Consider the following 56,694-nt stretch of genomic DNA (forward strand, 5'->3'; position numbering starts at 1 on the left):
GATTTCCAAATGCCTCTTAATCGCATTCGGATCAGGCTGGGGAGGTCGCGCTACCAAGACTTGGCACGCCGCGGCTTTCTTGGCAGAGGTGGACCATGAGCCAGACATCAGGCAGGGACGGGCGCACATCGTCCGATGCGGACGAAAGTCAGTCGCTGGCGCCGATCACCGTCATGCTGTCGTCGCGGCTGATGGTGCTGGCCAATTTGCTCAAGCGCGGCGCCATCCTGCGCTACAAGCGTCTCGCCGGATTGTCATCGGTCGAGTTCGGCCTGGTCGCCTCGCTTGGCCGGCGGCCGCCGATGAGCGTGGCGCGGCTCGCGGAAGCCGTCGGCCAGGACAAGGGGCAGATCAGCCGCGCGCTTGCGGAACTCGTGTCGCGCAAGCTGATCGCGAAATCGGCGAACCCGAAGGATAGCCGCGAGGTGCTGGTCTCGCTGACCGCAACGGGCCTCGCGGCGCACGATGCGATCGTCGCCGGTGCGCAGGAGCGCAATCGGCGTTTGCGCGAACATCTGAGCGAAGCCGAGTTCGAGACGCTGCTGCAGCAGGTCGATCAATTGACGGCAATCGCCGCCGAGATGCTTGAGAGCGAGAAGATTTCGCGCTGACGTTTCGGCAATCCGGGAACATGTTGGATCGCTTCCAAGACCGTTTTTAAGACTCCTTCTAAGAGGCTTTCAATTAGGGAATTCGCGCGCGCTGCCCTAAGCGTCACCGCAAGCGCATGCCGTCATGGGCCGACAGCATGTGCCATCAGAACACGCAGTTTTGGGGTTGCGCGTGAACAGTCTTGGAATGCTGCGGTCGGCCATGTTGGCGACCGCATCCGCTTGGGTTTTGCTGCCGCAGGCATCGCTTGCACAATCTCCTGCGCAGATTGGCGCGCAGAACATTCCGTCGGTGACCGTCACCGCGCCGGAAGCGCGCCGACGAGCCATCTCCGTGCAGCGCCGTGCGCCGCGATCGTCCCAGCAGACCGCCAACCGAAACAGGCCGCAGCCGCCGCGCAATGTCGGTTTCGTCGAGACCCCGCTCGGCCCGGTGCACGGCTACGTCGCCGGCCGCAGCTCGTCCGGCACCAAGACCAACACGCCGATCATGGAGACGCCGCAGGCGGTGTCGGTGATCGGCGCGGAGCAGATTCGCGACCAGAAGGCGAACAAGCTCGACGAGGTCCTGCGCTATACTGGTGGAGTCCGCGCCGGGACCTTCGGCGCGGACACGCGCAACGACTGGTGGCTGATCCGCGGCTTTAAGTCCGACGACGTCGGACTGTTTCTCGACGGCATGCAGCTGTTCTACACCTCCTATGCGAGCTGGAAGCTCCAGACGCCCAACATGGAGCGCGTCGAGGTGCTGCGCGGTCCATCGGCCGTGCTCTATGGCGGATCGAGCCCGAGCGGCATCGTCAACGTCATCAGCAAGATGCCGCCGGCGGAGCCCGTCCGTTTCATCGAGACCGGCGTCAACAATTTCGGCAACGCCTATGTCGGCTTCGATGTTGCCGGTCCGGCCAACGAGCCACGAGAACGGCAAGCTGTTCTACCGCGTCGTCGGTCAGGTCCAGAACGGCCCCACGCAGGTCAATTTCACGCCGGACAACAACTACTTCATCGCGCCGTCGGTGACCTGGAAGCCGGACGCCGACACGAGGTTCACGGTACTGGCTTCAGCTTCCCGGCAGGAAACCCGTGGCATCAACTTCCTGCCCTATGAGGGCACGGTGACCAACGCTCGGTTCGGCAAGATCCCGACCAGCTTTTTCGCTGGCGATCCCAGCGTCGATAAGTTCACGCGCGAGCAGGAGATGCTTGGCTATCAGTTCGAGCGCAATCTCACCGACGATTTGACGTTCCGGCAGAATGCGCGCTTTGCCCATGTCGATGTGACCTATCGCGGCTATGTCGGCAATAATTGGGCTGACATCAACACGGCCAGTCTCGGTCGCTATAATTGGTATGCGAAGAACACCGCCAACCAGGCCAATCTCGACAATCAGCTGGAGTACCGCTTCAACACCGGCGCTGTGCGGCATACGATGCTGTTCGGGGTCGATTTGAAGGGCTACCAGATCGACGATTATCAGGCTTTCAACTTCGGCACCGTCCCTTCGATCAACGTCTTCAATCCCGCCTACGGGTTTGACATTCCGTTGACGGGCGCACCGTTCCGCAACTTCCAGATCACGCAGAAGCAGGCCGGCACCTATCTTCAGGACCAGATGAAGCTCGGCAACTTCACGCTGGTGCTGAGCGGCCGCAACGATTGGGTCGAGACGACGCAGGCTGCCCGTGATACCGGCGCCACGCTTGTCAGCCGCGACGACAGCAGGTTCAGCGGGCGCGCCGGGCTGATCTACAATTTCGACAACGGCATCGCGCCCTATGTGTCCTACGCCACGAGCTACAATCCGATCATCGGCCTCAACGCGCAAAACCAGCTGTTCCTGCCGGAGACCGGCCAGCAGACGGAAATCGGCGTGAAGGTCGCGCCGCGGGGATTTGACGGCTACTTCACCGCTTCGGTGTTCGACTTGAAACGTCAGCATGTGGCAACGACCGATCCTGTCGTCACGACCTTGCAGAACCAGACCGGCGAGGTGACCTCGCGCGGCATCGAGCTCGAAGCGGTGGCGAACGCCACGCGTGAGCTGAAGCTGATCGGCTCGTTCACGGCCTACCATTTGTTCAACAGCAGGGATCTGGACCCGTCTTTGGTCGGCAAGACCCCGACCAACACGCCTGAGCTCCTGGTGTCCGGCTGGGCGGACTACACCTTCAAGGACGGGCCACTCGCGGGGTTCGGCTTCGGCGGCGGTCTCCGCTATATCGGTTCGTCGTGGGCGGATACCGCCAATACCCTCGAGGTTCCCGCGGTCGTGCTCGGCGATCTCGCGTTCCACTATGAATGGCAGAACTGGCGCACCGCGCTGAACGTGATCAACCTGACCGACAAGATCTACGTCGCGAGCTGCGCGGCGGCGTCATCCTGCTTCTACGGCGACCGTCGGCGCGTCACCGCCAGCGTCTCCTACAAATGGTGAGGCAAATGACGAGAACAGGCGAGGGAAGGCCATCGTGAGAGCCTGACCGGCCCGTCGCCGGCTTCCACCACGAGATCGATGAGCTCGCGGGCCATGCCCCCCGGCCCGAAGCTCATGCGAGTGCGGCGCGCGACGACCCAGCCATGTCGCCGCCGCGCTCGCCACCCATTTTCCGCTGCGGCGAAGTGGGCGCCTCCTGCCCGACACATTCGCCAGACGAGCCCAGGTCCGATCGTGATGCATGGCTCCCGGATCGCTCGCCCGATAATGGGCACGCTTGGCCTCGTTATAATCTGGACTTTGCAGCGTCGCGGCCTAGATAAAGTGAGCCTTCCCAACCACGGACGTCACGGCCCAGCGCGTGTGGACTGATCGGGGCGCCCTTGCTGGGGCTGTCGATCTGCTCCATACCAGCCGCGGGGTGATTCCGGGATTTCCACCGTTCTGAGGGCGACAAAGGGCCTAAAAAGAGCGTGTCTTGCGCCCATTGGTGCACTGCGCTAAGGCTCAGAACAATTCCAAACTGGACGAATCCGTGGCTGTCCCGAGGCTGCGGGAAAAAGGGCTCGTCAATGAGCGGCATTCTGCAGAACTATCTTCCACTCGTCGTCTTCATAGGGGTAGCGGGCCTCATTGGCCTGGTGCTGCTGATCGCGCCGTTCATCGTGGCGTTCCAGCAGCCGGACCCGGAAAAGCTGTCGGCGTATGAGTGCGGTTTCAACGCCTTCGACGACGCCCGCATGAAGTTCGACGTCCGCTTCTATCTCGTTGCCATCCTCTTCATCATCTTCGACCTCGAGGTGGCGTTCCTGTTTCCCTGGGCGGTGGCGTTCGGCAAGCTTGGCGCGACCGGCTTCTGGTCCATGGTGGTGTTCCTCGCCGTGCTGACGGTCGGGTTCGCCTATGAATGGAAGAAAGGCGCACTGGAATGGGATTGACCCCTACGTCGTCCGCCGGTCCGGTTCTCGCGCCGGCCCCCAAGGGCATCCTGGACCCGTCGACCGGCAAGCCGGTCGGGGCCAATGATCCGTTCTTCCTCGAGGTCAATTCGGAACTGTCCGACAAGGGCTTCTTCGTGGCCGCGACCGACGACCTCATCACCTGGGCGCGCACCGGCTCGCTGATGTGGATGACCTTCGGTCTCGCCTGCTGCGCGGTCGAGATGATGCAGGTCTCGATGCCGCGCTACGACGTCGAGCGCTTCGGCTTCGCGCCGCGCGCTTCACCGCGTCAGTCGGACGTGATGATCGTCGCGGGGACCCTGACCAACAAGATGGCGCCTGCGTTGCGCAAGGTCTACGACCAGATGCCCGAGCCGCGCTACGTCATCTCGATGGGCTCCTGCGCCAACGGCGGCGGCTATTATCACTATTCCTACTCGGTCGTGCGCGGTTGTGACCGCATCGTGCCGATCGACATCTATGTGCCGGGCTGCCCGCCCACGGCGGAAGCGCTGCTCTACGGCGTGCTGCTGCTGCAGAAGAAGATCCGCCGCACCGGCACAATCGAACGCTAAGGTTTTACGTCATGGACGACGCCAAGCTCGACGCCCTGGGGCAGACGATCGTTAGCGCGCTTCCGGGCGCCGCCATCGGTCATTCGGTGGCCTTCAACCAACTCACGGTGGATGTCGAGGTCAGCAAAATCGTCGAGGTGGTCAAGTACCTCCGCGATGACCCGAACTGCCGCTTCATCAACTTCACCGACATCACGGCCGCGGATTATCCGTCGCGCGAAAAACGCTTCGACGTGATCTATCACTTCCTGTCACCGACCCTGAACGCGCGGATCCGGCTCAAGGCGCAGGCCAACGAGACCACGCAGGTGCCCTCGCTGATCGAGGTGTTTCCCGGCGCCGACTGGTTCGAGCGCGAGGCCTATGACCTCTATGGCGTGATCTTCGTCGGTCATCCCGACATGCGCCGCCTCCTGACCGATTACGGCTTCGAGGGTCATCCGCTGCGCAAGGACTTCCCGACCACCGGCTTCCTCGAGGTCCGCTACGACGACCAGGAGAAGCGGGTGGTGTACGAGCCGGTCAGGCTCAACCAGGAATTCCGCAAGTTCGACTTTTTGTCCCCGTGGGAGGGCGCCGACTATCCGGTCCTTCCAGGGGATGAAAAAGCAGGGCCGAAGGTCTGATCATGAACGAGCAACCCGAAGTCCTTCGCAACTTCACCATCAACTTCGGTCCGCAGCATCCGGCGGCGCACGGCGTGCTGCGCCTGGTGCTGGAGCTTGACGGCGAAGTCGTCGCCCGCGTCGACCCGCATATCGGCCTGCTTCACCGCGGCACCGAAAAGCTGATCGAGCAGAAGACCTATCTGCAGGCGATCCCTTATTTCGACCGCCTCGACTACGTCGCGCCGATGAACCAGGAGCACGCCTTCTGCATGGCTGCAGAAAAGCTGCTCGGCATCGAGGTGCCGCGCCGCGCGCAGCTAATCCGCGTGCTCTATTGCGAGATCGGTCGCATCCTGTCGCATCTGCTCAACGTCACCACGCAGGCGATGGACGTCGGCGCACTGACCCCGCCGCTGTGGGGTTTCGAAGAGCGCGAAAAGCTGATGGTGTTCTACGAGCGCGCCTCCGGCAGTCGCATGCACGCAGCCTACTTCCGCGTCGGCGGCGTGCATCAGGACCTGCCGCAGAAGCTAGTCGACGACATCGACGCCTGGTGCGATCCGTTCCTGAAAGTGGTCGAAGATCTCGACCGGCTGCTCACCGCCAACCGCATCTTCAAGCAGCGCAACGTCGACATCGGCGTCGTGTCGCTGAAGGAAGCTTGGGAGTGGGGCTTCTCGGGCGTGATGGTGCGCGGCTCGGGCGCGGCGTGGGATCTGCGCAAGTCGCAGCCCTATGAATGCTACGCCGAGATGGATTTCGATATCCCGATCGGCAAGAACGGCGACTGCTATGACCGCTATCTGATCCGCATGGAAGAGATGCGCCAGTCCGTGCGCATCATGAAGCAGTGCATCCAGAAGCTGAACGCGGCCGACGGGAAGGGTCCCGTCGTCGTCGAGGACAACAAGGTCGCGCCGCCGCGCCGTGGCGAGATGAAGCGCTCGATGGAAGCGCTGATCCACCACTTCAAGCTCTACACCGAAGGCGTCCACGTGCCCGCCGGCGAGGTCTACGCCGCGGTCGAGGCGCCGAAGGGCGAGTTCGGCGTCTTTCTGATCTCGGACGGCACCAACAAGCCCTACAAGTGCAAGATCCGCGCGCCCGGCTTTGCGCATCTGCAGGCGATGGACCACATCTGCCGCGGTCATCTGCTCGCCGACGTCTCGGCGATCCTCGGCTCGCTCGACATCGTGTTCGGAGAGGTCGATCGGTGATGGCGCAGGCGCCGATCCAGTTTGACCGTGCCTCGGGGGCCCTTGAAGGGGCCAACCTGTGGGAGCGGACGGCTGCCTTGGCGCTGGTGACGGGATCGAAGATCTCGTCGCACTTCTCGCATATGGGCTACATCGCCTGCGCCAATCTGCTGCGCAAGACGCTGCCCGAGCGCAATATCGCGATCAAGCTCAACCCCGACGCCGTGTTCGAATTTCCCTACGGCGACGGCTATTGGAGCAAGCTGCTCAACCGCTCCTACAATTACGAGGACGAGCTGGAGCTGTTGTTCGCCGATTCCATCGACGTCGACTACACGCTGCTCGATTGCGGCGCGAATTACGGCTATTGGTCGGTGCTGGTGTCGAGCAAGCCGTTCGGCTCGCACAAGGCGATCGCGATCGAGCCGTCGGGGCAGAACTATCCGAAGCTTGACAACAACGCCCGCATTAACGCCAGCCGCTTCGAGACCATGAAATGCGCGATCGGCGCGGCCCGTGGCACCGCGCGTCTGTCAGGCACCAAGCACGAGGCCTTCAGCATCGCCGGCGATGCGTCGGCGGGCGGCGAGGATGTGCCGGTCATTGCGCTGGATAATCTGATCGACGACGGCAAGATCGCAGGCACCGGCAAGTACCTGATCAAGCTCGACGTCGAGGGCGTCGAGATCGAGGCGATCAAGGGCGGCGCCCGGCTGCTCCAGGCCGACAGCGTCATCATGTGCGAGGAGCACGGCAGCGACCGTTCGCACGCGGTCTCGCGCTACATCCTCGAACACACCCCGCTGAAGCTGATCGTCTACGATCCCAGCACCCGACGTATGGAAACGGTGACCGAGCTGTCGATCCTCGACCGCATCAAGGTCTCCACCCACGTCGGCTACAATGTTTTCGGCACCGCAAGCGCATTCTGGCAGGACAGGATCAATGCCCTGAATGCGAAAACAGCGCGCCGCGTGCAGTGAGAGATTGAAGAGATGTCCGTTCGCCGATTAGCACCGAAGGAAGTCCAGCCCGCGAGCTTTGCGTTCACGGAGGAAAACCTCGCGTTCGCCAAGCAGCAGATCGCGAAATATCCGGCCGGACGCCAGGCTTCGGCCGTCATCGCCATCCTCTGGCGGGCGCAGGAGCAGCACGACGGCTGGGTCTCGGAAGCCGCGATCCGCGTCATCGCCGACATGCTCGACATGCCCTATATCCGCGTGCTCGAGGTCGCCACCTTCTACACGATGTTCCAGCTCGCCCCGGTCGGCAAGAAGGCCCACGTCCAGGTCTGCGGCACCACGCCGTGCCGCCTGCGCGGCGCCGAGGATCTGATCCACGTCTGCGAGCACCGCATTCATCACGAGCCCTTCCATCTCTCCAAGGACGGCAATTTCAGCTGGGAGGAGGTGGAGTGCCTCGGTGCCTGCGTGAATGCGCCGATGGTGCTGATCGGCAAGGACACCTATGAGGATCTGACCAAGGAAAGCTTCGGCAAAGTGCTCGATGGCTTTGCCTCGGGCAACCCGCCCAAGCCCGGTCCGCAGAACGGCCGCCAGTTCTCGGCGCCGACCGGTGGGCCGACCACGCTGAAGGAAATCACCTGATGCGTGATCTCTCACCGCCAGTTGAAGGGAGCAGTGTTGTGAAGAAGTGGGGCTTCGTCGCAATGCATTCCGCCGTGGCGGCCACCTTCATTTTCCTGCTTCAGCGCTTCGCCCTGAACGCGTCGCTGGAATCCAGTCTGCTCTGGGCGCTGACCTTCGCCGTCTGCGCCGCCGGGCTTGCCTACAAGCAAGCCAACCGTTGATCGGAAAGCACTGACATGCTCGAGGACAAGGACCGCATCTTCAAGAACCTCTACGGCCTCCACGATTGGGGCCTCGAGGGCGCGCGGCGCCGCGGCGCCTGGGATGGTACGAAGAACATCATCGACAAGGGCCGTGACTGGATCATCAACGAGATGAAGGCGTCGGGGCTGCGCGGCCGCGGTGGCGCCGGCTTCCCGACCGGCCTGAAATGGTCGTTCATGCCCAAGGAATCGACCGACGGCCGGCCGAGCTATCTCGTCGTCAACGCCGACGAATCCGAGCCCGGGACCTGCAAGGATCGCGAGATCATGCGGCACGATCCGCATCTCCTGATCGAGGGCTGCCTGATCGCGAGCTGCGCGATGAACGCGCATGCCTGCTACATCTATGTCCGCGGCGAGTTCATCCGCGAGCGCGAGCATCTCCAGGCGGCGATCGACCAGGCCTATGAGGCCAAGCTGGTCGGCAAGGACAACGTCAACGGCTGGCCGTTCGACATCTACGTCGCCCACGGCGCCGGCGCCTATATCTGCGGCGAGGAAACCGCGCTGCTCGAGAGCCTCGAAGGCAAGAAAGGCCAGCCGCGCCTGAAGCCGCCGTTCCCGGCCAATGTCGGCCTGTACGGCTGCCCGACCACCGTCAACAATGTCGAGTCGATCGCGGTTGCGCCCGACATCCTGCGCCGTGGCGCGGCATGGTTCGCCGGCATCGGTCGTCCGAACAATGTCGGCACCAAGCTGTTCTGCATCTCCGGCCATGTCGAGCGGCCCTGCAACGTCGAAGAGGCCATGGGCATTCCGTTCCGTGAGCTGATCGAGAAGCATTGCGGCGGCATCCGCGGTGGTTGGGACAACCTCAAGGCCGTGATCCCCGGCGGCTCCTCCGTGCGCATGGTGCCGGCCGAGCAGATCATCGACACGCCGATGGATTTCGACAGCTTGAGCAAGCTGCGCTCGGGTCTCGGCACCGCGGCCGTGATCGTGATGGACAAGTCAACCGATTTGATCCGCGCCATCGCCCGCATCTCCTATTTCTACAAGCATGAGAGCTGCGGCCAGTGCACGCCGTGCCGCGAAGGCACCGGCTGGATGTGGCGCGTCTTGACCCGCATGGCCGAAGGCCGCGCCCACAAGCGCGAGATCGACATGCTGCTGGAAGTCACCAAGCAGGTCGAAGGCCACACCATCTGCGCGCTTGGCGACGCGGCGGCGTGGCCGATCCAGGGCCTGATAGCGCATTTCCGTCACGAGATCGAAGCGCGCATCGACCAATATTCGCACAAGTCCGACATCGACGATATCGGCGTCCGCGATCCCGTGAACATGGTCGCGGCGGAGTAGAGAGAATGACCAAGCTCATCATCGACGGTAAAGAGATCGATGTCCCCGCCGAATACACGCTGCTCCAGGCGTGCGAAGCGGCCGGCGCCGAGATTCCGCGCTTCTGCTATCATGAGCGGCTGTCGATCGCCGGCAATTGCCGGATGTGCCTCGTCGAGGTGAAGGGCGGCCCGAAGCCGGTCGCGAGCTGCGCCTGGGGCGTGCGCGATTGCCGTCCAGGCCCCAAGGGCGAGCCGCCGGAAATCTCCACCCGTTCGCCGATGGTGAAGAAGGCGCGCGAAGGCGTGATGGAATTCCTTCTGATCAACCATCCGCTGGATTGCCCGATCTGCGATCAGGGCGGCGAGTGCGACCTCCAGGACCAGGCGATGGGCTACGGTGTCGACACCAGCCGCTTCGCCGAGAACAAGCGCGCGGTCGAGGACAAATATCTCGGCGCGCTGGTCAAGACCTCGATGAACCGCTGCATCCAGTGCACCCGCTGCGTCCGCTTCTCGGCGGAAGTGGCCGGCGCCCCCGAAATGGGTGCGACCGGCCGCGGCGAGGACATGGAGATCACGACCTATCTCGAGCACGCGCTGACCTCGGAATTGCAAGGCAATCTCGTCGACATCTGCCCGGTCGGCGCGCTGACCTCGAAGCCCTATGCTTTCGCCGCGCGCCCGTGGGAGCTCGGCAAGACCCAGTCGATCGACGTGATGGACGGCGTGGGATCCGCGATCCGCGTCGACACCCGCGGCCGCGAAGTGATGCGTATCCTGCCGCGCATCAACGAGGCCGTGAACGAGGAGTGGATCTCCGACAAGACCCGTCACGTCGTCGACGGCCTGCGCACCCAGCGCCTCGACCGGCCCTATATCCGCGAAGCCGGCAAGCTGCGCGCGGCGAGCTGGCCCGAGGCCTTTGCCGCGATCGCCGCGAAAGCGGCCCGCACCGACGGCAAGCGCATCGGCGCGATCGCGGGCGACCTCGCCGGCGTCGAAGAGATGTTCGCGCTGAAGGACTTGCTGGCCAAATACGGCTCGGCCAATCTGGCGGTGCAGGGCGGCGACGCCTTCGATCCCGCGCTCGGCCGCGGCTCCTACATCTTCAATCCGGCGCTCGCTGGCGTGGAGCAGGCCGATGCGCTGCTCATCATCGGCGCCAATCCGCGGAAAGAAGCGGCCGTGTTCAACGCCCGCATCCGCAAGCGCTGGCGCGCCGGCGGCTTCAAGGTCGGCGTGATCGGCGCCAAGGCCGACCTCACCTACGATTATGACCATCTCGGCGCAGGCACCGACACGCTGGGCGAGCTCGCGGCCGGCAAGCACTCCTTCATGGATGTGCTGAAGAACGCCAAGAACCCGATCATCCTGGTCGGTGCGGGCGCCGCCTCGCGCCACGACGGCGCCGCCATTCTCGCCGCCGCGGCTAAGCTCGCGCTCGATGTCGGCGCGCTCAAGGACGGCTGGAACGGCTTTGGCGTGCTGCATGAGAGCGCCTCGCGCGTCGGGGCGCTCGACATCGGCTTTGTCGCCGGTCAGGGCGGACTGAACGCGGCGCAGATGACGACGTTCGGGACGCTCGATCTGCTGTTCCTGCTCGGCGCCGACGAGATCAAGCCGTCGGACCGCACCTTCGTCGTCTATATCGGCACCCACGGCGACCGCGGCGCCCATCGCGCCGACGTGATCCTGCCGGCCGCCGCCTATACCGAGAAGTCCGCGATCTACGTCAACACCGAAGGCCGCGTGCAAATGACCGGACGGGCCGCATTCCCGCCGGGCGAGGCCCGCGAGGACTGGGCGATTATCCGCGCGCTGTCGGAGGCGCTCGGCAAGAAGCTCGGCTATGACTCGCTTTCGGCCCTGCGCCAGGCGATCTTCAAGGCGGTGCCGCATCTGATCCGTCTCGACCAGACCGAGCCCGGCTCGGCCGACCAGATCAGGAAGCTCGCGGGGAAGGGCGGCACGACGGAGAAGGCCCCGTTCAAGCCGCTTGTCGAGGACTTCTATTTGACCAACCCAATCGCGCGTGCGTCCGCCGTGATGGCGGAATGTTCGCGGCTTGCCTCCGGGCAGATGCTGACCGCAGCGGAGTGAGCCGATGGAATTCTTCGAAAGCGCATTCTGGACCGGGTTCCTCTGGCCGCTGATCATCATGATCGCGCAGAGCGTCCTGGTGCTGGTCGTTCTGCTGGTGGCGATCGCCTACATCCTGCTCGCCGACCGCAAGATCTGGGCGGCGGTGCAGATCCGCCGCGGCCCGAACGTGGTTGGTCCCTGGGGCCTGCTGCAATCCTTCGCCGACCTCCTGAAGTTCGTGCTGAAGGAGCCGATCATCCCGTCCGGCGCCAACAAGGGCGTGTTTCTTCTTGCTCCCTTGGTCTCGTGCGTGCTCGCGCTCGCGGCCTGGGCGGTGATCCCTACCAATCTCGGCTGGGTGATCTCCGACATCAACGTCGGCGTTCTCTTCATCTTCGCGATCTCGTCGCTGTCGATCTACGGCATCATCATGGCCGGCTGGTCGTCGAACTCGAAATATCCGTTCCTCGCGGCGCTGCGCTCGGCGGCGCAGATGGTGTCCTACGAGGTCTCGATCGGCTTCGTCATCATCACGGTGCTGCTCTGCGCCGGCACGCTGAACCTCTCGGCCGTGGTCGAGGCGCAGCATGTCCGCGGCCTCGCCAGCCTGATCGGGCTGCCGCAGCTCACCATCCTGAACTGGTACGTCTGGCCGCTGTTCCCGATGTTCGTGATCTTCTACGTCTCGGCGCTGGCTGAAACCAACCGCCCGCCGTTCGACCTCGTCGAAGCAGAATCCGAGCTCGTCGCCGGCTTCATGGTCGAGTACGGCTCGACGCCGTATCTTCTGTTCATGCTCGGCGAGTATGTCGCGATTGCCACGATGTGCGCGATGGCAACGATCCTGTTCCTCGGAGGCTGGCTGCCGCCGGTGGACCTGCCGCCCTTCAACTGGGTGCCGGGGATCATCTGGTTCTCGCTGAAACTGTTCTTCATGTTCTTCCTGTTCGCGATGGCCAAGGCGATCGTGCCGCGCTACCGCTACGATCAACTGATGCGCCTCGGCTGGAAAGTGTTCCTGCCGTTGTCGCTAGCGATGGTGATCGTGGTGGCCGGTGTGCTGCACTTCGCCGACATCGCGCCGAAGTGAGGGCCGTCATGGGTATCAACATCAACGCCACTGCACGCTCGCTCCTGCTGTCGGAATTCGTCTCGGCGTTCTTCCTCGCCATGCGCTATTTCTTCCAGCCGAAGCCGACGCTGAACTATCCCTTCGAGAAGGGCCCGATCTCGCCGCGCTTCCGCGGCGAGCATGCGCTGCGCCGCTATCCGAACGGCGAAGAGCGATGCATCGCCTGCAAGCTGTGCGAAGCGGTCTGCCCGGCGCAGGCCATCACCATCGAAGCCGGCCCGCGCCGCAACGACGGCACCCGCCGCACCGTGCGCTACGACATCGACATGGTGAAGTGCATCTATTGCGGCCTCTGCCAGGAAGCCTGTCCGGTCGATGCCATCGTCGAAGGTCCGAACTTCGAGTTCGCGACCGAGACCCGCGAGGAACTGTTCTATGACAAGGCCAAGCTGCTCGCCAATGGCGACCGCTGGGAACGCGAGATCGCGAAAGCGATCGAACTCGACGCGCCGTACCGGTGAGATGAGAGCATGATCCTTCCCGCGCTGTTCTTCTATCTGTTCGCCGGCGTCTGTGTCGCCTCGGCGGTGATGGTGATTGTCTCGCGCAATCCCGTGCACTCGGTGCTGTACCTGATCCTGGCCTTCGTCAACGCCTCCGGTCTGTTCGTGTTGATGGGCGCCGAATTCCTCGCGATGATCCTGATCGTCGTCTATGTCGGTGCGGTCGCGGTCCTGTTCCTGTTCGTGATCATGATGCTCGACGTCGACTTCCTCGAGCTGCGCGAGGGCTTCATCGAATACCTGCCGGTCGGCCTCGTGATCGGCGGCATCTTCCTGTTCGAGCTGCTGCTCACGGTCGGCTTCTGGGTCATCAACCCCGGCGTCGCCAAGACGATCACGGCGGCGATCCCGACCAACGTCTCCAATACCGAGGCGCTCGGCCTGGTGCTCTATACCAAGTACATCCACTACTTCCAGCTCTCGGGCATGGTGCTGCTGGTCGCGATGATCGGCGCCATCGTGCTGACGCTGCGGCACAAGGCGAGCGTCAAGCGGCAGGACATCAACATTCAGAACGCGCGCACGCCCGAAATAGCGATGGCGATACGCAAGGTGGCGCCGGGGCAGGGGCTCCAGGACTCTGACGCGGCGGAGTGGGTGAAATGACGATCGGGCTCGGACACTATCTTGCGGTCGGCGCGATCCTGTTCACGCTCGGGATCCTCGGCATCTTCCTGAACCGCAAGAACATCATCGTCATCCTGATGTCGATCGAGCTGATCCTGCTCGCGGTCAACGTCAACCTCGTGGCGTTCTCGACCTTCCTCGGCGACATCGTCGGGCAGGTCTTCGCGCTCCTGGTGCTCACCGTCGCGGCCGCTGAAGCCGCGATCGGTCTCGCCATCCTGGTGGTCTATTTCCGCAACCGCGGCTCGATCGCGGTTGAGGACGTCAATCTGATGAAGGGCTGATCGCATGATCCGGAAAAGTGGACACCGGTTTTCCGACCAGATCATGCGGAAAGAGTAAATCATGGTCCAGGCAATCGTCTTCCTGCCTCTGCTGGGCGCCATTCTGGCTGGCCTGATCGCGCTGTTCGGCGCGCATGCCCGCAACCCCTCGGGCGACACGGTCGAGCATCACGATGATCACGGTCATGGCGCGCACGCCCATGCGTCGGACACGATCAACGAGGATGCGTCGGTCGTCCACGAGACTCATCACGAACCCGGAGATGGCCACGACGACCACCACGTCTCCGAGCCGCCCGCGGCGGGCTCGCGCGCTGCCGAGCTGATCACCACGGCGTTGCTGTTCGTGTCGGCGGCGCTGTCCTGGATGACGCTGGTCGATGTCGGCTTCATGCACCACGACATGCGCATTCCGCTGCTGCCGTGGATCCTCTCCGGCGATCTCCAGGTCTACTGGACGCTGCGGGTCGACACGCTCACCGCCGTGATGCTGGTGGTCGTGACCACCGTGTCCTCGCTGGTGCACCTCTATTCCATCGGCTACATGGACGAGGATCCGAACCGGCCGCGCTTCTTCGGCTATCTCTCGCTGTTCACCTTCGCCATGCTGATGCTGGTGACCGCCGACAACCTCGTGCAGCTGTTCTTCGGCTGGGAAGGCGTGGGTCTGGCAAGCTACCTCCTGATCGGTTTCTGGTACCAGAAGCCGTCGGCGAACGCCGCCGCCATCAAGGCCTTCGTGGTCAACCGTGTCGGCGATTTCGGCTTCGCGCTCGGCATCTTCGCGATCTTCCTGCTGGCCGGCTCGACCGATTTCGAGACCATCTTCCACGCTGCGCCCGGGTTGACCGGCAAGACCATCGACTTCCTCGGCTGGCACGCCGACGCGCTGACCCTGACCTGCCTGCTGCTGTTCATGGGCGCGATGGGCAAATCGGCGCAGTTCCTGCTGCACACCTGGCTGCCGGACGCGATGGAAGGCCCGACCCCGGTGTCGGCGCTGATCCACGCCGCGACCATGGTCACCGCCGGCGTCTTCATGGTGGCGCGCCTGTCGCCGCTGTTCGAACTCGCGCCGAACGCGCAGGCCGTCGTGATGTTCTTCGGCGCCACTACGGCGTTCTTCGCGGCGACCATTGGCCTGGTCCAGAACGACATCAAGCGCATCGTCGCTTACTCGACCTGTTCGCAGCTCGGCTACATGTTCGTGGCGATGGGAGCAGGGGCCTATTCGGTAGGCATGTTCCATTTGTTCACGCACGCCTTCTTCAAGGCGCTGTTGTTCTTGGGCTCCGGCTCGGTGATCTACGCGATGCATCACGAGCAGGACATCCGCAACATGGGCGGCCTGTGGCGCAAGATCCCCTACACCTACGCGGTGATGGTGGTCGGCACGCTCGCGCTCACGGGATTCCCGCTGACCGCGGGCTATTTCTCCAAGGACGCGATCATCGAGTCCGCCTACGCCTCGCACAATCCGTTCGCGATGTACGGCTTCCTGATGACGGTCGTCGCGGCCGGCCTGACCTCGTTCTACTCGTGGCGCCTCATCTTCAAGACCTTCCACGGCGAGCCGCATGACGAGCACCACTACGAGGCCGCGCATGAAGCGCCGATCTGGATGCTGATCCCGATCGGTGTGCTTGCGGTCGGCTCCATCCTGGCCGGCTTCCCGTTCAAGGAGCTGTTCGCCGGTCACGGCATCGAGGAGTTCTTCCGCGAGTCCGTGAAGATGAACCCGCATATCATCGAGGAGATGCACCACATTCCCGAGACCATCGCCTTCCTGCCGACGGTGATGATGGTGCTGGGCTTCCTGGTGTCATACCTGTTCTACATCCGCCGGCCTTATCTGCCGGTCGAGCTCGCGAACACGCAGCCAATGCTGTACAAGTTCCTGCTCAACAAATGGTACTTCGACGAGCTCTACGACATCATCTTCGTCCGTCCGGCGAAGTGGATTGGCTATCAGCTCTGGAAGAAGGGTGACGGCTTCATCATCGACGGTCTCGGCCCCGATGGCGTCTCAGCCCGCGTGCTGGACGTCACCCGCAACGTCGTGAAAATCCAGACCGGCTATCTCTACCACTACGCGTTCGCCATGCTGATCGGTGCCGCCGGCCTGATCACCTGGTTCATGTTCGGCTTTGGAGGCCAGTAAATGACGACCTGGCCAATTCTATCCGTCACGACGTTCCTGCCGCTGGTCGGCGCGCTGATCGTCTATCTCAGCCGTGGCGACGACGAGGCGGCCCGGCGCAACTCGCGCTGGATCGCGCTGTGGACCACGCTGATCACCTTCGCTGTGTCGGTGATCCTGGTCATGCGGTTCGATGCGTCGAGCGCCGACTTCCAGTTCGTCGAGAAGGCGAACTGGCTTGCCACCGGCATCACCTACCACATGGGCGTGGACGGCATCTCGTTGCCGCTGGTGATCCTGACCACCGCCATCATGCCGTTTTGCATCATCGCGAGCTGGAAGGCGATTACCAACCGCGTCCGCGAATACATGATGGCGTTCCTGATCCTGGAAACGCTGATGATCGGCACCTTCTCGGCGCTCGATCTCGTGCTGTTCTACCTGTTCTTCGAAGGCGGCCTGATCCCGATGTTCCTGATCATCGGCGTCTGGGGCGGTCCGCGCCGGGTCTATGCATCTTTCAAGTTCTTCCTCTACACGCTGCTCGGCTCGGTGCTGATGCTGCTCGCGATCATGGCGCTGTACTGGAACGGCGGCACCACCGACATCCCGACCCTGATGCACACCGCCGTGCCGCGCTCGCTGCAGACCTGGGCGTGGCTCGCCTTCTTCGCCTCGTTCGCGGTGAAGATGCCGATGTGGCCGGTGCACACCTGGCTCCCCGACGCCCACGTCGAGGCGCCGACCGCAGGCTCGGTGGTCCTGGCCGCGATCCTTCTGAAGATGGGCGGCTACGGCTTCCTGCGCTTCTCGCTGCCGATGTTCCCGCTGGCTTCGCACGACTTCGCGCCGCTGGTCTTCACGCTTTCGGCCATCGCCATCATCTACACCTCGTTGGTGGCGCTGATGCAGGAGGACATGAAGAAGCTGATTGCGTACTCCTCGGTGGCGCATATGGGCTTCGTCACCATGGGCATTTTCGCCGGTACCATGCAGGGTGTCGCCGGCGGCGTGTTCCAGATGATCTCGCACGGCATCGTCTCCGGCGCGCTGTTCCTCTGCGTCGGCATCGTCTACGACCGCATGCACACCCGTGAGATCGCGGCCTATGGCGGCCTCGTCAACCGGATGCCGCTCTACGCGCTGACCTTCATGGTCTTCACCATGGCCAATGTCGGCCTGCCCGGCACCTCTGGCTTCGTCGGCGAGTTCATGACGCTGCTCGGTACCTTCAAGGTCTCGATCCCGACCGCGTTCTTCGCCACCTTCGGCGTGATCCTGTCGGCCTGCTACGCGCTGTGGCTCTACCGCAAGGTCGTGTTCGGGGCGCTGGTCAAGCCGTCGCTGGCGAGCATGAAGGATCTCACCTTCCGGGAGGGCTTGACGCTGTTCCCGCTGATCGCGCTGACGATCCTGTTCGGCATCTATCCGAAGCCGGTGCTCGACATGTCGGCGGCCTCGGTCCAGCAACTCGTCAACAATTACAACACCGCTGTGACGGCCGTGAAGGCCGCCGCACTGCTCCAGTGAGCGGGCAGGTCAGGATATCGCCATGAGCTTTGAGACTGCAGGTTATCAACTGGCGCCGGTGCTGCCCGAGCTCGTGCTCGCGGTCGGGGCGATGGCACTCCTGATGCTCGGCGCCTATCGCGGGCAGGAGACCACCAAGACGGTCACGACGCTTGCGGTGCTGCTCCTGATCGTTGTCGGCGTGCTCGAATACATGCTGCCCGCGGGCAAGCACGTGACCTTCGGCGGCAGCTTCATCGTCGATGATTTTGCCCGCTTCATGAAGATCCTGGCCCTGATCGGCTCGGCGGTGACGCTGGTGCTGTCGACCGAGTTCCTGTCGGATCCGTCGCGCCGCATCTTCGAATATGCGATCCTGGTGCTGCTCTCGACGCTCGGCATGATGGTGCTGATCTCGGCCGGCGATCTGATCTCGCTTTATCTCGGCCTCGAATTGATGTCGCTGGCGCTCTACGTTGTCGCGGCCTCGAACCGCGACAACGCCAAGTCGACCGAAGCCGGCCTGAAGTACTTCGTGCTCGGCGCGCTGTCCTCGGGCATGCTGCTCTACGGCTCCTCGCTGATCTACGGCTTCACGGGCACGGTGGCCTTCACCGGCATCGCGGCGGCCGCGACGATCTCGAATGTCGGCCTGTTGTTCGGCCTGGTGTTCCTGCTCGCCGGCCTCTGCTTCAAGGTCTCGGCGGTGCCGTTCCACATGTGGACACCCGACGTCTACGAGGGCGCACCGACGCCTGTGACAGCCTTCTTCGCCTCGGCCCCGAAAGTGGCCGCGCTCGCGGTCTTCACCCGCGTCACGCTGACCGCATTCCCGGGCATCGTCTCGCAGTGGCAGCAGATCCTGGTGTTCGTGTCGATCGCCTCGATGGCGCTGGGCTCGTTCGCCGCGATCGGCCAGAGCAACATCAAGCGCCTGATGGCCTATTCCTCGATCGGCCATATGGGCTTTGCCCTGGTCGGACTTGCCGCAGGCACGGTCGAGGGCGCGCAGGGCGTCTTGATGTACATCGTGATCTATGTCGCGATGACGCTGGGCTCCTTCGCCATCATCCTGGCGATGAAGCGGAACGGCCAGCCGGTGGAGCAGATCAGCGATTTCGCAGGTCTCTCTCGGACCAATCCGCTGCTCGCCTTCATGTTCGCGATGCTGCTGTTCTCGCTCGCCGGCATCCCGCCGCTCGCCGGCTTCTTCGCCAAATGGTACGTCTTCGTCGCCGCCATCAAGGCGAACCTGTTCACGCTCGCCGTGATCGGCGTGCTCTCCAGCGTGGTCGGCGCCTACTACTATCTCAGCATCGTCAAGACGATGTATTTCGACGAGCCGGCCGGGCAGGTCGATCCGGTGCGCGTCGAAGTCAAGACGGTGCTGGCGGTCGCGGGCCTGTTCAACATTCTGTTCGCCCTGTTCGCGGGCCCGGTGGTGAGCGTCGCCTCCGCCGCCGCCAAGTCGCTGTTCTAGGATGGCATTCGCGCTCGGTCCTCGTGCGGCGTCGGCGGGCTACAAGCTCGCAGCTTTCGAACGGACCGGCTCGACCAATACCGAGGCGATCGAGCACGCGAGGCGCGGCGAACGCGGCCCGATGTGGTTCGTGACGTCGGAGCAGACCGCCGGCCGCGGCCGCCGCCAGCGCCCCTGGATCGCACCAAAGGGCAACCTTGCAGCCAGCGTCCTCGAAGTCCTGGACGTTGCCCCTTCCGTCGCCGCGACGATCGGCTTTGCGGCCGGGCTGGCCGAGGAGGCCGCCCTGGAGAAGGTCAGCCTGGAGGCTGCACTGCGCCTCGGCGAGGGCCGTCCCCGCTACGCCCTGAAATGGCCGAACGACGTGCTGGCCGGCGGCAAGAAGCTGGTCGGCATCGGCCTGGAGGCCGAAGCCATCGGCGACCGTCTTGCCATCGTCGTCGGCATCGGCACCAACGTCGTCGCCGCGCCCGAGGGTACGCCGACGCCTGCGGTGTCGCTGGCCGCGCTCGGCGTCCAGATCAGTGCGGAGGAGTTGTTCTCGGCGCTCTCCGATGCCTGGGTGGAATTCCGCGGTATCTGGGACAATGGCCGTGGCTTTGCCGAAATTCGCAAATTGTGGCTGGAGCGCGCCGCCGGCCTCGGCGAGCGGGTCGCGATCCACACGGGAGTGATGACGCTGGACGGCATTTTTGACACGATCGACGACACCGGCTGCCTGATCGTCCGCACCGCGGAGGGCCGGCGCGTGCCGGTCGCCGCGGGCGAGGTGTTCTTCGGCACGGCCGCCTCCGTGGGAGCTGCGTGATGGCGAAGCCGGAAGAACTGGTATTTGCACCGCTCGGCGGGGTCGGCGAGATCGGCATGAATTTGTCGATCTACGGCCTCGGCAACCGCCAGCAGCGCGCCTGGCTGGCGATCGATCTCGGCGTCTCCTTCGGCGACGAGGAGCATCTGCCGGGCATCGACCTGATCATGCCCGACGTCAGCTTCCTGGAGAAGGAACGCAAGAATCTGATGGGGCTGGTGCTGACCCACGCCCATGAGGATCATTTCGGCGCCATCATCGACCTTTGGCCGAAGCTGAAATGTCCGATCTACGCGACGCAGTTCAGCGCCGCGCTGTTCGAGGCCAAGTGCGCCGCCGAGCGCAATGCGCCCAAGATCCCGGTGACGGTGGTGCCGTCAGGCGGGCGCGTCGATATCGGCCCGTTCAACGTCGAGTTCATCCCGGTCGCCCATTCGATTCCGGAGTCGCATGCGCTCGCGATTCACACCGAAGTCGGCACGGTGCTGCACACCGGCGACTGGAAGATCGATCCGACCCCGATCATCGGCCGCCCGACCGACGAAAAGCGGCTGCGGGAGCTCGGCGATGCGGGCCTGCTCGCCCTGATCGGTGATTCCACCAACGCCGTGCGCGACGGCCGCTCACCCTCGGAAGCCGAGGTTGCGAGCTCCATCACCGAGCTCGTCAAGGCCGCCAAGGGCCGCGTCGCGGTCACGACCTTTGCCTCCAATGTCGCGCGCCTCAAGGCCGTCGCCATCGCTGCGAAGGCCGCCGACCGTGAGGTCGTCGTGGTCGGCCGCGCCATGGAACGCGTGGTGCAGGTCGCGCGCGAGACCGGCTATCTCGACGGCGTGCAGAGTTTCCGCTCCGCCGAGGTCTACGGTCATCTGCCGCAGGACAAGGTGCTGGCGCTCTGCACCGGCAGCCAGGGCGAGCCGCGTGCCGCGCTGGCGCGCATCGCCAATGACGACCATCCCGAGATCACGCTCAACCGTGGCGACAGCGTCATCTTCTCCTCGCGCACCATTCCCGGCAACGAGAAGGCGGTCGGGGCCATCATCAATGGCCTGGTCTTGCAGGGCGTGGAGGTCATCACCGACCGCGACCAGCTGGTCCATGTCTCCGGTCATCCCCGCCGCGACGAATTGCGCGACATGATCGCCTGGACCAGGCCGCAGCTCCTGATCCCCGTCCATGGCGAGGCCCTGCACCTGAATGAGCACGCCAAGCTCGCGCGTGCCGCCGGCGTGCCGCGCGTGCTGGTCTGCCGCAACGGCGATCTCGTCAAGCTCGGCCCCGGCGATCCCGGCATCATTGGGCAAGTGCCTGCGGGCCGTCTCTACAAGGACGGCACGATTCTGGAGGACTCCAAGTCCCGCGCGGTGGGCGAGCGGCGCCGCATGGCCTTCTCCGGCTGCGCCTTTGTCGCCATCGCCATGACGGAGCAGGGCGAGCTTGCCGACGATCCCGCGGTCGAACTCGTCGGTATCCCCGAGAAGAACAAAGCGGGCGAGCCCTTCGACGACCTCGTCTTCGACGCCGTGGTCTCCACCGTCGAGGGCCTGCCGAAGGCGCGCCGTCGCGACCCGGATGCGCTGGCGGAGTCGGTGCGACGCGCTGTCCGCTCCGTGATCAACGAACATTGGGGCAAAAAGCCCCCCTGTCTGGTACATGTGCTGACAGTGTAACGGGAGAGAAACATGCTGGGCCGGCTCAACCATGTCGCGATCGCGACCAAGGACGCCGTCAAGGCCGCCAAAATCTATGGCACCGCATTCGGGGCCCAGATCTCGGAGGCCGTCGCGCTGCCCGAGCATGGCGTCACCACGGTGTTCGCGACGCTGCCCAACACCAAGATCGAGTTCATCGAGCCGCTCGGCGAGGCCTCGCCGATCGCAAAGTTCCTGGACCGCAACGCCGACGGCGGCATCCACCACGTCTGCTACGAGGTGGTCGACATCATCGCCTCGCGCGACACGCTGGTGAAGGAGGGGGCAAGGGTGCTCGGCGACGGCGTGCCGAAGATCGGCGCCCACGGCAAGCCGGTGCTGTTCCTGCACCCGAAGGATTTTTCCGGCGCGCTGGTCGAAATCGAGCAGGCATAGGCCGAAGCCATGGCCATCCAGATATCAACCGCGATCGCGATCTACTTCGTCATCTGGTGGGTCGCGCTGTTCCTGACGCTGCCGTTTGGCGTGCGCAGCCAGCACGAGGACGGCGTCGGAGTGCCGGGCAGCGACCCCGGCGCGCCGATCCTGACGCGGATGGGGGGCAAGCTGATCTGGACCACCATCATCTCGGCGGTCATCTACGGGATCGCCATGGTCGCCTATCACGCCGGCTATTTGTCGATCGAGCGCCTGTCGAAATTGATGGGCATGCCGTTTTAATTTCGTGGTTGGCTTGGTTGGGGGAAGAATGACTTTTCAGAGGATCGTCGTCGCGCTTCTAGTGCTGATCGTCGCCGGTCTCGGCGCCATCGGCTATTTCGAGTGGAAGATGGCCGTGCAGGTGCGCACCCTGAAGGCGTTCGTCGAGGGCTATGTCTTCAACGAGGCCGTGATCGCCTGCGAGCAGGCCAAGAGCTCGACCCCATTCAAATGGAACGGCGGCAAGAGCACCGCGGTGATCGGCCTGAACTCGGTCAAAACAGACAAATACACCGTCAGCGCCAGCTACACGCTGGTGGCGGACAGCGTCTATTGTGATTACGATCCGATCAAAAGAAAGGCCGAGATCGGCTCGAGCTTCCTGGAGCGGGAGTAACGATTCGGCCATGCCAAGCATGGGATGGGATCGTCATGGCGCAGGGGCAGGGGGACTACCGGATTTTGCATGAGGCGGCGTTGCGGGACTATCTCGCGGGCGTTGCGGATCTCGCCGCGACCCTCGGCGGCGAGCCGGCCTCCTGGTCGATCACCGAAGTCGGCGACGGCAATCTCAATCTCGTTTTCATCGTCAAGGGCGGCCGCGGCGGCATCGCCGTGAAGCAGGCGCTGCCCTATGTCCGCCTCGTCGGCGAGAGCTGGCCGCTGCCGTTGTCCCGGGCTCATTACGAATATCTCGCTTTGTCGCGGCAGGCCGAGCTCGCGCCCGGCCTCGTGCCGGCGCTGCTGCATCACAACGAGGCCCTGGCGCTGACGGTGATGGAGCTGCTCGAGCCCCACATCATCATGCGCAAGGGGATGGTTGCGGGCTCGCAGTATCCGCGCTTTGTCGATGACATCACCACCTTCATGGCGCGGACATTGTTCTTCACCTCCGACCTCGCGGTGTCGGCGGCCGAGAAGAAGCAGGGCATCGCAGCTTTCGCCGGCAACCATGCGCTGTGCAAGATCACCGAGGATCTGATCTTCACCGATCCTTACCGCGTCGCCGAGCAGAACCGCTGGACTGCGCCGTATCTCGATGCGCTCGCCGCAGAGCTTCGCGAGGATATGGACCTCCACGTCGCGATCTCCCGGTTGAAGCTGAAGTTCATGGCGAGCCCCGAGGCGCTGCTCCACGGCGACCTGCACACCGGCTCGATCATGGTCACGGGCGGCGAGACGCGGGTGATCGACCCCGAATTCGCGTTCTACGGCCCGATGGGTTTCGATGTCGGCGCCGTGCTGGCCAACCTCCTGATGGCCTATTTTGCCTCCGCCGGGCATGAGCGCACGCCGGGCGAACGGCGTGCTTTCGAGGCCTGGGTGCTGGAGACGGTGGAAACGGTCTGGAACGATTTTACGCGAAAGTTCCTCGAGCTCTGGCGCGCTGGCGCCGCAGGCGATGCCTATCCCGCCTCACTGTTCGCCGGCGAGACAGGCGCGGCACGGCTGGAAGCCGAGCGGCAGGCCTACATGCAGCGGCTGTTCGCGGACACGGTCGGCTTCGCCGCGGCAAAAACCATCCGCCGCATCTTCGGCCTCGCCCACAATATCGACTTCGAGCTGATCGAGGATCCGCGCCGGCGCGCGATCAGCGAAGCACGCGCCGTCAGGCTGGCAAGGGCGATGATGCTCGAGGTGGGGGCGTTTCCGACCATCGCGGATGTCACCGCTGCAGCGCGAAAATTGCGCGACTGGCAGCCGGAGTTCTAGCGGGCTTCTGCGCAAATCGGTGGGGCCCGCGCGCGACGCTCGCATACGTCAACCCCTTCAAGACGCTTGCGCTCGACGTGCCGTGGATGGTCAACTCTCGGACCAGAGCACGCTGCGTTGTCGGAGGGACCATGATGTTCAGGATAGTGGCGATCATCGCGGGTTTGGGGCTGGCACTGGTGGCCTCGGCGGAGGCCCAGACGCCGCGCAAGGGCGGAACCATCCGCATGACCGCGCCTTATGGCTCGAGCTTCACCAGCCTGGACATTCTTACCACGCAGCGCGCCCAGGACGAGATCTACGCCAAGGCGCTGCACCGGTCGCTCTACATCTGGAATTCCACGGAAGGCAAGCCGGTTCTGGAGCTTGCCAAGGAGGACGTCGTCTCGGGCGGAGGCCTCGTTCATACCTTCAAGCTGCGCGACGACGCCTATTTCCACAACGGCCGCAAGATGACGGCCGACGACATCATCTGGACCTACAACCGCATCATGGACGGCACCAAGGCTTATCCCGGTGCGCGCTATGTCCGCGTGATCGAGGGCGCGGCGGCGGTCGAGAAGGGCCAGGCCAAGGAGATCTCCGGCCTGAAGAAAATCGACGACTTTACCTTCGAGATGAAGCTGACCGAGAAGGTCGATCCAGGTTTCTACTTCTGGAACGCGATCACGTCGATCTATCCCGCCGACGAGGCCGCCAAGGAGAGCTTTCTCCAGAAGCCGATCGGTCTTGGACCCTTCAAATTCGTCGAGCACGTGCCGGGGTCGCGCATCGTTCTGGAGCGCTGGGATCGGTTCTACAAGCCCGGCAAGCCCTACGCTGACAAGATCATCGTGTCGGTCATGGGGGAGGCCGCGGCACGCGATGTCGCCTTCCGCAACAAGGAGATCGACACCTCGGTGCTGGGACCGGCGCAATATGTCGCCTATCAGAACGACGCCGACCTCAAGGGCACGGTCGTGGAAGTCGCCGAGGTCTTCACCCGCTACATGGGGATGAATCCCGCGTTCAAGCCGTTCGCCGACAAGCGGGTCCGGCAGGCGATCAACTACGCGATCGACACCGACCTGATCATCAACAAGCTGGTCAAGGGCAAGGCCTACCGGGCCACCAGCTGGCTGCCGCTCACCTCTACCGCCTACGACAAGGCCATGAAGCCCTACGCCTTCGATCCCGCCAAGGCCAAGCAGCTGCTCGCCGACGCCGGCTATCCCTCAGGCTTCGAATTCGAATGGACCACCAGCCAGAACGAGAGCTGGGGTCTGCCGATCGTCTCGGCCGTGATCCCGATGCTGGACAGGGTGGGCATCAAGGCCAAGGTCAAGCAGGTCGAGACCGCGGTGCTGGCGGAGGTGGTTCGCAGCGGCGACTACCAGGCCTTTGTCTATTCGCAGGCGACCGGACCCGATCCGCAGGCCGCCCTCAAATGCTTCCACTCATCGACACCGCAGTCGGCCTGCAACTACATGAACTTCAAGAATGCCGAGTTCGACAAGCTGATCGACGAGGCGGGGCAGTCCGATGACGCTGCAAAGCGTACCCAGCTGCTGCAGAAGCCCAATGCTGTTCTCTACGAAGAGGCGCCGGTCTGGTTCTTCAACTACAACAAGGCGGTCATGGCCGTGCAGCCGTGGCTCAAGGGGGTTCAGCTGAATGCGACCGAACTGACCCATCAGAACGTCGAAGACCTCTGGGTCGACGAGACCTCGCCCGCGAAGTGACACGCGCTCTCGCGCTCCCTCCGTCGCCATGAACGACGGAGGGAGAGAGGAAAAGTGCCGATGCTCTCCTTCCTGTTCCGCCGCCTGCTGCAGACCATTCCGACCGTGCTCGCAGTGGTGGCTCTGGTGTTCGTGCTGTTCAGCGTCGTTCCCGGCAGCATCGTCTCGTCGATGAGCGACGATGCCGATCCGCAGGTCGAGCTGCGCATGAAGAAGCAGCTCGGGCTCGACGATCCCGTCTATGTCCGCTTCGGCGCCTACATCGCCAAGCTTGCGACCGGTGATTTCGGAACGTCGTTCCGGACGCGCGAGCCTGTGACGTTCATGATCGCCAAGCGGATATGGCCGACGCTCCAGCTCATCTTCACCGCCATGGCGTTTTCCGTCGTGATCGGTGTTCCCCTGGGTTTCATCGCCGCGCTGAAGCCGGGGGGTATCGTCGACACGCTGGCCATGGTCGTGGCGGTATCAGGCCTTTCGATCGCCAAATTCTGGCTCGGACTGGTGCTGATGTACTTGTTCGCGTTGAAGCTCGGCTGGCTGCCGAGTTTCGGCTATGGCGATGGCGGACTGAAATATCTGATCCTCCCGGCCGTGACGCTCGGCGTCTCGCCGATGGCGCTGTTCGCGCGGACGACACGCGCCGCGGTCCTCGAGATCATGACCGCGGATTTCGTCCGCACCGCGCGCTCCAAGGGCATGAGCGAGACCCGAGTCGTGAAGTGGCATGTGATGCGCAACGCGCTTGTCATCATTCTCACCACCGTCGGCCTGCAGTTCGGCGGGCTGATGGGGCAGGCGGTCGTGGTCGAGAAACTGTACTCCTGGCCGGGCATCGGCTCGCTGCTGGTCGACAGTGTCCTGCAGCGCGACATTCCGGCCGTCCAGGGCTCCATTCTTGTCGTGGTGCTGTCCTTTCTCGCTATCAATCTGCTGATCGACGTGCTCTACGGCGTGATCGATCCCAGGATCAGATACGCATGAAGCTCCGCGCCAATCTCATCATCGGTGGCGCGCTGTTCGCGCTTGCGATCCTGGTCGGCCTGCTCGCGCCATGGCTGGCGCATACCGATCCTGTCCTGGACGCCAATCTGCTCAACGCGGAAGAGCCTCCGAGCTGGACTTGGTGGTTCGGCACCGACGACCAAGGCCGCGACATCTATTCCCGCGTCGTCTATGGCGCGCGGGTTTCGCTGACGGTCGGCATCGTCTCGCAGCTCATCAATAGCGTCATCGGCGTCGCGTTGGGCCTGAGCGCCGGCTATTGGGGCGGCTGGTGGGACGATGTCGTCAACGGCCTGACCAATCTCATGCTCGCGATCCCCTCGCTGATCTTCGCGTTGGCCATCATGGCGGTGCTCGGTCCCGGCCTGACCAGCCTGCTGATCGCACTCGGCTTGACCAACTGGTCCTTCACGTGCCGGATCGCGCGGGCCTCGGCGCTGTCGCTGAGGAGCCAGGGCTATGTGCAGGCCGCGACCGTGCTCGGCTACGGCGATCTCCGCATCATGATCACGCAGCTGCTGCCGAACATGCTAGGGCCGATCGTCGTCATCGGCACGCTCGGCATGGGCAGCGCGGTCTTGTCCGAAGCCGCGTTGTCGTTCCTCGGCCTCGGCGTCCGCCCGCCGTTTCCGAGCTGGGGCAGCATGTTGTCGGATGCCCGCGATCAGATCACGACCGCGCCGTGGCTCTCGGTGTTTCCCGGCCTTGCGATCTTCCTGACGGTGCTCGGCCTCAATCTGCTCGGTGACGGCCTGCGCGACATTCTCGATCCGCAATCGCGGAGCCGGCGCACATGACCCGCACGCCGCTGATCGAAGTCGAGGATTTGCGTATCGATCTCGACGATGGATCGCGGCGCGTTGCGGCGGCCGAGGGCATTTCATTCCGCATCGATCGCGGCGAGACGTTCGGCCTTGTCGGCGAATCCGGCTGCGGCAAAAGCATCACGGCGCTGGCCTTGATCGGCCTGTTGCGGCAGCCGTTGTCGATCGGCGGCGGTGTCATCCGGTTTGAGGGACGGGAGATCCAGCACCTTTCAGCCGCCAGGCAACGGGATCTGCGCGGCAATCGCATCGCCATGATCTTCCAGGAGCCGATGACGGCGCTCAACCCGGTCTCGCCGGTGGGCCGGCAGATCGCCGAGATGTTCGTGCTGCACAAGGGCAAGAGCTGGCGGGAAGCCGATAGACTGGCGGTCGAGGCGCTGGCGAGCGTGCGCGTTCCCGCCCCGGAGCGGCGCGTGAAGGATTACCCGCACCAGCTGTCCGGCGGCATGCGCCAGCGCGTGATGATCGCCATCGCGCTCGCTTGCGGTCCGGATCTCCTGATCGCCGACGAGCCGACCACGGCGCTCGACGTGACCGTGCAAGCCGAAATCATCGAGCTGATGCGGAATCTGTGTGCCGAGCGGGGAACCGCAATCCTGATGATCAGCCACGATCTGGGGCTGGTCGCCAATGTCTGCCGCCGCGTGGCCGTGATGTATGCCGGCCGCATCGTCGAGGAGCGCGGCTCGGCCGATATTTTCCGGGCACCCTCGCACCCCTATACGCGAGGCCTGGTTGCCTCGCTGCCGCGGCTCGGCAGTCGCGCAGCGCTTGGCCGCACCCGCCTGACGGAGATCGCGGGTGTGGTCCCGGCCATCACGAATTTCCCCAACGGCTGCCGGTTCAATCCGCGTTGCGCCCAGGCGACCGATATTTGCCGGACCACCCCGCCGGAAGCGGATTTGCTGGACGCCGGCGGCCTGGTCAGGTGTCACCACCATGCATGAGCCGCAAGCTAGTTTGGTTGAAACACGGCCGGACGACGATGTCATTCTCAGCGTCAGAGATCTCGCGGTCCATTTTCCGCTCGGAGGCGGCCTGCTCGGGCGCGGCCGGCGGCTGCTCCGTGCCGTTGACGGCGTCGATCTCACCCTGAAGCGGGGCGAATGCCTCGGCCTCGTCGGCGAGTCCGGCTCCGGCAAGTCGACGGTCGCATTGTCGATCCTTGGCCTCGTGACCCCGACGCGCGGCCGCATCGTGCTGGACGGACAGGACGTGACCAACCGACCATCCGGCGATCGGAAGGCGCTGGCCCGCATCGTGCAGATCGTGTTTCAGGATCCCTACGCCTCGCTCAATCCGCGCCAGACCGTTCGCCGCACGCTGGAAGATCCCCTGCGCGTGCATGGCGTCACGGCCAAGAGCGAGATCGAGGACCGCGTCGCGAAGATGCTGCGGCATGTGGGCCTGCGGCCGGAGCAGGCCGACCGCTACCCGCATGAATTCTCAGGCGGCCAGCGCCAGCGCATCGGCATTGCGCGTGCGCTGATCCTCAATCCGAAGATCGTCATCTGCGATGAACCGGTCTCGGCGCTCGACGTCTCGATCCGCGCCCAGATCATCAATCTGCTGCTGGAATTGAAGGAAACGCTCGGCCTCTCCTACATCATGATCAGCCACGATCTCGGCGTCGTCGAACACATGAGCGACAAGGTCGCCGTGATGTATCTCGGCCGCATCGTCGAGAACGGCCACTGGCGCGAGATCTTCGAACGGCCCGCGCACCCCTATACGCAAGCCCTGATCGCCGCCATCCCCGATCCCTTGCGCCATGCGCCGCTGGCGACGACAGGGGGCGACCTTCCCAACCCGCTCAATCCGCCGAACGGATGCGCATTCAGCCCGCGATGCCGGTATGCGGAGGCTGTGTGTCGGCGCGAGCCGGGGCCTGTGCTTGAAACGCGGGCGGACGGGCACGCGGTGAGGTGTTGGCGAAGTGACGAAATTGGTGCAGCGAGCGTCGCTCTATCTCCGTTACCCTCCGTGCCGGTCGAGCCTATCGTCTGCCACCAACCAGACGAGGGCGGCGATTCGCTATCGAGTTCTCCGCCGACAGGCCACGCAGCCACGCGCGAAAACTGACGATCTCCGGGCAATCCGCGGTGCCTTCAGGCGCAACCAGCCAATCGCCCAAACCCGATCCCTCATCGATCCGGTCGCAGCGATAGCCGGGATGGTGGCCGAGGCCGCGGGCGAGCAGCAGGTCGACCTTGCCCTCGATGAATTCGTGCAGGCCGGCCGGATGCAGCACCCGCAAGCCGATCTCCGCATGCGTGCTGCGAAACGCCGCAAGGTCGAGGCGGCGGAGGTCGAAGCCGCCATGGATGCCCAATTGCAGCAGCACCGCACCTGCCGGTTTCAATTGCGAGGTCGCCTCCGCAATGTGGCGAAAGCCTTCGGAGACGCCGGGCAGATAGGCCTGACCGGCGACGGTGAGGACGAGCTGCTTATGCAGCCGCTCGAAGAGCTGCACGCCGAGGCGCGCCTCCAGCGCCTTCACCTGCTGCCCCACGGCGGCGGGCGTCACGTGCAGCTCGTGTGCGGCCAGTTTGAAGCTGAGATGCCGCGCGGCGGCCTCGAAGGCGCGCAGCGCGTTCAGTGGGGGAAGGGCGTAGGTCATCGGGCTCCATTTTGACACTGATGGGCTGTGGCCTTGCAATAGATTTTCTTGCGCTGAACCGCAGCAATGATGCTTTGCGGAGCGGTGATGGCGCCGGATACGGTCCGACCCGCAATCCGGAGAAACCTCGTGCCCCCAGCTCACCTCGTCAGCCACAATCCCGCAACAGTCCATGCGCCTGCCGGCGGCTACTGCATGGGACTTGAATTGACGCAGTATCGCCGCCTGTTGTTCATCAGCGGCCAGGTGCCGGAGAGACTCGACGGCACCGTGCCCGAAGGTTTCGAGGCGCAGTGCGAGCAGGCCTGGCGCAATTTGATCGAGGTGCTTGCTGCCGCCGGCCTTGGCATCGCGCATCTGGTCAAGGTCGCCACGTTCCTGACTGACCGCAATCAACTCGTGACCAACCGCTCCATTCGTCGCGCGATGCTGGGCGAACACCAGCCTGCGCTGACGGTCGTGATCGTCGAGACCGTCGACAGCAAATGGCTGCTGGAGATCGAGGCGATCGCCGCGGAGTGAACCAGCCGACTTTGCAATGAGCCAATCATATCGGGTGTCCCATGGCTGAGATCATCCATCCGTTTTACGAAGCGCATCGCGGTGCAATGGAGGCCGCCATGCGCGATCGGCTCGATTTGGCCGAAGCGATGTTGCGTGAGTGCGCGCAACTTTCCGAGATCGACGAGATCAGGCGCGAGGTGATGGACGAGTTCGAAATCGTGCTCACCCAAATGCCCTATGTCGGCGGCGCGGCAAGCCGCATGAGCGATTTCTTCATGCGTCTGATGGGTTTTATGGCCATCAGCCGGGTGCTGCGGCGCCACGGCGTGCCGGTGCCTGTGATCGGCGAGATCGAGCGGGAAACCTACAAGGCGCAATTGCTCACCGCGCCTGAAGCGGAGCGTCTCGACTCAGGGCGTCAATTCATGTCGCCGGAGAACCAGGCCTTGCTGCGCGAGCAGGCGGCAAGAATCGCGACTGAAAGCCATCAGACCGAATTTCCGGAAGATTTCGTCTACGATTTCGTCGAGCCTGATACGGGTGACAGTTTTGAGTTCGGCATCAACTACAAGGCTTGCGGCTTCTGCAAACTCGCGGCGCGCCATGACGACAAGGACATTTTGCCGAACATCTGCGGGCTCGATTTCGTTGCCTACGCAGCGCGAGGCATCCGGCTGGAAAGGACACAGACGTTAGCGGGCGGTGCGAGCCACTGCAATTTCCGGTTCTCGCGGCTTGCGCCGGATGAGAAAGCGGAGAGCTAAGCCGCGTTCTCATGCTCCGCGATCGAGGTGAGGCTGGATTGCCCCTGCTGTCACGTCGTCATTGCGAGCGCAGCGAAGCAATCCAGAATCTTTCCGCGGCGGCAGCCTGGATTGCTTCGCTGCGCTCGCAATGACGGAGTTTGGGGAGCGACCCTGAGCCCATCCGCGCCCGCTGCCACGATGACATCCTGCTCCTGTTTTGCCCGACGAGTCAAATGCCGCCACGGTCGCAGCTACACAATTTCGGATTTTTGTAAGTCGTTGAATTCCCTCACAGTCTCTACTGTGCATGAGGTTGTTTTCGCGCTTTTTGTTTTGAGGGGCGGCTATTCCACCGCTTTCTCCCTCAGCCGCTGCGCATAAACATTGATCACCAGCGCTGCCAGCAGGATCAGGCCGCGGATCAGGATTTTCAGGAAGCTGTCGATGTTGACGTGGTCGAGGCCGTTGTTCAGAACACCGAGAACGAAGAGACCGACGATGGTGTTGCCGATGCCGCCGCGGCCGCCGAACAGGCTGGTGCCGCCGACGACGACGGCAGCGATGGAGTCGAGCAGATAGGTGTCGAACTCGTTCTGCTGCGCGCTGCCGAAATGAGCGACACCGAGCATGCCGCCGATACCGGAGCACACCGCCGAAATGACCATCACCGCGCCGAGGATGAGCTTGACGTTAAGGCCGGAATATTCGGCCGCCTCGCGGTTGCCGCCGACCATGTAGACGTAGCGGCCGAAGCGCGTGTAGGTCAGCACCAGATGTCCCAAGAGGAGCATGATCGCGGCGACGATGACGATCCATGGGATGCCGCCGATCGATCCGGAGCCGAGCGTGGTGATCACGCCGGGCACCTTGTAGGCGATCTGGCCCCGCACCAGCAGCGCCGAGATGCCGGCCGCGATCTGCATCATCGCCAAGGTCATGATGAAGGAGGGGATGCCGATCACGGTCAGTCCCAGCGCATTGACGAGGCCGAGAAACGCGCACAGCAAAATGGCCAGCAGGATCGCTGCGGCCCCGGGCAGGGGAATGTTGGGAATGTTGACGTAGGATTCCTGGAGCGTGAAGTAGGCGACCGCGATTCCGGTGACGTTGGCGATGCTGGCGATCGAGAGGTCGATCTCCGCGCAGAGGATCACGAAGGTGAGGCCGACGGCGATGATGCCTGTGACGGAGACCTGCGTCAGGATGTTGCCGAGATTGTCCAGCGTCGCGAACGACGGACTGGCCAGCGCGAAGAAGCCGGACAGGAAGATCAGCGTCAGGAACGGGGCGATGTTGCGCATCTGCGAGCGCAGGAAGGGCGCAAGCCCTCGCGTCCGCTGCCCCGCCGCCAAAGCCGTGTCACTGCTTGCCATGGTGCTTCTCCGTCACGCCGCTTCCAGCAGGCGGTCCTTGCTGACCGGCTCGTTCTTGAATTCGCGCACCAATGCGCCGCGCTTGAGCACCAGGATGCGGTCGGCCAGCGACAGCACCGTTTCCGGCTCGGTCGACAGCACGATGATCGCGAGCCCCCTGGCGCGGAGATCACGGACGATGTTGATGACGTCGTTCTTGGCGCCGACATCCATGCCGCGAGTGGGCTCGCAGAGCACCAGCAGTTTTGGCGGATAGGTCAGCCATTTCGCCAGCGCGACTTTCTGTTGGTTGCCGCCGGAGAGCATGCCGAGATCGAGGCCGACCACGGGTGGCCTGATCTGGAGCTGCTCGACCTGGCGCTTTGCGATGTCGCGCTCCTGCGCCGGCTTGAGCAGCAACGCCGAGATGCGATCGAGGATGCTGATCGAGATGTTCTTGTAAACCGGCTCCTGGTGAAACAGCATCGCGCGCCGGCTCTCCGGCACCAGCGCCACCCCGGCGCGCCGTGCCGCCGCCGTGCTCGCGAAGGTCTTGGGCTTGCCCTCGACAGCGAGCGTGCCGCCGTCCGGCTTCAGCTTGCCGAACAAGATGCGCGACAGCTCCTGCTGGCCGCAGCCCATGAAGCCGTAGATGCCGAGCACTTCGCCGGCGCGCGCCTCGAAGGAGATGTCCTTCAGGCTGCGGGCCAGCGACAGCTGGTCGACCCTTAGGACAACCGAGCTGTCGCTCGGTTGGGGCAGCATCAAATCGTCGCTGTAGCTGTGCTCGAGCGCTTCGCCGCCGCGGCCGATCATGGCCTCGATCAGCGCGCCCTTGTTGGTCGCGGCACTTGCCGTCTCCGCGACCTTCCGCCCGTTGCGGAACACGGTGACCGTGTCGGACACGCGCAAGATGTCCTCGATGAAATGCGAGATGAAGACGATCGCCGTGCCTTCCTCGCGCAGGCGCCGCAGCGTCGCGAACAATCGCTCGACCTCGGGCGGAGAGAGGGCGGACGTCGGCTCGTCCAGGATGACGATGCGGGCGCCGGAGAACAGCACGCGCGCGATCTCGATCAGCTGCTGCAGCCCGATCGGGAGATCGCCGAGCCTGCTCATCGGATCGACGTCGATGCCGAAGCGGGCGAGCTGCTCGCCGGCCTCCCGCGCCATCCGCCGCCATTGCACGAGGCCGAGGGCGTTGGTCGGCTGGTTGCCCAGAAACACGTTCTCCGCAACCGTGAGGTCGGGCGCGACGGAGAGCTCCTGGTGCACCATGGCGATGCCGGCGCTGTGGGCATCGCGGGCCGACCGGAAATGCATCTCCTGTCCGTCGATCAGGAAGCGGCCGGAGAATTCGGTGTGCACGCCGGCGATGATCTTCATCAGCGTGCTTTTTCCCGCGCCGTTCTCGCCGACGAGACCATGGATCTCGCCGGGTGAAAGCGCGAAGTCGACACCACGAAGCGCCTCGACGCCGCCGAAGCTCTTCGTGATGCCCTGCAGTTCCAGGATGGGCGAACGATCCTCTCGCATGGAGGCTCAGATCAGGAAGTGATCCTGCATCCATTGCATGCCGGCGGCGTTGGCCTTGGTGACGACCGGACCGTCGGTGACGACGTTCTTGGGAATGCCCTGTCCGCTCTTTTCGCCGCCGACCACGGCGGAAACGCCCGCGATGATGGCGCCGCCATGAATGCGGCAGGACGGATTGCGCACGGTGGCGAACATGCGGCCTTCGCTGACCGCCTGGATCGCCGGCGGCATCGCATCCACGCCGCCGATCAGGATGTTGGTGCGGCCCCGCGCCTTCATGATGTTGGCGGCGGCGAGCGCCATGTCGTCATTGTGGAAGAACGCCGCGTCGATCTGCGGATACTTCGTCAGGTAGGTTTCCCAGAGACGCGCGGTCTTCGACACATCCCAGTCGGCCGGCTGGGTGTCGAGCACCTCGATCCCAGGGAATTGCTTCACGACATTGTTGAAGCCCTTGGCGCGGCCCTGCGCGCCGGTGTGGCCGAGGGCTCCTTGCGTCATGATGATCTTGCCCTTGCCGCCCATGGCGTTGCACAGCGCCTGCGTCACGGAGGCGCCCATGAACTCGTTATCGGGGGCGAGGAAGGAGTGGACGTTGATCTGGTCGAGCGGCGCAATCAGCGTGTCCATGTCGATCACGGGCGTGCCGGCGTCGATCATCTTCTGCACCGGCTGGGTGAGCGTGCCGATGCCAAAAGCCTGGATCGCGACGAAGTCCCATTTCTGCGAGGCCATGTTGTCGATCGCCGCGCGTTGCTTCACGGCATCGAGCTGGCCGTCGAACCAGGTGACCTCGACATTGAACAGCTTGCCCCAGAATTCCGCGGCCTGCTTGCCCTGCGCGCACCAGGTCGCCTGGAGGCCCGCGTTGGAGAACGCCGCCTTCAGCGGCTTCTCGCTTCGTCCGACTTCGGCTGCAAGGGCGGGGTTTATGCCCATGCTGCCGAGGATGGCAGTCGCGGCGCCGGCGGTTGCTGCCGCCTGAAGAAGATCGCGCCTCGTCGTCGAGAAATCTTTCGTCCCGGACATCGCTCGCTCCCATACAATTCTATCTCGGCGCGTCATTGATTGCGCGACCGATGTTCGAAAGTGTCTCACAAGAGTTGGTGCCACTCAATCCGCAATCAACGGCGGGGTCGCCGCGAGCTCGTGTTGGTGCAGCGCAAAGCGTCAGGCCTGTACGGCGGCGAACGCGTCGATCTCGATGAGCAATCGGTCCCATGCCTGCGCCATGCCCGGCGACCATTCATCGCGGAGAAGATCGCGCAGCGTATCCCTGATGACGGCGAAGAAGGCGATGAACAGCTCGCGCGGCGTGCCGTAGCCATCGTGCGATACGACCTCGCATGTGATCAGCCGGAATTGCCCGCGGCGATCACCGGCGAAGTCGAGAATCGCCTCGATCGTGAGTGCGAGCATCGATCCCATCACGATCTCGCTGCCTAGCGTGCGGAACATCGCCCGGGTTTCGGGATGCTGCTCGAACAGCCGCTGATAGACGAGTGGCGTGAGATCGATGCAGCGCGAGGCTGCAAGTTCAAAGCTCTGTTCGATCGGATTGGGAGAAGGATTCATCGGTGCTTTAGCCCCGCAGACAAAAAAAGAGCGGGGCCCTAGCCCCGCTCGAAAATTGTGTCGACCCTATTATCCCCGATTCTAAGATTTGATCTTGATTGGCGGGGCGACGCTGCATTTTGCGCGTCAGGGGCTCCTCCCGAGACTTGGACCACCAGACTTCGACCTCGCGGCCAGCCTGAGCAAAAGGATGCTAGATCAACTTTTCTCACTTGTCATCATTTTCGGCAACGAATGTTCAAAATTCGAGCAATTGACGAAATGATCGGGCGGCCGGCCGCATAAGTGTATGACAAATATAAGAAATCTGTGGATGGGCCAGGTCTCGACTGCCTCAAATCCCGGAGGTCCCCTCCCTTGGGCCGGCCGGACCACAGTTTCCGGGGAATTTGCGCGGGACCAAGAAGGCGGCGGAACCGGGCTCGACTTGGCCATCCGCCGGTGTTTAGTTAGTAGACGAACAAACGGTTCGGCGGATGCGCGCACGGCTGCAAAAATTCCTACCTCTGGTCCTGCTTGCCCTAGTGATGCAGGTGCTGGCGCCGATTGCCGCCTGTCTGGCGGCCGGCCAGGCCGTGGCCGATCCGCTGTCCGCCGCCGTCATCTGCCACAGCGCAGGCGAGCAAGGCGGGCTGAACGATCCGGCGGGTACGCCGGTCGCACATGCCGGTACGTGTGCCCTCTGTTGCCTGGCGCAGGTGGGCGCGTCGCCCGATTCGCCGCCGCACGCCGCACTCTCCGTTCCCTTGCGCCACGCCCAGCGCGTGGTGTGGCGCGCGGCGGAGGCATTCGCCGGCGCGGCCCATAAGGGCACAAACGCCCAGGCGCGCGCCCCGCCTCAATTTTCCTGACGACTCTCGTGATCGCCGCGGTCCGCCGCAGGCGATTGATGCTGTCGAATGGCCGGAGAGAAAGCCCGGCGTCAGGAATGCCCCATGTTACGTTGTCATGCCCGCCGTGGCGTGAGCGTCGTTGCCATTCAGGCCGCGCTGCTTGCGTCGTCGAGCGGAGCCTTTGCCCAAGACAGCAGCGCAGTGCTGCCGCCGATCACCGTTGAGGCGCCTCAGCAGAAGCGTGCGTCGGCGGTCCGACCGCCACGCAATTCTGCGCGATCGGCGCGCGTCACGCGAAGCCTGCGAACGACCCCATCACCGCAGCAAACCGCGAGCGAACAGAGTACAGGGGCTCCGGGTGCCCTGACGGTTCTGACGGCGCAACAAGCGCTGGCAGAGATTAACCAGACGCCGGGCGGCGTGGCGCTCGTGTCGGCCGAGGCGTACAGGAACTCGACGCCGTCCAACACGATCAAGGATGTTCTGGATTACGTGCCCGGCGTGTACGCCCAGCCCAAATGGGGCGACGACACCCGCCTTTCGATTCGTGGGTCCGGCCTGTCGCGCAATTTTCATCTGCGCGGTGTGCAGCTCTATATGGACGGCATTCCGATCAACACTGCGGATGGCTATGGCGATTTCCAGGAGATCGATCCGAGCGCCTACAAATATGTTGAAGTCTTCAAGGGCGGCAACGCGCTTCAGTTCGGCGCCAATTCGCTGGGAGGCGCGATCAACTTCGTGACCCCGACCGGCCGCGACTCGTTTCCGAATGGTGTGTCCTTCGATGTCGGAGGATTCGGCTACAAACGACTTCAGGCGAACGCAGGAGGCGTCAACGGTCCGTGGGACGGCTTCGTGACCGCTTCCACGCAGGCCGCAGACGGATTTCGCGATCACAGCTTCGGCTCGAGCAACCGCTTGAGCGGTAATGTAGGCTATCAGTTCTCGCCGGATGTCGAGACACGGTTCTACCTCAATGCCAACGAGGTGCGGCAGCGAATTCCGGGTACCGTGACCAAGACGTCCGCTTTGACCGATCCGGAAGCTGCTGCACCCGCGAATGTTGCGATGGATCAGCAGCGCAATATCGATACTGTCAGGCTCGCCAACAAAACCACCGTTCGTTTCGATGACACCAAAGTCGAATTCGGCGCCTTTGGCGTCGATCGCCATTTGATGCATCCGATCTTCCAGTGGCTGGACTACCGTTACAAGGACTACGGCGGATTCGCGAAGATCACGGATGACCGCACCATTGGCGGCTTCCGCAACAAGTTGGTCGCAGGCGTCAATGTGCTGAACGGCAGCATTGACAACCAGCAGTTCGCCAACATTGGCGGGCAGAAGGGCGCACTGCTTTCTTCCTCGATCGATCGGTCGGAGAATATTTCCGCCTATGTCGAGGACAGCTTCTACGTCCTTCCAAATCTTGCGCTGATCGGCGGCACGCAATTTCTGTACGCGACCCGCAATCGGCAGGATCGCTTCATCAGCGACGGGGATCAATCGGGGGCAACGCGCTTTAATCTCTGGTCGCCGAAAGGCGGTGTGTTGTGGCAAATTGATCCGGCCTGGCAAGCCTTCGCCAATGTCTCGCGGAGTGCCGAGGTGCCGAGCTTCGGCGAAAGCGCGATTGGTCTCGGCATTCCGACGATCCCGTTCACCAGCATCCGCCCGCAGATTGCGACCACGTACGAAATCGGGACTCGCATGAAGCGATCTGATTATGCCTGGGAACTGACGGCCTACCGGGCCAACATTCGCGACGAATTGCAATGCCTCTATAGTACTTTCGGCAATTGCAATGTGACCAATGCCGACCGCACCTTTCATCAAGGCATCGAGGCCGGCGCGAGCGCAGCAATCCTTCGTGACATCTTCGTCAATGGCCCGGCGCCGGACAAGGTCTGGCTGAATGTCGCCTATTCCTTCAACGACTTCCGCTTCGACAAAGATCCGACCTTCGGAAACAATCGATTGCCGGGAGCTCCAACTCACTACCTGCGGGCGGAGCTTCTCTACAAGCACCCTTCCGGGTTCTATGTTGGACCCAACGTCGAATGGGTGCCACAGGCCTACTTCGTCGACAGCATGAACACGCTGACGACAGAGCCTTACGCCCTGTTGGGATTGAAAGCCGGCTTCGACAATGGTGGCCCGATGTCTGCCTACATCGAGGGGCGTAATCTCACCAACAAGACCTACACAGCCAGCGCGAGCATCATCGATCGAGCGACGGCGACGTCAGCATTGTTTGAGCCGGGCACGGGACGGGCAGTGTACGCTGGAATGAGGTATCGATGGTGACGTGCAAATGGGCGCTTGGGTCTATATTCGGCCCGCGGCAGGCCGGCATTCGAATGCCGATGCTGACGGTGGCGGAAGGTCGTCGTGGAAGAATGCAGGGCCATCCGTGGCCGGATCAATCGAGAAAGAGGCAATCAACATGAAGACTATCGGACGAGCTCTGCTTACAATTTCGCTATTGCTGACCGGCTATGCCGTCGCACGGGCCGACGACGTCAAGGCGGGCGATCTTGTCATCTCGCAACCGTGGAGCCGGGCGACGCCGGGCGGCGCCAAGGTCGCCGGCGGCTATCTCACCATCGAGAACAAGGGCACAGTGGCCGACAAGCTGGTCAGCGTTTCCGCGGATATCGCGGGGAAGGCCGAGGTTCACGAGATGGCGATGGAGAACGGCGTGATGAAGATGCGCCTGCTCGACAAGGGCCTGGTGATCGATCCCGGCAAGACGGTGAAGTTCGCCCCCGGCAGCTACCACCTGATGCTCCAGGAGCTGAAGGGCCCCTTCAAGCAGGGCGACAAGGTCTCCGTGACGCTTCAGTTCGAGAAGGCCGGCAAGGTCGTCGTCTCCCTCGATGTCCAGGGCGTCGGCGCCCAGGCGCCCGGCGATAGCGGACACATGATGAAGAAAATGCCGGATCATTCGGGAATGAAGATGTGATGAAACAGATCAAGCCTTCCATGACAATGCATCGAATCCTTGCGAGTTTGATCGCCGCGCTCGCAGCGTCGCCCGCGGCGGCGCATATCACGCTAGAGACCAAACAGGCGGCGGTCGGCTCCTTCTACAAGGCCGTCTTCGCCGTGCCGCACGGCTGCAAGGGCTCGCCCACGGTGAAGATCCGGGTGCAGATTCCGGAAGGCGTGATCGCGGTGAAACCGATGCCGAAGGCGGGCTGGACCGTCGATATCGTCGAGGGCAAATACGCCAATGAGTACGACTACCACGGCAACAAGCTTTCCTCCGGCGTCAAGGAGGTGGCCTGGTCCGGCGGCAAGCTGCCGGACCACAATTACGATGAGTTCGTCATCAGCAGCTTCCTCACCACGAGCCTGAAGCCGAATACGACGCTGTATTTCCCCGTCGTCCAGGAATGCGAGACGGGCGTCAGCCGCTGGATCGAGATCCCCGCGGATGGGACCGGGCATTCGCACGAGGACAAGTCACCGGCGCCTGGCCTGAAACTCCTGCCAAAACCCTGATGCGCCTGCTCGCCGCGTTCGCGACGCTGCTCCTCTTTGTCGGTTTAGCGACCGGCGCCTCGGCGCACGCGGCGCTCATCGCGGTCGAGCCGGCGAGCGGCAGCATGCTCGCGAGCGCGCCGAAGGCCGTGGAGCTGCACTTCAACGAGGCGGTCACGCCGGGCGCGATCCGGCTGATCGACGGCGCGGGCAGGGCGCGGGATGATGTGCGCGTCAACGCATCGGGCGAGACCATCTCGGTCGCGATGCCGATGAACATGCCGCAGGGCACGGCGGTCGTCAGCTATCGCGTGATCTCGCAGGACGGCCATCCCGTCACGGGATCGGTGATCTTCTCTATCGGCATGCCGACGGGGACGCAACCTCCCGCAAACGCCGATCGCGGATTGAACGTGCTGATCTGGCTGGCGCGGGTCGGTCTCTATCTTGGCCTGTTCGTCGGCGTCGGCGGCGTTTTCTTTGCACGCTGGGTTGCGTGGTCGATGACCGGCATAACCATTCCGTGCGTGGCGCTTGCCATCGGCGTCCCGAGCGCGGTGGCGTCCCTTGGTGTGTTGGGGCTGGATCTCCTCGGGCTACCGTTGTCGGCTCTCGCGACGATGGCTCCCTGGAAAGTGGCATTCGGGACCAGCGCGGGCCCCGCCTTGCTCGTGGCCGTCGCTGCAATGCTGTTCGCATTGCTGGCGCTAGGCAGCGCGTGGTGCGCGCGCGCTCTGGCCATTATTGCCTTCGTCGGCGTCGGCTTGTCGCTGGCAATGACCGGGCACGCCGCTACGGCACCGCCCGAACTGTTGACCCGGCCGGCAATCTTTCTCCATGGTCTTGGTGTTGCCTTCTGGATTGGAGCCCTCGCACCGCTGGTCGCCCTGTTATCGAAGCGGCCCGCCGTGGCATTGCCTATCGTGAACCGCTTTTCTCGCCTCGCCGCGCCGGTCGTTGGTGTTCTCGCATTGACCGGCCTCGGGCTCGCCATCGTCCAGCTTGAGAATCCGTCTGCATTGGTCGAGACCCGCTACGGGCTCATCCTCTCGATCAAGCTCGCGCTGGTCCTCGTGCTGTTGGCGCTTGCCGCGCTCAACCGCTTCCGCCTGACCCCGGCGCTGGCGGGAGATCACAAGGCTGCGCCGGCCCTGAAGCGCTCGATCGTGATCGAATGCGCCATCGCGCTCGGCATCTTCGCCGTGGTCGCCGGCTGGCGCTTCACGCCGCCGCCGCGGACGATCGTTCCGGAGACCCCGCTGGCGATCCACATCCATACGGAGAGGGCGATGTTTCAGATCCTGGTCTCGCCGGGTAAGGCGGGTATCGACGATTTCGTCCTGCAGCTCATGACTGGCGAGGGGGCGGTGCTGGAGGCCAAGGAGGTGACGCTGACGCTGAGCCTGCCCGAACGCGGCATCGAGCCGATGGAGCGGAACGCCTCGCTCGGGCCGGACAGCTACTGGCACGTGCGCAAGGTCGAGCTGCCCTTTGCGGGCCGCTGGCATGTGCGGATCGACGCGCTGGTGAGCGATTTCGAGAAGATCACGCTGGAGGACGAGCTTGAGGTGGCGGCGCCCTGAATCGGGCTCTTCGGCACATCACGTCGAATCTGAAGTCGACGGAAAAATGACAGGAATTCCGCTGTGTTAGCGGGTTTTCCTCATTCCCGGTCTTGTGTTTTGGCTCCCAATCCGGTTTCACTGCAAGTCATCACTGATTCCTCGAGTATTGCCATGCGGTTGTCGCGGTTCTTTCTGCCCATTCTGAAGGAAAATCCGAAAGAGGCGGAGATCGTCTCGCATCGGCTGATGCTGCGTGCCGGCATGATCCGGCAGGAGGCCGCCGGCATCTATGCCTGGCTGCCGCTCGGCTTCCGCGTGCTCAAGAAGATCGAGCAGATCGTGCGCGAGGAGCAGGACCGCTCTGGCGCGCTGGAACTGTTGATGCCGACGCTGCAGCTTGCCGACCTCTGGCGCGAGAGCGGCCGCTACGATGCCTATGGCCCCGAGATGCTGCGCATCGCCGACCGGCACAAGCGTGAGCTGCTGTATGGCCCGACCAACGAGGAAATGATCACCGAGATCTTCCGCGCCTATGTGAAGTCCTACAAGAGCCTGCCGCTGAATCTCTATCATATTCAATGGAAATTCCGCGACGAGCAGCGTCCGCGCTTCGGCGTGATGCGCGGCCGCGAGTTCCTGATGAAGGACGCCTATTCATTCGACCTCAACGAGGCCGCGGCGCGCGTCGCCTACAACAAGATGTTCGTCGCGTATTTGCGCACCTTCGCGCGGATGGGGCTGAAGGCGATCCCGATGCGCGCCGAGACCGGCCCGATCGGCGGCGATCTCAGTCATGAGTTCATTGTGCTGGCCGAGACCGGCGAATCCGGCGTGTTCATCAATCGCGACGTGCTGGACCTGCCGGTGCCGGGCGAGGACGTCGACTATGAGAGCGATTTGACGCCGATCATCAAGCAATGGACGTCGGTCTATGCGGCGACGGAAGACGTTCACGACGCCGCGCGCTTCGAGCAGGAAGTGCCCGCGGACAAGCGGGTGAACACCCGCGGTATCGAGGTCGGGCAGATCTTCTATTTCGGCACGAAGTATTCCGAGGCGATGAAGGCGCTGGTGGCAGGCCCCGACGGTGTCGACGTGCCGATCCACGGCGGCTCCTACGGCGTCGGCGTCTCGCGCCTGCTCGGCGCCATTATCGAGGCCTGCCATGACGATGCCGGCATCAAATGGCCGGAGGCCGTTGCCCCGTTCCGCGTGTCGATTCTCAACCTCAAGCAGGGCGATGCCGCGGTCGATGCGGCTTGCGAGAAGCTCTATGCGGAGCTGTCCGCCAAGTGCGTCGACGTGCTCTACGACGACACCGAACAGCGCGCCGGAGCCAAATTCGCCGCCGCCGACCTGATCGGCATTCCGTGGCAGATCATGATCGGGCCGAAAGGGCTCGCCGACGGCAAGGTCGAGCTCAAGCGGCGAAGTGACGGCGCCCGCGAGACCATGTCGCCTGCGGACGCGGTCGCAAGACTTGTGGGCTGATAAGGCTGGTCGGCTGAATATTGTTCATCGCCCGAGATCGCGGCCGCCAATCCGGCCACATTTGACCCCGAATCATGGGACTATCGAGCGATGGATGAGACCATGACCGAAACTGTTCAAACCGCGCCTTTTGCACCATTCGAGTGGATGCTGTCGGGGCGCTACCTACGGGCGCGCCGCAAGGAGGGATTCATCTCGGTCATCGCCGGGTTCTCCTTCCTCGGCATCATGCTGGGCGTGGCGACACTGATTATCGTCATGGCCGTCATGAACGGCTTCCGCAAGGAGTTGCTCGACAAGATACTCGGGCTCAACGGCCACATCCTGGTCCAGCCGCTGGAATCGCCGCTGACCGACTGGAAGGACGTCGCCGACCGCCTCAGTCAGGTCCAGGGCATTCGGCTCGCAGCGCCCGTGGTGGATGGCCAGGCGCTGGCGTCATCGCCGTGGAACGCCTCCGGCGTCCTGGTGCGCGGCATCCGCTCCGACGACCTCAACAACCTCACCTCGATCGCCAAGAACATCAAGCAGGGCTCGCTCGAGGGCTTCGATGACGGGCAGGGGGTCGCGATCGGCCGGCGCCTCGCTGACCAGCTGTCGCTGCACGCCGGCGACAGCATCACGCTGGTGGCGCCTAAGGGCGCGGTCACGCCGATGGGCACGACACCGCGCATCAAGCCGTACAAGATCGCCGCGGTGTTCGAGATCGGCATGTCCGAGTATGATCTCGGCTTCGTGTTCATGCCGCTCGCGGAGGCGCAGGCCTATTTCAACCGCAGCAACGACGTCACCTCGATCGAGGTCTTCACCACCAATCCGGATCAGATCGTCGCGTTCCGCCAGGCCGTGACGGAGGCGGCGGGCCGGCCGGTGTTTCTGGTGGACTGGCGGCAGCGCAACTCGACCTTCTTCAACGCGCTCCAGGTCGAACGCAACGTGATGTTCCTGATCCTCACCATGATCGTGCTGGTCGCCGCGCTCAACATCGTTTCCGGCCTGATCATGCTGGTGAAGGACAAGGGCAGCGACATCGCGATCCTGCGGACCATGGGGGCCTCGCAAGGCTCGATCATGCGCATCTTCCTGATCACGGGCGCCTCGATCGGCGTGGTCGGTACGATGGTCGGCTTCATCGTCGGGCTGGTGATCTGCCTGAACATCGAATCGATCAGGCAATTCCTGTCCTGGCTGACCAGCACCGAACTGTTTTCGCCAGAGCTATATTTCCTGTCGAAGCTGCCCGCCGAGATCGACATCGGCGAGACCTCGGCCGTCGTGATCATGGCGCTGACGCTGTCGTTCCTGGCGACGCTGTATCCGTCCTGGCGCGCCGCGCGCCTCGATCCCGTCGAAGCGCTGCGGTACGAGTGAGGGGCTGATGGGGCAGCAGGGGGCGGAAGATGTACCGGTCATTTATCTCCACGAGATAAAGCGACAGTACTTGCAGGGCGAGGTGCCGCTGACGATCCTCGACGGCGCCAAGCTCGCGCTGTGGGCGGGGCAGTCCGTCGCGCTGGTGGCGCCGTCAGGCTCGGGCAAGTCGACGCTGCTGCACATCGCGGGTCTGTTGGAAGCGCCTGATTCCGGCGAGGTCTACGTCAATGGCGCGCCGACCTCGCAACTGCCCGACATCGAGCGCACCCAGCTTCGCCGCACCGACATCGGCTTTGTCTACCAGTCCCACCGGCTGTTGCCGGAGTTCTCGGCGCTGGAGAACGTCATGCTGCCGCAGATGATCCGCGGCCTCAAGAAATCCGAGAGCGTCAAGCGCGCCAAGGAGATCCTTGGCTATCTCGGCCTCGGCGAGCGCATCACGCACCGTCCGTCCGAGCTGTCGGGCGGCGAGCAGCAGCGCGTTGCAATCGCGCGCGCGGTGGCCAATGCTCCGCGGGTGCTGTTTGCGGACGAGCCGACCGGCAATCTCGATCCGCACACCGCTGACCACGTCTTCCAGGCCCTGATGCAGCTCGTCAAGGCGACCAAGGTCTCGATGCTGATCGCGACCCACAACATGGAGCTCGCCGGCCGGATGGACCGCCGCGTGTCGCTGTCGAACGGCCAGGTGGTCGAGCTCGAGTAAAAACCGCGAAAACAACCCCATGCACAGTAGCCAAGTGCTTGGGCGCACTGACGAAAAAAATGGTGCTCCCGGGAGGTTCAAGGCCGGATCACCGTCAATTTGAACGGCCCGCCATTGGCTGCGGCATGGGCTACCGCCTCATTGGCGTGGTCGAGGTCGAAGGCCGTGGCCTCGTACACCTCCAGCCTCAGCAGTCCCGCGCGCACCAGCGCGATCAGGCGGCTTGCCGCATCCGGCGGATACATCCAGACGCCGTGGATGCTGATGCAGTTGCGCATGATCCAGGGGTAGGGCAGCTCGAGGCCGGCGCCGCCGGCCATGCCGACGCCACCCATCAGCACGACGCGGCCATTGGGGCGCACCGTCATGATCGCCGCGCGCACCACATTCGTGCTCACCGAGGGCGGCATGATGTCGAGCACGCAGTCGATCGGCCCGGGCGCCGCACGCTTCATGCTCTCGCGGTCGTCATCCTCGTTGCCGGAGAGTTTGACCGGCTTCACGCGATCGCCGAAACGGCGGACGAGGTCGGCCAAGATCTTGTCGTTGCGGCCGGGCGCGACCACGCAGGCCGCGCCCATCGCGAGCGCGACCGAGACGGCTGCGCTGCCGAAATTGCCGGTGGCCCCGCTCACCAGCACGGTCTCGCCGGGCTGAAGGCTGGCGGCGAGAAAGCCGCCATAGGGCACCAGCAGCGTCCCCAGCGCGCACCATCGCGTGGCGTCCTCCGACGCGATCGTGCCAAGCCGTTTGACGTTCTCCGTCGGCGCCCGCATCTGCTCGGCGAACGAGCCATGGCGAAAATGCTGTTGCAGGCGCATGGCGCCGGCCCCGGGGGCAGTGAGTCCTTGCAGGGCAATGTCGGGCGCTGCGGCGTCGTCGCGCGAGCGCACCGTCGGGTCGCAGAACACCCAGTCGCCAACGCCGAGCTTGGTTGCGTCCGGGCCGATGGCGCGCACCCGGCCGATGCCGCCTGGCCCCGGGATGATCGGCAGGTCGAGGGCATAGTTGCGTGCCCCGCTGAAGACCTCGTTCATGTAGGACAGCACCCGCGTTGCGATGACGTCCACGATGACCTCGCCCGTGCCGAGCACAGGGTCCGCGGCTTCCTCAATCGCAAGCGGCGATCCAAATGATTTCAATACGGCAGCTTTCATGATCTCACCTCAAAGTGGGTTGAAGCCCATATGCGCCGCCTTTCCAGGCCCAGGAAGGCCTGGTATTATCCTAGTATTCCCCAAGCCCTCCATCGAGGCACGTCACCATGGCCGACCCACGCCGCGTCGAATTCGGCGACTTCCTCAGGTCCCGCCGCGAAAAGCTGTCGCCGAAGACGGTCGGGCTTCCCGCGGGCCGGCGGCGTCGCACGGCGGGCCTGCGCCGCGAAGAGGTGGCGCAGCTCGCCGGCATCGGCGTCGACTGGTACATCCGCCTCGAGCAGGGCCGCACCGTCAGCCCCTCGGTCACCACCGTGAATGCGCTGGCGCGAGCGTTGCGCCTCAGCAAGACCGAGCACGCCCATCTCAAGGCACTTGCGCGCGACGGCGATAGGCGCGCGTTCACGCGCGAGATCGTGCCGCCCCCCGTTCGGCGGATGATCGAGAGCCTGGCGCAGCCGGCCTATGTCACGGGGCGGCGCTGGGACGTGCTGGCCTGGAACGCGGCGGCCGAGGAGATCTTCGGGTTCGGACAATTGCCCGAGCAGGACCGCAACACGCTGCTGCTGGTCATGACGAACAAGCAGACGCGAAAATTCTACGGTGCCGGCTGGGCTGACATCGCCAAGAGCATGGTCGCGATGTTTCGCGCCACTCACGACGTCTGGGCCGGCGATCCCGCCTTTACGGAATTGCTGACGCGGCTGCGCAAGGGCAGTCCGGAATTCGTCAAATGGTGGGAGGCGCACGAGATCCGCAGCACTGCCGCGGGCCTCAAGATCATGAACCATCCGACCAAGGGCGTGCTCCGGTTCGAGCACACCAGCTTTCAGGCCAATGACGATCCGGCGCTGAAGCTCGTGATCTATACGCCGGTGTAGATTGCGGAAACATGGGGTCGAAGCTTGTTACGTATGACGGTCGATGATCTGAAGCAGCCGATCGCAGGATGCCTCGATCCTCTTGTGGGGAGATGTGGCGACGCCCAGCAACAGGCCGGATCGCGCCGAGGCCGCGGACGCATGCCATAGCGACAGGGGCGTGGGCGCCATTCCAAACGATGCTGCTTCCCTCGCGATCGCGACGTCGGAGGTTCCGTCCGGCAGTCTCAAGACCGCGGCCAATCCGGCGATCGCAACGTCCTTCGCAACGTCCTTGGCGCGTGCCTTCAAATATTTCAGCAGCGCATCGCCTTGCGCGGCATAGGCCCGCTTCGTGCGTCGAAGATGCCGCAGATAGTGGCCGTCGCGGATGAATTCGGCGGTTGCGAGCTGTACGGACGGCCCGGGCGCCGGAGCGAGGCATGCCGCCACCTCGGCAAAACGGGATGCCAGAGAGGCGGGTGCAACGACGAAGCCCAGCCGCAAGGCAGGAGTCAGGGTCTTGCTGAAGGAACCGATATGAATAACGCGCCCGAAACGATCGAGAGAGGCGAGCGCCGGTGTGGCGCGCCCTCTCAGCTGAAGCTCGCTCAGATAGTCGTCCTCGATCACCCACACCCCTTCCTGGGCTGCCCAGTCGAGAAGACATGAACGTCTTGCCAGCGACAAGGTGGAGCCAAGCGGTGCCTGCTGTCCCGGCGTCACGACCACCAATGCAGCATCAGGAGCGTGTTTCAGGCCGTAACCGACGTCAATGCCGTCTGCATCAACTGGGATCGGCCTGATCGACAACCTTGCAAGCTCAAGGCCGTGCCTTGTGAAGGGGAAGCCCGGGTCCTCCATCCAGACCTTCTTCTGCTCGAGGCCGAGAACCCGCAGTGCCAGTCCGAGGCCGCTGCTGAAGCCGCCGGTGATGATGATCTGCGACGGTGCACATTCGATCCCCCGCGCCAGCGCGAGATATGCCGCAATGTCGCGCCTCAATTCCAGCTCGCCGCGGGGATCCCGATAAATGGCCGGTGCGCTGGTTTCCGCGCGCACCGCCCGCGTGCGCATCCTCGAGAAGAGCTTGGCGGGAAAGGTCTCGTGAGCGGGCACACCCATTTGGAAAACGGCCGGTCCCGCAGTGAGCTCCTGGTACATCTCCATGAACGAGCCGGGGTGGGGAGCGGCTTCCTGCCGAGGGGTAAAGGCGGGTCGATCCGCAACACGCGTTCCGGTCGCGCGCGACGCGACGATCAGTTGCGCAGAGGAAAGTTTTTCGTAGGCCGATCGCACGGTGCCGCGCGCCACGCCCAGCTGAGCCGCCAAATCCTGCCATGAGGGCAGACGAGCTCCCGGAGCCAGCACGCCGCTCTCGATGGCAGCTCCGATACCTCTGCGGATTTGTTCCGCCAATGGCGTCTTCGCAGATCGATCGAGCTCCAGCTGCAGCGGTTTGACCATGCCCCCGTGGTACACGATTTTCGTCCATTCTTGGTGCTTTTTTGTAGACCAGGGCGGGGCCATTTATCGGGCAGGGAAGTACATGGCGGAAGTACATGGCGACAGCCGCCGAACAGAACCGATCATGGAGTATGAAAATGGCTAAGCGTCTCGACTACGACCGCATTGCACCCGCAGGCATGAAAGCGCTCGGCGGCGTTTACGGCTATGTCATGCAGAGCAATCTTCCTGCAACGCTCGTCACTCTGGTTTATCTGCGCATTTCGCAGATCAACAATTGCGCCTACTGCCTCGACATGCACACGCGCGATCTGCTGAAGAGCGGACAGAAGATCGAAAAGATCGCGCTGGTGCAGGCCTGGGCGGAAGGCGGTCATCTCTTCGACGAGCGGGAGCGTGCCGCCCTCGCATGGGCTGAAACGGTGACCCGTGTGGCCGACACCGGCATCCCGGATCAAGCTTACGAGGCTGCCCGCGCCGTCTTCGAGGAGCGCGAGCTCGTCGATCTCACCATCGCGATCGGCCTGATGAATGCGTACAATCGCATGGCAATCAGCTTCCGAAATACGCCACAGGCCGCGAAAGAGATGGCAGCCTGACCCCGGTGCCAGACGGCAAGAGGGTAAACACATGCCATCGACTGCGACGGCATGTCCTGAGATATCGGCGATTCAAGGCAGGAGCTTGAAATGACCATCGCAATTTCCGGCGTGAAGATTCCCGACAGCAAGATCGCACGGGAGGCCGCCGAGCTGGTGCGCCAGTACGAAAACGACATGTTGTTCAACCACTCGGTCCGCGTCTTTGTGTTCGGCGCGATCAAGGGACATCGGCAAAATCTGAAATTCGATTCCGAGCTGCTCTACATCGCGGCGCTGTTCCATGATCTCGGGCTTGTCGACCATTACCATACACAGACCAAGCGATTTGAAGTTGATGGCGCCGATGCCGCCCGCGAATTTCTGAGGGGGCACGGCATCGACGAGCCAAAAGCCGATCTGGTTTGGGAGGCGATCGCGTTACATACGACGCCCGGAATTCCACAATACATGCGGCCGGAAATCGCTCTCACGAATGCGGGTGTGTTGGTCGACGTCGTGGGGATTGGCTATGACGAGTACTCGCCAGAGCAGCGCGACCAGGTGACCACCGCATTTCCGCGCGGTGATTTCAAGAACGAATTCCTTCAGGTACAAACCTGCTCGGCCTTGAAGAAGCCGCAGACCACGTTCGGGACTGTCAATTTCGATTACATCGAAGATCACGACCCCACATTTCACAAGCCGAACGCATGCACGCGCATCCGCAACACTCCCTGGCGGAGCTGACCTTCGGCGCGATGTTCGAGTTTCGCCACGTTGACTCATGGCGACGGTGCGGCCGGGGGCGTTACGCTGGCGTTCGGCTGCTGAATGGCCGGCCACGGGCTCTTCGGAGCCGGCGTCGCCGCCGCGCATGACGCCGCAAGCTGCGGCCACACTGACGTCAGGCCCGTCAAGTCGATGTCGAATTTCGTGATGTCCGCCTTGTCGTCGGGTAACAGCGTGGTTTCGCGGACATGGAGGGAGCGGGACGCCAGTATCGCCTTGAGCATGTCCGGATCGATGCTGCCACGCCAGACTTCGTATTTTCCGGTCCGCAACGCAGACCCTCCGGCCGCGTTGTCCGGAGCGGCGTCCGCCGTCACCAGGATGGTGGTCTTGCCGACGGCCGTCTCGTCGATCTCGCGCGCGAATGTCAACGGCACGCGCTTTCCGCTTTCGCAGGACAGACGCCATTCCATAGGCCGGAACGAAGCGCCGTTCTCCTTCAGCATCGCGAACTTGCGGGCAAAGGGGCGCGCTTCCTTTTCCAGTTTCCACGCCGTTTCGGCAAGCGAACGCGTGTCGATGCCGAAACGATAGAGCTCGGCGCGCGTCAGCAGGTGCAGGTTTTCGAACTTCACCGTCCGGATCAGATCGTCTAGCTCGCGGCTGATCCCCATCGCCGCGATGAACGCAGCGCGATCGCGATCGGCCCTGGCCATCCGGCGCTGCCTGTATTCCGCGACCGCCGCCGGAGGCGGATGCCCGTGAAAGGCAAGGACCAGCCTGGAATTATGGACCGCCAGCGCGGCGTCGGGGGCGACCTCGCGCGATGTCGCTCCGAGAAACAGGTAGCCGCAGGCCGAGTTGCACATCGCATGGTAAGTGGTGAGTTCGGCTTCCACCTCGCCGCCGGTATTTTTTATTTTCAGGCACGCGGCGTCCACCTGCGTGCCCGCGGCGCACGCCGTCGCGATGGTCCGGCCAACCCGACCGATCGCCTTGCGGCTGCGCAACAACCGCCCGATGACATAGGACTGCTCCACGTTTCCGCCCGGTGAATAGAGGTAGATCGGACGCTGCGTGTCCTTGACGCCGGCAAGGAAGCGGCGAATGCGCGGCGCAGCGTCCTGGTCGATATCGCCCTCGATGGCGATCCAGCGGTCGCAGCCCGGTCCGCAGGCGTCTGGTGGTCCCTTGGCAAGATAGATCGTCAGCCTGGATGCAAATCCAGTCTTCTCGGCCGGCGTCCCTTCGGCGTGCAATGCGCCAGGAAGCATCAGCGAGGCCAGGACAAGCAGACTACGGGCGAGCATGAAACGACGGGGACCACCCGCAGTGAAAAGCAGAGATCGATGTTACACGATGATCCGCGCAGCCACAACTTGCGGTGGCGCATCCGCACGGGTCTGTCCGCGACGGCTGGATTGGCAATCTGGCGGCGATGTGGGAGCAGGCAGAACAGCATCTCCCAAGGGGACGGTGACGACAGGAACCTAAATGCCATCATGCGGTTATCGCGCAGACAATTTGCGCGACCCGGCTGCATCACTCAGAAAGTCAGGCGGGCTACCTGTGGTCGAAGCGAACAGCAGCGGGACGATCAAGCAGTAGCTCCTCGTGGAGCTAGGAACGTGGCAGGGGAAGACCAATGACGACAGCGACCGGGATCCGCTCGGCCGATCGCAATTCCGTCTTAGCCACACTCGGCGACTTCATCCGAGAGATCAGCAATCCCGACGATCTCGCCTATGCTGCGGCGGAACTGCTCGGCCGCAGCCTGAACGTCAGCCGGGCGGGCTATGGCACGGTCGACACCTCAGCCGAGACCATCACCATTGTCCGCGACTGGAACGCACCGGGCATCCTGAGCCTCGCAGGCGTGCTGCGCTTCCGCGACTATGGCAGCTACATCGAAGATCTCAAGCGGGGCGAGACCGTCATCTGTGCCGATGCTGAAAAAGACCCTCGCGTCGGCGATCGTGCCGAGGCTCTCGAGGCGATCTCTGCGCGTGCGCTCGTCAACATGCCGATCTCGGAGGCCGATGGGGTCGTGGCGCTGCTGTATTTGAACAATGCCGGGCCGCGCGAATGGAGCCCCGAAGAGCTGGAGCTCATTCGCGATGTTGCCGAGCGTACGCGCACGGCCGTTGAGCGTCGCCGTGCTGAGACGGCCGTGCGGGAGAACGAAGCCCGGCTGCTTTTCCTGGACGCACTCAACAAGGAGACGGCCAGGACCCGCGATGCCGACGGCGTGATGGCGGTGACGACCAGGATGCTTGGCGAGCATCTCGAGGTATCGAGCTGTGCCTATGCCGATATGGATCCCGACCAGGACGGCTTCACCATACGCGGGGATTGGGCGGCGCCGGGCGCGGTGCATATCCTTGGTCACTACAGCCTGGCTGACTTCGGGAAGAAGGCGGTGCGAGAGCTCGGCGCCGGCAGGCCCCTGATCATCAATGACAATTTGAAGGAGCTTGCGCCTGAGGAAGCCGCCACTTTCCAGAACATCGGGATCGGTTCGACGATTTGCATGCCCTTGGTCAAAGAAGGGCAACTCACCGCCTTGATGGCGATCCATCACCGGGGCCCGCACCAGTGGACGCCGCGCGAACTCGCCTTGCTCACCGAAGTGACCGAACGGTCGTGGGCCCACATCGAGCGCGTCCGATCGGAACAGGCGGCGCGGGAGGCCGCCGAACGACTGACGCTTGCAAACAAGGCGGCTGGTATCGGCACCTGGGACTACGACCCGGTCAACAACGTTCTTCGATGGGATAGCCGCTGCAAGGAGGTGTTCGGTTTATCGCCGGACGCCGAAGTCAGCTATGAAGGGTCGTTCCTGAAGGGCCTTCATCCCGAAGACAGGCAGCGCGCCCACGAGGCCGTCTCCGCGGCGCTGACGCCGCACGCGCCGGCAAACTACAACATGGAATACCGGACCATTGGCATCGAGGATGGGGTCGAACGCTGGATCGCCGCGACCGGTCAAGCCATCTTTGCCAACGGCCAAGCTGTTCGGTTCATCGGAACGGTTCTGGATATCACCGCGCAAAAGAAAACCGAGCGTCATCTCAGAATACTCAATGATACCGGGGCCTCGGTCTCTCGCGAACGCGACCTCGACAAGATCGTCCAGATCGTGACGGATGCCGGCGTCGGACTCACCGGTGCTCAATTCGGCGCCTTTTTCTACAACGTTCTGGCGCCGGATGGCGGCAGCTACATGCTGTATTCGCTGTCTGGTGCGCCGCGATCCGCGTTTGAAAACTTTCCGATGCCGCGTAACACAGCCGTCTTTGGCCCGACCTTCGAGGGCTCCGGCGTGGTGAGGTCCGACGATATCCTGCGGGACCCCCGCTATGGCAAGAACGCGCCGCGGAAAGGCATGCCCGAGGGCCATCTTCCGGTCCGATCCTACCTGGCGGTCCCTGTGATCTCGCGCACCGGCGAAGTTTTCGGCGGACTTTTCTTCGGTCACGCCGAGACGGGTAAATTCCAAGCCGAGCAGGAGTCCGCGTTGCTTGGTATTGCGGGCCATGCCGCCACCGCTATCGACAACGCCCAGCTCTTGACCCGGCTCGAGGCGCTCAACGCCGGATTGGAGCAACGTGTTGCCGACGAAATTGCCGAGCGCATGAAGGCCGAAGAGCAATTGCGGCAATCCCAGAAGATGGAAGCCGTCGGGCAGTTGACCGGCGGCATTGCCCACGACTTCAACAATATGCTGGCCGTGATTCTCGGCAGCCTGAATCTTGCCAAGCGGCGGCTCGGCAGGGGAGAGGTCAGCATAGACCGCTTCATCGAGGGCGCCATCGACGGTGCAAATCGCGCAGCCACGTTGACGCAGAGGCTGCTCGCGTTCTCGCGCCAACAGCCGCTCGCGCCTGAGATCGTGGACATCAACAAGATGGTCGGCGGGATGAGCGAGTTGCTCGAGCGCTCGCTGGGCGAGCTGATCCGCCTCGAGACGGTGCTGGCGGCTGGCCTCTGGCGGGTCAAGGCAGACCCGGCCCAGCTGGAAAGCGCGATGATCAACCTCGCGGTCAATGCGCGCGATGCCATGCCGAAGGGCGGCAGGCTGACAGTAGAAACCAGCAACGTCTCGATAGACCGAAAATATGCTCGCGAGTATGCACTCGCACCCGGGCAGTACGTTCTCGTGGCCGTGACGGACAACGGCACGGGAATTCCGGCCGACGTGCTGGGCAAGGTGTTCGATCCGTTTTTCACGACCAAGGTCGTGGGCAGGGGCACCGGTCTCGGCCTCAGTCAGGTCTACGGTTTCGTGCGGCAGTCGGGCGGCCATGTCAAAATTTACTCGGAAGTCGATGTTGGCACGACCGTGAAGATCTACCTTCCACGCTTCGCCGGCGAGGAGGCGGGCTCAGCTCTGTCACAGGAAGAAATACCCGCCGGTGCAAGCCATCAGAACGAAACCATTCTCGTCGTGGAAGACGACGAGCGCGTCCGCAACATTTCGTCCGAAAGCCTGCGCGAACTTGGCTACAACGTCATCGAGGCAGCCAGCGCCAAAGAGGCGATCAGGACGATCGAAAATGGTTTCGTTCCAGATCTGCTGTTCACGGATGTCGTCATGCCCGACATGACCGGCGCCGAGCTGGCGGCCGAGCTGTCGAAACGATACCCGGCGCTGAAAGTGCTGTTCACCACCGGCTACACGCGCAATGCAATCGTTCACAATGGCGTGCTCGATGCCGGCAAGCATCTGCTTCCCAAGCCCTTCGCTATCGAAGACCTGGCTGCCAAAGTCCGCACCTTGCTCGACGAGATCTGAACGCGTTTTGGAAACGATCTCTTCCGTTTGCAAGCTGCCTTCACAAGGGCTATGTCCCGGCTTTCGGAAGAGCATGACATGACAATCTCGGATGACAACGACCTCGCGCGCCTGAAGGAGATCGGGCGCATTGTCGCCAATACCCTGGAGGCAATGGGAAAGGCGCTCGAGCCGGGCATGTCCACCTCCGAGCTCGACCAGATCGGGCGAACGCTGCTGGAGGCCGCCGGTGCACGTTCGGCTCCGGAGCTGGCCTACGACTTTCCGGGCGCAACCTGCATCAGCGTGAACGAGGAGATCGCTCATGGCATCCCCGGCGATCGGCGGATCGCGCGCGGGGACCTCGTGAACATCGACGTGTCAGCCGAGAAGAACGGCTTCTTTGCGGATACGGGAGCCTCATTCGCCGTTCCACCCGCAACCCGCGCGGTCGAACGTCTTTGCAGGGACGGCCGGCGGGCGATGTGGACGGGCCTGCAGCAGGTCGGAGCCGGCAAACCGATTGCCGGTATCGGTCAGGCCATCGGGACCTTTGCGCGGAAGAACGGTTACAGCCTGGTCAGGAACCTTGCCAGTCACGGCGTCGGCCTGTCGCTCCACGAGGAGCCGACGGAGATCGCAACGTGGCCCGACCGCTCCGAACGCCGCATCATGAGCGAAGGCCTCGTGTTCACCGTCGAGCCGTTCCTGTCCCTTGGCGCGGAATGGGCAGAGGATGGCGATGATCCATGGACGCTCTACAGCAGCCCCGAGGCGCCGACCGTTCAATACGAGCACACCGTGATCGCCACGCGAAGCGGACCGTTGATCGTTACGATGGCTGGTTAAGGAGGCTCCTCAAGCCACCGGATCTCGGGCAGCATCCGAACGGGTTCGATCATCCAGAGCCAGCGGCGGCGCCGGTCTCGCCGACCAGATTGCCGAGCGTGGCGTCGGAAGCTCAACGCAAGGCGGGCCGCATATCGAAGTCCCGATTTAATTGACGCGCCGCGAGTGGCGAGGGGGCTTCTTCTGCGCAAAATACGGGTTCGCCACGCACGTCGCTGACCGACCGAGGGCTAAAAATCTGCACTGCTCGAGAGAGGTGTAGCGGCAATCGAAATAGCCGACGGGACCGTAGATCTGCATGCAGACCGGATAGCTCGGATCGTAGGTCTGCGCGTGCGCAGGCGCGCCGGCGAGCAGCAGGCCGATCGCGAGGAGCGCGAAGCGAGCGCGACGCATCTCAGCGCGGCAAATAGTAACCGGGCGAATAACCCGGCACCTGCGCGCGCGGCCTGTTCTGATACGCGTAGGGATCGTCGCTCTGGCCTGCGAAATACGGGTTCGCGATGCAGGTGAGCGCGCGGCCCGACGAACTCGCCTGGCACTGCGCGTAAGTGTCGAACGTGCAATTGCTCAGCCCCGGCCATTCATCGCCGGTGAGGCAGAAGGCATGGTGGGTCCCGAACGCGCGCGCAGGCACGCTTGCGCTAAGCGTGAAACCAAATGTGGCGAGGGCGAGCGAAAATGTGGCGGCAATGGGGAGAGCAATTCGTCTGCGCATTCGATTCTCCAATCACGCGAACGTGCGCGCGACGTTGTTACGCGCGCATGCTGCGTATGTCGTAGTCCACAATGGAACTCATGAAAAC

The 56,694-nt window shown here is 63.5% G+C and carries 53 protein-coding genes and 1 pseudogene; 44 read left to right on the top strand and 10 right to left on the bottom strand.

Annotated elements, in window-relative coordinates; genetic code table 11:
• Positions 1-95 precede the first annotated feature (95 nt).
• The 29 genes and pseudogenes from IVB50_RS28235 (at position 96) to IVB50_RS28375 (ending at position 29,762) form a co-directional block, all read left to right on the top strand.
• On the top strand, positions 96-611 hold the full coding sequence (locus tag IVB50_RS28235; protein ID WP_018455095.1) for a MarR family transcriptional regulator: 516 nt from the start codon (positions 96-98) through the stop codon (positions 609-611).
• 187 nt (positions 612-798) lie between these two features.
• Positions 799-3,046, top strand: a pseudogene (locus IVB50_RS28240) (TonB-dependent siderophore receptor).
• A gap of 572 nt (positions 3,047-3,618) precedes the next feature.
• Complete coding sequence (locus tag IVB50_RS28245; protein ID WP_008136158.1) at positions 3,619-3,984, top strand: NADH-quinone oxidoreductase subunit A; 366 nt, start codon at positions 3,619-3,621, stop codon at positions 3,982-3,984.
• Entirely contained in the window at positions 3,981-4,562 is a 582-nt protein-coding gene (locus tag IVB50_RS28250) for an NADH-quinone oxidoreductase subunit B (RefSeq protein ID WP_026232875.1), read from the top strand. Before IVB50_RS28245 ends, IVB50_RS28250 begins: the two co-directional genes overlap by 4 nt.
• An 11-nt stretch (positions 4,563-4,573) precedes the next feature.
• A complete protein-coding gene (locus tag IVB50_RS28255) occupies positions 4,574-5,188 on the top strand; it encodes an NADH-quinone oxidoreductase subunit C (protein ID WP_247298469.1) in 615 nt (204 codons plus the stop codon).
• Positions 5,189-5,190: 2 nt separating this feature from the next.
• Positions 5,191-6,387 carry an NADH-quinone oxidoreductase subunit D gene (locus IVB50_RS28260; protein ID WP_018455091.1) on the top strand — a complete coding sequence of 399 codons (1,197 nt, stop codon included), beginning with the start codon at positions 5,191-5,193 and terminating at the stop codon, positions 6,385-6,387.
• Complete coding sequence (locus IVB50_RS28265) at positions 6,387-7,349, top strand: FkbM family methyltransferase (RefSeq protein ID WP_085384779.1); 963 nt, start codon at positions 6,387-6,389, stop codon at positions 7,347-7,349. Before IVB50_RS28260 ends, IVB50_RS28265 begins: the two co-directional genes overlap by 1 nt.
• A 12-nt stretch (positions 7,350-7,361) precedes the next feature.
• Positions 7,362-7,973 (top strand): NADH-quinone oxidoreductase subunit NuoE, encoded by a 612-nt coding sequence (gene nuoE, locus IVB50_RS28270; protein ID WP_018455089.1) that lies wholly within the window; start codon positions 7,362-7,364, stop codon positions 7,971-7,973.
• Positions 7,973-8,176, top strand: coding sequence for a hypothetical protein (locus IVB50_RS28275; protein WP_026232874.1), 204 nt, complete (start codon positions 7,973-7,975; stop codon positions 8,174-8,176). Before nuoE ends, IVB50_RS28275 begins: the two co-directional genes overlap by 1 nt.
• 15 nt (positions 8,177-8,191) lie before the next feature.
• The gene (gene nuoF, locus IVB50_RS28280) at positions 8,192-9,517 is read left to right on the top strand and encodes an NADH-quinone oxidoreductase subunit NuoF (RefSeq protein WP_018455087.1); all 1,326 of its coding nucleotides are present in this window, start codon (positions 8,192-8,194) and stop codon (positions 9,515-9,517) included.
• A gap of 5 nt (positions 9,518-9,522) precedes the next feature.
• The gene (nuoG, locus tag IVB50_RS28285) at positions 9,523-11,598 is read left to right on the top strand and encodes an NADH-quinone oxidoreductase subunit NuoG (protein ID WP_247298472.1); all 2,076 of its coding nucleotides are present in this window, start codon (positions 9,523-9,525) and stop codon (positions 11,596-11,598) included.
• A 4-nt stretch (positions 11,599-11,602) separates the two neighbouring features.
• Positions 11,603-12,670: an NADH-quinone oxidoreductase subunit NuoH gene (gene nuoH / locus IVB50_RS28290; protein ID WP_018455085.1), complete on the top strand. Its 1,068-nt coding sequence runs from the start codon at positions 11,603-11,605 to the stop codon at positions 12,668-12,670.
• 14 nt (positions 12,671-12,684) lie between these two features.
• On the top strand, positions 12,685-13,173 hold the full coding sequence (nuoI, locus tag IVB50_RS28295) for an NADH-quinone oxidoreductase subunit NuoI (RefSeq protein ID WP_026232873.1): 489 nt from the start codon (positions 12,685-12,687) through the stop codon (positions 13,171-13,173).
• A 9-nt stretch (positions 13,174-13,182) separates the two neighbouring features.
• Positions 13,183-13,821 (top strand): NADH-quinone oxidoreductase subunit J, encoded by a 639-nt coding sequence (locus IVB50_RS28300; RefSeq protein ID WP_018455084.1) that lies wholly within the window; start codon positions 13,183-13,185, stop codon positions 13,819-13,821.
• On the top strand, positions 13,818-14,126 hold the full coding sequence (gene nuoK, locus IVB50_RS28305; protein ID WP_007603558.1) for an NADH-quinone oxidoreductase subunit NuoK: 309 nt from the start codon (positions 13,818-13,820) through the stop codon (positions 14,124-14,126). The genes IVB50_RS28300 and nuoK overlap by 4 nt, the downstream gene beginning before the upstream one ends.
• Positions 14,127-14,187: 61 nt before the next feature.
• Complete coding sequence (gene nuoL, locus IVB50_RS28310; RefSeq protein ID WP_247298475.1) at positions 14,188-16,287, top strand: NADH-quinone oxidoreductase subunit L; 2,100 nt, start codon at positions 14,188-14,190, stop codon at positions 16,285-16,287.
• A complete protein-coding gene (locus IVB50_RS28315; protein ID WP_018455082.1) occupies positions 16,288-17,796 on the top strand; it encodes an NADH-quinone oxidoreductase subunit M in 1,509 nt (502 codons plus the stop codon). It abuts the gene before it with no gap.
• Positions 17,797-17,818: 22 nt separating this feature from the next.
• Entirely contained in the window at positions 17,819-19,255 is a 1,437-nt protein-coding gene (gene nuoN / locus IVB50_RS28320; protein ID WP_018455081.1) for an NADH-quinone oxidoreductase subunit NuoN, read from the top strand.
• A gap of 1 nt (position 19,256) precedes the next feature.
• Positions 19,257-20,063: a biotin--[acetyl-CoA-carboxylase] ligase gene (locus IVB50_RS28325; RefSeq protein ID WP_085394843.1), complete on the top strand. Its 807-nt coding sequence runs from the start codon at positions 19,257-19,259 to the stop codon at positions 20,061-20,063.
• A complete protein-coding gene (locus IVB50_RS28330; protein ID WP_018455079.1) occupies positions 20,063-21,733 on the top strand; it encodes a ribonuclease J in 1,671 nt (556 codons plus the stop codon). Before IVB50_RS28325 ends, IVB50_RS28330 begins: the two co-directional genes overlap by 1 nt.
• A 12-nt stretch (positions 21,734-21,745) precedes the next feature.
• Complete coding sequence (mce, locus tag IVB50_RS28335; protein WP_018455078.1) at positions 21,746-22,150, top strand: methylmalonyl-CoA epimerase; 405 nt, start codon at positions 21,746-21,748, stop codon at positions 22,148-22,150.
• 9 nt (positions 22,151-22,159) lie between these two features.
• The gene (locus IVB50_RS28340; RefSeq protein WP_018455077.1) at positions 22,160-22,435 is read left to right on the top strand and encodes a DUF1467 family protein; all 276 of its coding nucleotides are present in this window, start codon (positions 22,160-22,162) and stop codon (positions 22,433-22,435) included.
• Positions 22,436-22,463: 28 nt separating this feature from the next.
• Positions 22,464-22,811, top strand: a complete 348-nt coding sequence (locus IVB50_RS28345) for a hypothetical protein (RefSeq protein WP_007603574.1) — start codon at positions 22,464-22,466, stop codon at positions 22,809-22,811.
• A gap of 35 nt (positions 22,812-22,846) precedes the next feature.
• Complete coding sequence (gene mtnK, locus IVB50_RS28350) at positions 22,847-24,127, top strand: S-methyl-5-thioribose kinase (RefSeq protein ID WP_018455076.1); 1,281 nt, start codon at positions 22,847-22,849, stop codon at positions 24,125-24,127.
• A gap of 134 nt (positions 24,128-24,261) precedes the next feature.
• Entirely contained in the window at positions 24,262-25,848 is a 1,587-nt protein-coding gene (locus tag IVB50_RS28355) for an ABC transporter substrate-binding protein (RefSeq protein ID WP_247298550.1), read from the top strand.
• A 60-nt stretch (positions 25,849-25,908) separates the two neighbouring features.
• Entirely contained in the window at positions 25,909-26,832 is a 924-nt protein-coding gene (locus IVB50_RS28360; protein WP_018455074.1) for an ABC transporter permease, read from the top strand.
• The gene (locus IVB50_RS28365; protein ID WP_007603580.1) at positions 26,829-27,650 is read left to right on the top strand and encodes an ABC transporter permease; all 822 of its coding nucleotides are present in this window, start codon (positions 26,829-26,831) and stop codon (positions 27,648-27,650) included. Before IVB50_RS28360 ends, IVB50_RS28365 begins: the two co-directional genes overlap by 4 nt.
• Positions 27,647-28,627 (top strand): ABC transporter ATP-binding protein, encoded by a 981-nt coding sequence (locus IVB50_RS28370; protein ID WP_018455073.1) that lies wholly within the window; start codon positions 27,647-27,649, stop codon positions 28,625-28,627. The genes IVB50_RS28365 and IVB50_RS28370 overlap by 4 nt, the downstream gene beginning before the upstream one ends.
• A complete protein-coding gene (locus tag IVB50_RS28375; RefSeq protein WP_247298478.1) occupies positions 28,620-29,762 on the top strand; it encodes an oligopeptide/dipeptide ABC transporter ATP-binding protein in 1,143 nt (380 codons plus the stop codon). Before IVB50_RS28370 ends, IVB50_RS28375 begins: the two co-directional genes overlap by 8 nt.
• Here IVB50_RS28375 and IVB50_RS28380 read toward each other — a convergent pair.
• Positions 29,677-30,300, bottom strand: coding sequence for a LysR family transcriptional regulator (locus tag IVB50_RS28380; protein WP_247298480.1), 624 nt, complete (start codon positions 30,298-30,300; stop codon positions 29,677-29,679). The two genes, IVB50_RS28375 and IVB50_RS28380, sit on opposite strands and share 86 nt — an antisense overlap.
• Positions 30,301-30,429: 129 nt before the next feature.
• Between IVB50_RS28380 and IVB50_RS28385 the strand changes: the two genes are divergently transcribed.
• Both IVB50_RS28385 and IVB50_RS28390 read left to right on the top strand, forming a co-directional pair.
• Positions 30,430-30,822 (top strand): RidA family protein, encoded by a 393-nt coding sequence (locus IVB50_RS28385; RefSeq protein WP_247298483.1) that lies wholly within the window; start codon positions 30,430-30,432, stop codon positions 30,820-30,822.
• Between the two features lie 41 nt (positions 30,823-30,863).
• Positions 30,864-31,568: an L-2-amino-thiazoline-4-carboxylic acid hydrolase gene (locus IVB50_RS28390; RefSeq protein ID WP_247298486.1), complete on the top strand. Its 705-nt coding sequence runs from the start codon at positions 30,864-30,866 to the stop codon at positions 31,566-31,568.
• A 326-nt stretch (positions 31,569-31,894) separates the two neighbouring features.
• Here the strand turns inward: IVB50_RS28390 and IVB50_RS28395 are convergent, their stop codons facing one another.
• The 4 genes from IVB50_RS28395 to IVB50_RS28410 all read right to left on the bottom strand — a co-directional run bounded on the left by IVB50_RS28395 (position 31,895) and on the right by IVB50_RS28410 (position 36,013).
• A complete protein-coding gene (locus tag IVB50_RS28395) occupies positions 31,895-32,923 on the bottom strand; it encodes an ABC transporter permease (protein WP_085353317.1) in 1,029 nt (342 codons plus the stop codon).
• 12 nt (positions 32,924-32,935) lie between these two features.
• Positions 32,936-34,438 carry a sugar ABC transporter ATP-binding protein gene (locus IVB50_RS28400; protein WP_018455067.1) on the bottom strand — a complete coding sequence of 501 codons (1,503 nt, stop codon included), beginning with the start codon at positions 34,436-34,438 and terminating at the stop codon, positions 32,936-32,938.
• Positions 34,439-34,444: 6 nt separating this feature from the next.
• Positions 34,445-35,467, bottom strand: a complete 1,023-nt coding sequence (locus IVB50_RS28405) for a sugar ABC transporter substrate-binding protein (protein WP_007610940.1) — start codon at positions 35,465-35,467, stop codon at positions 34,445-34,447.
• A gap of 141 nt (positions 35,468-35,608) precedes the next feature.
• A complete protein-coding gene (locus tag IVB50_RS28410) occupies positions 35,609-36,013 on the bottom strand; it encodes a globin (RefSeq protein ID WP_085353314.1) in 405 nt (134 codons plus the stop codon).
• A 476-nt stretch (positions 36,014-36,489) separates the two neighbouring features.
• Between IVB50_RS28410 and IVB50_RS28415 the strand changes: the two genes are divergently transcribed.
• The 8 genes from IVB50_RS28415 to IVB50_RS28450 all read left to right on the top strand — a co-directional run bounded on the left by IVB50_RS28415 (position 36,490) and on the right by IVB50_RS28450 (position 45,471).
• Positions 36,490-36,864: a DUF2946 family protein gene (locus IVB50_RS28415; protein ID WP_247298489.1), complete on the top strand. Its 375-nt coding sequence runs from the start codon at positions 36,490-36,492 to the stop codon at positions 36,862-36,864.
• An 84-nt stretch (positions 36,865-36,948) separates the two neighbouring features.
• On the top strand, positions 36,949-39,156 hold the full coding sequence (locus tag IVB50_RS28420; RefSeq protein WP_247298552.1) for a TonB-dependent receptor: 2,208 nt from the start codon (positions 36,949-36,951) through the stop codon (positions 39,154-39,156).
• Positions 39,157-39,295: 139 nt separating this feature from the next.
• Positions 39,296-39,814: a copper chaperone PCu(A)C gene (locus IVB50_RS28425; protein WP_247298491.1), complete on the top strand. Its 519-nt coding sequence runs from the start codon at positions 39,296-39,298 to the stop codon at positions 39,812-39,814.
• A gap of 26 nt (positions 39,815-39,840) precedes the next feature.
• Entirely contained in the window at positions 39,841-40,356 is a 516-nt protein-coding gene (locus tag IVB50_RS28430) for a YcnI family protein (protein ID WP_247298554.1), read from the top strand.
• The gene (locus tag IVB50_RS28435; RefSeq protein ID WP_247298494.1) at positions 40,356-41,918 is read left to right on the top strand and encodes a CopD family protein; all 1,563 of its coding nucleotides are present in this window, start codon (positions 40,356-40,358) and stop codon (positions 41,916-41,918) included. Before IVB50_RS28430 ends, IVB50_RS28435 begins: the two co-directional genes overlap by 1 nt.
• Before the next feature lie 153 nt (positions 41,919-42,071).
• Positions 42,072-43,391 (top strand): proline--tRNA ligase, encoded by a 1,320-nt coding sequence (gene proS, locus IVB50_RS28440; protein ID WP_018455058.1) that lies wholly within the window; start codon positions 42,072-42,074, stop codon positions 43,389-43,391.
• Between the two features lie 90 nt (positions 43,392-43,481).
• A complete protein-coding gene (locus tag IVB50_RS28445) occupies positions 43,482-44,762 on the top strand; it encodes a lipoprotein-releasing ABC transporter permease subunit (RefSeq protein ID WP_018455057.1) in 1,281 nt (426 codons plus the stop codon).
• 7 nt (positions 44,763-44,769) lie between these two features.
• Complete coding sequence (locus tag IVB50_RS28450) at positions 44,770-45,471, top strand: ABC transporter ATP-binding protein (RefSeq protein WP_247298496.1); 702 nt, start codon at positions 44,770-44,772, stop codon at positions 45,469-45,471.
• Between the two features lie 77 nt (positions 45,472-45,548).
• On the opposite strand, the gene IVB50_RS28455 is transcribed toward IVB50_RS28450, so the two are convergent.
• On the bottom strand, positions 45,549-46,628 hold the full coding sequence (locus IVB50_RS28455; RefSeq protein ID WP_247298499.1) for a zinc-binding alcohol dehydrogenase family protein: 1,080 nt from the start codon (positions 46,626-46,628) through the stop codon (positions 45,549-45,551).
• A 107-nt stretch (positions 46,629-46,735) separates the two neighbouring features.
• Here IVB50_RS28455 and IVB50_RS28460 point away from each other — a divergent pair, with 107 nt between their 5' ends.
• Positions 46,736-47,509: a helix-turn-helix transcriptional regulator gene (locus IVB50_RS28460; RefSeq protein WP_247298501.1), complete on the top strand. Its 774-nt coding sequence runs from the start codon at positions 46,736-46,738 to the stop codon at positions 47,507-47,509.
• A gap of 27 nt (positions 47,510-47,536) precedes the next feature.
• Here IVB50_RS28460 and IVB50_RS28465 read toward each other — a convergent pair whose 3' ends face one another.
• Positions 47,537-48,955, bottom strand: a complete 1,419-nt coding sequence (locus tag IVB50_RS28465) for a PLP-dependent aminotransferase family protein (protein ID WP_247298503.1) — start codon at positions 48,953-48,955, stop codon at positions 47,537-47,539.
• Positions 48,956-49,092: 137 nt separating this feature from the next.
• On the opposite strand from IVB50_RS28465, the gene IVB50_RS28470 reads away from it, so the two are divergent.
• Complete coding sequence (locus IVB50_RS28470; RefSeq protein WP_085353296.1) at positions 49,093-49,554, top strand: carboxymuconolactone decarboxylase family protein; 462 nt, start codon at positions 49,093-49,095, stop codon at positions 49,552-49,554.
• A gap of 90 nt (positions 49,555-49,644) precedes the next feature.
• Complete coding sequence (locus IVB50_RS28475; RefSeq protein ID WP_085353295.1) at positions 49,645-50,283, top strand: HD domain-containing protein; 639 nt, start codon at positions 49,645-49,647, stop codon at positions 50,281-50,283.
• 35 nt (positions 50,284-50,318) lie between these two features.
• Here the strand turns inward: IVB50_RS28475 and IVB50_RS28480 are convergent, their stop codons facing one another.
• Complete coding sequence (locus IVB50_RS28480; protein WP_085353294.1) at positions 50,319-51,575, bottom strand: hypothetical protein; 1,257 nt, start codon at positions 51,573-51,575, stop codon at positions 50,319-50,321.
• A gap of 335 nt (positions 51,576-51,910) precedes the next feature.
• Between IVB50_RS28480 and IVB50_RS28485 the strand changes: the two genes are divergently transcribed.
• Both IVB50_RS28485 and map read left to right on the top strand, forming a co-directional pair.
• Entirely contained in the window at positions 51,911-55,060 is a 3,150-nt protein-coding gene (locus IVB50_RS28485) for a GAF domain-containing protein (RefSeq protein WP_247298505.1), read from the top strand.
• A 78-nt stretch (positions 55,061-55,138) separates the two neighbouring features.
• Entirely contained in the window at positions 55,139-55,888 is a 750-nt protein-coding gene (gene map / locus IVB50_RS28490; RefSeq protein ID WP_085353579.1) for a type I methionyl aminopeptidase, read from the top strand.
• Positions 55,889-56,035: 147 nt separating this feature from the next.
• Here the strand turns inward: map and IVB50_RS28495 are convergent, their stop codons facing one another.
• Together IVB50_RS28495 and IVB50_RS28500 are read right to left on the bottom strand one after the other, a co-directional pair.
• Complete coding sequence (locus tag IVB50_RS28495; protein ID WP_018455048.1) at positions 56,036-56,284, bottom strand: DUF3551 domain-containing protein; 249 nt, start codon at positions 56,282-56,284, stop codon at positions 56,036-56,038.
• Position 56,285: 1 nt separating this feature from the next.
• Entirely contained in the window at positions 56,286-56,606 is a 321-nt protein-coding gene (locus tag IVB50_RS28500; RefSeq protein WP_247298507.1) for a DUF3551 domain-containing protein, read from the bottom strand.
• Positions 56,607-56,694: the final 88 nt, after the last annotated feature.

This window comes from Bradyrhizobium sp. 87, from assembly GCF_023073015.1.
Classification (GTDB): domain Bacteria; phylum Pseudomonadota; class Alphaproteobacteria; order Rhizobiales; family Xanthobacteraceae; genus Bradyrhizobium; species Bradyrhizobium canariense_D.

What these genes read in the sequence shown, in the direction of transcription:
- IVB50_RS28235 (WP_018455095.1), top strand. Translation starts at nt 96, where the DNA reads ATGAGCCAGACATCAGGCAGGGACGGGCGCACATCGTCCGATGCGGAC.
- IVB50_RS28245 (WP_008136158.1), top strand. Translation starts at nt 3,619, where the DNA reads ATGAGCGGCATTCTGCAGAACTATCTTCCACTCGTCGTCTTCATAGGG.
- IVB50_RS28255 (WP_247298469.1), top strand. Translation starts at nt 4,574, where the DNA reads ATGGACGACGCCAAGCTCGACGCCCTGGGGCAGACGATCGTTAGCGCG.
- IVB50_RS28260 (WP_018455091.1), top strand. Translation starts at nt 5,191, where the DNA reads ATGAACGAGCAACCCGAAGTCCTTCGCAACTTCACCATCAACTTCGGT.
- IVB50_RS28265 (WP_085384779.1), top strand. Translation starts at nt 6,387, where the DNA reads ATGGCGCAGGCGCCGATCCAGTTTGACCGTGCCTCGGGGGCCCTTGAA.
- nuoE (WP_018455089.1), top strand. Translation starts at nt 7,362, where the DNA reads ATGTCCGTTCGCCGATTAGCACCGAAGGAAGTCCAGCCCGCGAGCTTT.
- IVB50_RS28275 (WP_026232874.1), top strand. Translation starts at nt 7,973, where the DNA reads ATGCGTGATCTCTCACCGCCAGTTGAAGGGAGCAGTGTTGTGAAGAAG.
- nuoF (WP_018455087.1), top strand. Translation starts at nt 8,192, where the DNA reads ATGCTCGAGGACAAGGACCGCATCTTCAAGAACCTCTACGGCCTCCAC.
- nuoG (WP_247298472.1), top strand. Translation starts at nt 9,523, where the DNA reads ATGACCAAGCTCATCATCGACGGTAAAGAGATCGATGTCCCCGCCGAA.
- nuoH (WP_018455085.1), top strand. Translation starts at nt 11,603, where the DNA reads ATGGAATTCTTCGAAAGCGCATTCTGGACCGGGTTCCTCTGGCCGCTG.
- IVB50_RS28300 (WP_018455084.1), top strand. Translation starts at nt 13,183, where the DNA reads ATGATCCTTCCCGCGCTGTTCTTCTATCTGTTCGCCGGCGTCTGTGTC.
- nuoK (WP_007603558.1), top strand. Translation starts at nt 13,818, where the DNA reads ATGACGATCGGGCTCGGACACTATCTTGCGGTCGGCGCGATCCTGTTC.
- nuoL (WP_247298475.1), top strand. Translation starts at nt 14,188, where the DNA reads ATGGTCCAGGCAATCGTCTTCCTGCCTCTGCTGGGCGCCATTCTGGCT.
- IVB50_RS28315 (WP_018455082.1), top strand. Translation starts at nt 16,288, where the DNA reads ATGACGACCTGGCCAATTCTATCCGTCACGACGTTCCTGCCGCTGGTC.
- nuoN (WP_018455081.1), top strand. Translation starts at nt 17,819, where the DNA reads ATGAGCTTTGAGACTGCAGGTTATCAACTGGCGCCGGTGCTGCCCGAG.
- IVB50_RS28325 (WP_085394843.1), top strand. Translation starts at nt 19,257, where the DNA reads ATGGCATTCGCGCTCGGTCCTCGTGCGGCGTCGGCGGGCTACAAGCTC.
- IVB50_RS28330 (WP_018455079.1), top strand. Translation starts at nt 20,063, where the DNA reads ATGGCGAAGCCGGAAGAACTGGTATTTGCACCGCTCGGCGGGGTCGGC.
- mce (WP_018455078.1), top strand. Translation starts at nt 21,746, where the DNA reads ATGCTGGGCCGGCTCAACCATGTCGCGATCGCGACCAAGGACGCCGTC.
- IVB50_RS28340 (WP_018455077.1), top strand. Translation starts at nt 22,160, where the DNA reads ATGGCCATCCAGATATCAACCGCGATCGCGATCTACTTCGTCATCTGG.
- IVB50_RS28345 (WP_007603574.1), top strand. Translation starts at nt 22,464, where the DNA reads ATGACTTTTCAGAGGATCGTCGTCGCGCTTCTAGTGCTGATCGTCGCC.
- mtnK (WP_018455076.1), top strand. Translation starts at nt 22,847, where the DNA reads ATGGCGCAGGGGCAGGGGGACTACCGGATTTTGCATGAGGCGGCGTTG.
- IVB50_RS28355 (WP_247298550.1), top strand. Translation starts at nt 24,262, where the DNA reads ATGTTCAGGATAGTGGCGATCATCGCGGGTTTGGGGCTGGCACTGGTG.
- IVB50_RS28360 (WP_018455074.1), top strand. Translation starts at nt 25,909, where the DNA reads ATGCTCTCCTTCCTGTTCCGCCGCCTGCTGCAGACCATTCCGACCGTG.
- IVB50_RS28365 (WP_007603580.1), top strand. Translation starts at nt 26,829, where the DNA reads ATGAAGCTCCGCGCCAATCTCATCATCGGTGGCGCGCTGTTCGCGCTT.
- IVB50_RS28370 (WP_018455073.1), top strand. Translation starts at nt 27,647, where the DNA reads ATGACCCGCACGCCGCTGATCGAAGTCGAGGATTTGCGTATCGATCTC.
- IVB50_RS28375 (WP_247298478.1), top strand. Translation starts at nt 28,620, where the DNA reads ATGCATGAGCCGCAAGCTAGTTTGGTTGAAACACGGCCGGACGACGAT.
- IVB50_RS28380 (WP_247298480.1), bottom strand. Translation starts at nt 30,300, where the DNA reads ATGACCTACGCCCTTCCCCCACTGAACGCGCTGCGCGCCTTCGAGGCC.
- IVB50_RS28390 (WP_247298486.1), top strand. Translation starts at nt 30,864, where the DNA reads ATGGCTGAGATCATCCATCCGTTTTACGAAGCGCATCGCGGTGCAATG.
- IVB50_RS28395 (WP_085353317.1), bottom strand. Translation starts at nt 32,923, where the DNA reads ATGGCAAGCAGTGACACGGCTTTGGCGGCGGGGCAGCGGACGCGAGGG.
- IVB50_RS28400 (WP_018455067.1), bottom strand. Translation starts at nt 34,438, where the DNA reads ATGCGAGAGGATCGTTCGCCCATCCTGGAACTGCAGGGCATCACGAAG.
- IVB50_RS28405 (WP_007610940.1), bottom strand. Translation starts at nt 35,467, where the DNA reads ATGTCCGGGACGAAAGATTTCTCGACGACGAGGCGCGATCTTCTTCAG.
- IVB50_RS28410 (WP_085353314.1), bottom strand. Translation starts at nt 36,013, where the DNA reads ATGAATCCTTCTCCCAATCCGATCGAACAGAGCTTTGAACTTGCAGCC.
- IVB50_RS28415 (WP_247298489.1), top strand. Translation starts at nt 36,490, where the DNA reads ATGCGCGCACGGCTGCAAAAATTCCTACCTCTGGTCCTGCTTGCCCTA.
- IVB50_RS28420 (WP_247298552.1), top strand. Translation starts at nt 36,949, where the DNA reads ATGTTACGTTGTCATGCCCGCCGTGGCGTGAGCGTCGTTGCCATTCAG.
- IVB50_RS28425 (WP_247298491.1), top strand. Translation starts at nt 39,296, where the DNA reads ATGAAGACTATCGGACGAGCTCTGCTTACAATTTCGCTATTGCTGACC.
- IVB50_RS28430 (WP_247298554.1), top strand. Translation starts at nt 39,841, where the DNA reads ATGCATCGAATCCTTGCGAGTTTGATCGCCGCGCTCGCAGCGTCGCCC.
- IVB50_RS28435 (WP_247298494.1), top strand. Translation starts at nt 40,356, where the DNA reads ATGCGCCTGCTCGCCGCGTTCGCGACGCTGCTCCTCTTTGTCGGTTTA.
- proS (WP_018455058.1), top strand. Translation starts at nt 42,072, where the DNA reads ATGCGGTTGTCGCGGTTCTTTCTGCCCATTCTGAAGGAAAATCCGAAA.
- IVB50_RS28445 (WP_018455057.1), top strand. Translation starts at nt 43,482, where the DNA reads ATGGATGAGACCATGACCGAAACTGTTCAAACCGCGCCTTTTGCACCA.
- IVB50_RS28450 (WP_247298496.1), top strand. Translation starts at nt 44,770, where the DNA reads ATGGGGCAGCAGGGGGCGGAAGATGTACCGGTCATTTATCTCCACGAG.
- IVB50_RS28455 (WP_247298499.1), bottom strand. Translation starts at nt 46,628, where the DNA reads ATGAAAGCTGCCGTATTGAAATCATTTGGATCGCCGCTTGCGATTGAG.
- IVB50_RS28460 (WP_247298501.1), top strand. Translation starts at nt 46,736, where the DNA reads ATGGCCGACCCACGCCGCGTCGAATTCGGCGACTTCCTCAGGTCCCGC.
- IVB50_RS28465 (WP_247298503.1), bottom strand. Translation starts at nt 48,955, where the DNA reads ATGGTCAAACCGCTGCAGCTGGAGCTCGATCGATCTGCGAAGACGCCA.
- IVB50_RS28470 (WP_085353296.1), top strand. Translation starts at nt 49,093, where the DNA reads ATGGCTAAGCGTCTCGACTACGACCGCATTGCACCCGCAGGCATGAAA.
- IVB50_RS28475 (WP_085353295.1), top strand. Translation starts at nt 49,645, where the DNA reads ATGACCATCGCAATTTCCGGCGTGAAGATTCCCGACAGCAAGATCGCA.
- IVB50_RS28480 (WP_085353294.1), bottom strand. Translation starts at nt 51,575, where the DNA reads ATGCTCGCCCGTAGTCTGCTTGTCCTGGCCTCGCTGATGCTTCCTGGC.
- IVB50_RS28485 (WP_247298505.1), top strand. Translation starts at nt 51,911, where the DNA reads ATGACGACAGCGACCGGGATCCGCTCGGCCGATCGCAATTCCGTCTTA.
- map (WP_085353579.1), top strand. Translation starts at nt 55,139, where the DNA reads ATGACAATCTCGGATGACAACGACCTCGCGCGCCTGAAGGAGATCGGG.
- IVB50_RS28495 (WP_018455048.1), bottom strand. Translation starts at nt 56,284, where the DNA reads ATGCGTCGCGCTCGCTTCGCGCTCCTCGCGATCGGCCTGCTGCTCGCC.
- IVB50_RS28500 (WP_247298507.1), bottom strand. Translation starts at nt 56,606, where the DNA reads ATGCGCAGACGAATTGCTCTCCCCATTGCCGCCACATTTTCGCTCGCC.